Below are 55,673 nucleotides of genomic sequence, written 5' to 3' on the forward strand. Positions count from 1 at the left end.
CGCCAGCGAAATGCCCGTCGTCGTCGCCGCGCGGCAAAGGAGAGTCGCGATGCCGGCCGTTATCAGGACGTTGACGCAGAGCGGGAGCAGCCCCCTTCCACCAAGCCAGGCAATGTCCGCGTAGAAGAAAAGACGCGAAAGTACGAGGCGATGTTCGTTGTGCGGCTCGATCCATGCCCGCCATCCCTGGGACGCCGTACGCAGGTAAAAGCCGACGTATCCGTCCCACATGTCCCAATAAGGGACAGGCGAGTAGGCGCGAGCGATCCCCACGATGGTGCACACCACCATTAGACCGGAAAGTGCAATTGCGAGCCACGATAAGCGTGACGCTGAACGCGATGCGCCAGCCAGCGTCGGCTCGGGTGCCGAGAATGCTCTCATGCGGATACTCTGCGCCAGAAGCTCGACGAGATGCCCGGATCGACGAAGGCCGAAAAAGCCTCGTAGGTCGGAAAGTACCGCCGGAAGTGCGCGGCCGACATCCGGGCGTCCTTGGCCGGGTAAACCGCGCCACCCTTGTCCGAAACGATGGCATCTAGCCTATCGAGAAGCGCGAATGTGTCCGCACCTAGGTTCGGAAAATCGAGGGCGAGCGTTGTGCCTGGCCGTGCGAAGGAAAGCATGCCTGGCGACGGTCGTTCGCCGAAATCCTTGAGCACGGCGAGGAAAGAGCCGCCTCCGGCATCGGCGATCGTCGTGACCAGCTCCTGCATGGCCGTCTCCGCTGCCGCGGGCGGCACCACGCATTGGTACTGCAGGAAGCCGCGAGGCCCGTACATGCGATTCCAGTTCGCGATACTGTCCAGTGGATAGAAAAACGGCTGATAGTGCGTGGTCGCGTGAACCACGCGCTGGCGCTGGCGGTGGTAGTAAAGCTGGTTGAATGCACGCAGGCTCAGCGAATTGATCAGACTGACCGGTGGTGTCACGGGCATGCCGAGCGCGCGCCCGGACGGCATTGGCCGCTGGTCGGGGCGCGACGGAGCGTGGTTCGCACGGCTGAAGAGGCCGCGGCCGAGGTTCTTGCCACGCGCTGCGCAGTCGATCCAGGACACCGTGTACTCGTAATCGCGGTCCGACGTTCGGGAAAGTTCGAAGAAGCCAGCGAGATTTTCGAAGCGGTGGCTTTCGGTCGACATCCAGGGGCCCGCGACGCGCCGCAACTGGATCGTTGCCCAGGTGATCACGCCCGTCAGACCCAGACCGCCGACTGTCGCGGCGAACCACTCGGCGTTCTCGGTCGGGCTGCACAGGCGCCGGCTGCCGTCGGTGCGCAGCAGCTCGAATTGCAGGACGTGGTGGCCGAACGTGCCGGCCCGATGATGATTCTTGCCATGGACGTCGTTGGCGATCGCGCCGCCGACCGTGACGAAGCGCGTGCCCGGTGTCACCGGGATGAACCAGCCCTGCGGCACGACAAGGTCCAGGATGTCCGAAAACAACACACCCGCTTCGCAGGTCAGCACGCCGGTGGCCGGATCGAACGCCATGAAGTGATCGAGGCCGCGCGCCGCCAGCAGCACGCCGCCGTCGTTGAGACAACTGTCTCCATAGCTACGGGCATTGCCAATCGGAAGCGCAGGCGCGTCGCTTCGCGGCAGCGGCGCATGACGATCCGTAAGCGCCACGACGGTTTCCGTCGTGACGGGATAGCGGCCCCATGAACGGCCGGCGCGTGCCATCAGATAGCCGCCGCGACGACGATGGCGGCGATCACGCCCAATACCTGGCTGGTGCGATCCATGACGGCGAAGACGACGGGATCGTCGTGCATGACGCCGCGATGCGCGATGGCCCATGTACGGCTGATCCAGTAGAGCAACAGCGGACAGAGCATCCAGAGGTAATGCGGGTGCTCGTACAGCGACATGCTCGCGGTGCTGTCGACGTAAAGGGCGAGCACGAGCACGGCGAGGTAGCCGCTGGAGGCGCCAAGCGACTGGATGAGCGGGATGTCCTCGACGTCGTAGCCGCGTCCGCTCGCCTTGACCTTGCCGCTCTTCTGCAATGTAAGGAGCTCGGTGAACCGCTTGACCATCGCGAGGCTCAGGAAGATGAACATCGAGAAGGCGAGCAGCCAGAACGACGGCTTGGTGTGCAGCGCCGCGGTGCCGGCGAGGATGCGCGTGGTGTAGAGCGTGGCGAGCACGACGACGTCCAGCATCATCACCCGCTTGAGGCGGATCGAATAGGCCGAGGTGAGCAGGTAATAGCCAAGCAGGACGGCCACGAACTGCTTCGATACGAAGAAGGCGAGTCCGAGACCGGCGATGAACAGAAGCACCGCCAGAACGGGGCCTGCGACGAGGGGCAGCGTGCCGGCCGCGAAGGGACGATGGCGCTTGCGATGGTGCTGGCGGTCCGACGGCAGGTCGAGCAAATCGTTCGTGATGTAGACGCTCGATGCGCAGAGGCCGAAACACAGGAAGGCGAGCAGCGAAGGCAATACGGCGCCGATCTCGAGCACACGATGCGACGCGAGCAGCGGCAGGAACACGAGCACGTTCTTGATCCACTGATGCAGACGGAGCGCCTTGGCCCAGGTGCGCAAGCCACCTTGACGGATCGCGAAGCGCCTCTCCACAGTCGCGACCTTCGCCGCGGCGTTCGACAGCGCGCTACCGCTCTCCACGACGAGCGCGGCACGGGCGTGCTTCCAGACCGCCAGATCGACGGGCGCATTGCCGATGTAGTCGAAGGCTTTGTCGCCAAAGCGATCGACGAGCGCCTTCGCCTTGTTCGAGCCCGAAAGATTGACCTCGCCGTCGCTCGCGATGACCTCATCGAACACCCCGGCATGCGACGCGACCGGGGCCGCGAGCTTCACATCCGACGCAGTGCAGAGCACCAGGTGGCGGTGCTCTCGCTGGGTGCCCAGCCATTCCAGCAGTTCGTGGTTGTAGGGCAGGGCGGAGGGATCGAGGTCGACGCGCAGGGCGATCTGCTTCTTCAGGTAAGCCTTACCCCGAAGAAGCCAGGCAAGCATCGGGAAAATACCGAGTGGGTGTCGTGCTAGTAGCGCAAGCGCGGATTCGATCAGGAGATCGGAGCGGATCAGCGTTCCGTCCAGGTCCACGCAAAGAGGAGCGCCCGTCTTCGCCGCATTGTCCGTTGCCGTTGCCACCATGAATTGCTCCCCTGAGAGATCGCCCGCATGCACGGCGGGATAGGACTATTGCATCGCGGGGCCGCCGGAGCGGCCCCGCGGAGAATCAGCCAATCGCCGATTCCAGCTCCGGCAGGATCTTGAACAGATCCCCCACCAGGCCGATGTCCGCGATCTCGAAGATCGGGGCCTCGCCGTCCTTGTTGATCGCGACGATCGTGCCGGCGTCCTTGATGCCCGTCAGGTGCTGGATGGCGCCCGAGATGCCGATGGCGATGTAGAGCTCCGGCGCGATGATCTTCCCGGTCTGCCCCACCTGCATCTCGTTCGGTACGTAGCCGGCATCCACGGCGGCGCGCGAGGCGCCGACGGCCGCGCCGATCTTGTCCGCGAACTTGTAGATGACGTCGAAGTTCTCTTTCGAACCCACGCCACGGCCGCCGGAGACGACCTTTGGCGCGCCCTGGAGGTCCGGACGATCGCTCTTGCCCTGCTGCAGGCCGACGAAGCGGGTGTGCGAGGGCAGGGTGGCATCGACGGAGAGAGCTTCGACCGACGCCGAGCCGTTCGAGGCGGCGGCGGCCCAAGAGGCGGTACGGATGGTCGCGACGACGACGGACGCCGAATCGACCTCCACCGTGACGATCGCGTTGCCCGCGTAGATCGGGCGCTTGAAGCTGTGCGGGCCTTCCACGGTCATCACGTCGCTGACCTGCGACACGCCCAGCAGGGCGGCCACGCGGGGCGCGAGGTCCTTGCCGAAGGTGGTCGACGGAGCGAACACGTGGGTGTAGCCGGCCGCGGCCTTCGCGATCTGCGGGGCCAGCACGGCGGCGAGCGCATGGGCGTTCTCGGCGCGGGCGACGGTCAGCACCTTGCTGACGCCGTCGATCTTCGCGGCTTCGGCGGCGACGGCGTCCGGCGCGTCGGACAGGACGATGACGTCGATGGCTTCCGGCTTGACGGCGGCTGCCGCGCTCACGGCGCGGGCCGTGGAGCCATTGAGCTTGCCGTCGAGGTGTTCGGCGATAACGAGGATCTTGGACATGTCGGGTCTCCGGTCGGCTGCCTTACAGCAGGCCCTTCTGCTTGAGGGCCGCGACGAGTTCGGCGGCGTCCTTCACCATCACGCCCTTGCTGCGCTTCGGCGGGGCGGCGTAGTGGGTGGTCTTGATGTGGTCGGCGGCGTCGACGCCCAGCGAGCCCAGTTCGATCACGTCGATCGGCTTGGACTTGGCCTTCATGATGTCCGGCAGCTTGATGAAGCGCGGCTCGTTGAGGCGCAGGTCGGTCGTGATCACGGCCGGGAGGTCGGCCTCGATGGTTTCCAGGCCGGCGTCCACCTCGCGGGTCACCGTGGCCTTGCCATCGGCGATCTCGACCTTGCTGGCGAAGGTCGCCTGCGGGCGATCCCACAGGGCGGCCAGCATCTGGCCGGTCTGGTTGGCATCGTCGTCGATGGCCTGCTTGCCCAGGATCACAAGACCCGGCTGTTCCTTTTCGACCAGCTTGAGGAACGTGCGCGCGGCGGTCAGCGGCGACACGGCATCGCCGGTCTGCACGTGGATCGCCCGGTTGGCGCCCATGGCCAGGCCGTTGCGCAGGTGGGCGGTCAGGTCGGCCGGGCCGATGCCCACCACCACGACTTCCTCGGCCACGCCCTTCTCGCGCAGGCGCAGGGCCTCCTCGAGGGCGATGTCGTCGAAGGGGTTGGCGGACAGTTTCACGCCGTCCGTGACGACGCCGCTGCCGTCGGGCTTCACCTGGATGCGGACGTTGTAGTCCACGACGCGCTTGTAGCCGACCAGAATCTTCATTCGGGGGTTCCTGTGCCGAGGGGCGCCCGCGGCAAGCGGACACGATGGGAGTTGACCCCCTATTCTAGCGAATCTTCAAACTGTCGTTTGACGCGACGCGGTAACGGCGCAAACGTCGAAGTCATGCGCGAATTGGTCGCATCACCCGTGATATCTGGGATAATTCGGCCTTGAATGAAGGATTTACGCCGTCGATGAGCATGCCACCCGCCGCCCCGGCGCACGGGCCCACCGTGACCGCCGTCGTCTGCACCTTCAATGGTGCCGCATGGCTGGGGGAGCAGTTGCAGACGCTGCTCACCCAGAGCCGGATACCGAATGAGATCGTGATCGGCGACGATGCATCCACGGACGGTACGTGGGCGATGATCGAAGGGTTCGTCACACAGGCCAGGGCGCGTGGCATCCATATGTCTACGACGCGCAACGCCGAACGCCTCGGCTACGTCGGCAACTTCTCCCGCTCGCTCGCCCGGGCCACCGGCGACATCGTCTTCCTCTGCGACCAGGACGACGCCTGGCATCCGGACAAGATCGCGACCATGGTGGGCCGCTTCGAGGCCGACCCGACCCTGACGTTCCTGCATTCGGACGCTCGGCTCGTCGACGCGAGCGGAAAGGACATGGGGCACGGCCTGTTCGAGGCGCTGGAGCTCAGCACCCACGAGCGCGAAAGCGTCCGCTCCGGCGACGCGTTCATCACCTACCTCCGCCGCAATCTCGCGACGGGCGCGGCGTCGGCGTTCCGCCGGTCGCTACTGGACATCGCGCTGCCGCTGCCGCCCGACTGGGTGCACGACGCCTGGCTGGCCACGCTGGCCGCGGCCGTGGGCAAGGTGGACATCATCGACGATGCGCTCGTCGACTACCGGCAGCACGGCGGCAACCAGATCGGCATGGCCCGGCGCACTCCGAAGCAGCGCGTCACCGACATGTTCCGGCCGCGCAACGACACGATCCGCTCGGATGCCGCCCGCCTCGACGCCCTCGCCGAGCGCCTCGAAGGCCGCTGCGCGGACGATGCCTGCATCGAGGCGACGCGCTCCATGCGCGAACACCTGCGTGCTCGCTTGGCCATTGGCGCACAGCCTGCCTGGCGCCGCGTCCGAGGCGTGCTGCGCGAGTGGAGCAGCGGACGTTACGGCCTCTTCGGCACCGGTGCACGCTCCGCGGTGCGCGATCTGCTGAGGATCGGCTGATGACCGGCACCTCGCGGCACGTGGCGATCCTGCTCGCCACCTACAACGGTGCGCGCCACCTGCCGGAACAGATCGAATCGATCCTCGCGCAGACCCATGGCGACTGGACGATCCACGTGTCCGACGATGGTTCCTCGGATCAGACCCTGGCGATCCTGCTCGACTATCGCGAACGACTCGGTGCCGCGCGTCTCGTGCTCTGGGACGGGCCGCGTGCCGGCTACTCGCGCAACTTCATGTCGATGCTCCATCGCCAGGGCATCGACGGCGACTTCATCGCCTTCAGCGACCAGGACGACATCTGGGATCCACGGAAGCTGGAGATCGCGCTGGCCGCCGTGGCGGAGCTGCCTGCGGAGGAGCCGTCGCTCTACTGCGGACGCTCGCGTCTCGTGGACGACGAGGGCGTGGCCTTCGGTATGTCGCCGCTGTTCGCGCGGCGTCCCTCGTTCGCCAATGCGCTCGTGCAGAGTCTCGCCGGCGGAAACACGATGCTGCTCAACCGGCGCGCGCGCGAGCTCATGTGCCGTGCGCGCGCGGACGCACGTGTCGTATCGCACGACTGGTGGGCTTACCTCGTCGTCTCCGGTGCCGGCGGCCATGTCATCTACGACCGCGAACCGACGATCGGCTACCGGCAGCATGCCGAGAACGTCATCGGCTCCAACGCAGGCATCGGCGCGCGCATGCGAAGGATGGCCGACATGGTCGGCGGTCGCCACCGCGAATGGAACGACGCGAACATCGCCTTGCTCGTCGGCATGACGGACGACCTCAGCGCCGACAACCGGCGCCGGTTCGAGCGGTTCGTGCGCGGGCGCGACCGCTGGCTCGTGCCGAGACTCGTGGCCTTCGTCCGCGCAGGTCTCTACCGGCAGACCACGATCGGCAACGCGGGACTCGTGGTCGCCGCGCTGCTCGGTCGTCTCTGACACTCACAGACCCTGGTAATTCGGTCCCGAGCCACCCTCGGGCGTCACCCAGGTGATGATCTGGTACGGGTCCTTGATGTCGCAGGTCTTGCAGTGCACGCAGTTGGCGGCGTTGATCTGCAGGCGGCGGCCGGACTCGTCCTGCACCATCTCGTAGACGCCGGCCGGACAGAAGCGCTCGCACGGATTGCCGTATTCGGTGGTGCAGCGTTCGACGCAGATGCTGGTGTCCGCGACCTTCAGGTGCACCGGCTGGTCTTCGTCGTGCTCCGTCGCCGCGAAATAGACGCTGGCGAGGCGGTCGCGCGGGGCGAGGGTGCGCTCGACATAATCTTTCTTCGGCGCTTCGTACTGCCCGAGCTTGCCGAGCGCCGACCAGTCGGCGTGGTTCTTCAGCGTCCACGGCGATCGGCCGCCCGTGGCGGTTTCCCACGCGGCGTTGATCAGGCCGCGCCAGAGGCCCTTGTTGAAGCCGGGACGGATGTTGCGCACCTTGTGCAGTTCCGCCATGACGGCCGACCCACGCAGCTTCGCATCCCAGCCCGCGGGAGAGAGCTGCGTGGCCACGAGGTGTTCGGCGGCGAGCATGCCCGAGGCGATCGCCTGGTGCGTGCCCTTGATCTTCGGCACGTTGACGAGGCCGGCGGAATCGCCGATGAGGATCGCGCCGGGCATCTCCACCTTCGGCAACGACTGCGCGCCGCCCTCGACGATGGCGCGGGCGCCCGCGGACACGATGCTGCCGCCTTCGAGCAGGCCCTTCACGTTCGGGTGGTGCTTGAACTGCTGGAAGGCTTCGAACGGCGAGAAGTTCGGGTCCGGGTAATCGAGGCCGACCACGAAGCCGACGGCGACGCGGTCGTTGTCGAGGTGATACAGGAAGCTGCCGCCATACGTGTCGTTCGCCAGCGGCCAGCCGAGCGTGTGCACCACCTTGCCCGCTTCGCCTTTGCCCGGCGCGAGCTGCCAGAGCTCCTTGATGCCGATGCCGTAGGTCTGCGGATCGCTGTTCGCGTCGAGGTCGTACTTCTTGATGAGCGTCTTGCTGATGTGACCGCGGCAGCCTTCGGCGAGCACGGTCACCTTCGCGCGGATGTCGATGCCTTCCGTGTAACCCGGCTTGTGCGTGCCGTCGCGGGCGATGCCCATGTCGCCGATGCGCACGCCGTTCACGGCGCCGCTGTCGTCGAACAGCGCTTCGGCCGCGGCATAGCCGGGGAACACGTCGACGCCCAGCGCTTCGGCCTGCGGCGCCAGCCAGGCGCACAGCGCACCGAGGCTGACGATCACGTTGCCGTGGTTGTGCATCTGCGGCGGCGTCACCGGGCTCCTGGTGGCGGACGCGTGGTCGCGGAAGAACCAGAATTCGTCCTTCGTCACCGGCACGCAGACCGACGGCGGCGCCTTGCGCCAGTCGGGCAGCAGGCGGTCCAGCGGCGCGGTCTCGATCACCGCGCCGGAAAGGATCTGCGCGCCGATGGTCGATGCCTTCTCTATCACGCAGACCGTGATCTCGGGATTGAGCTGTTTCGTACGGATCGCGAACGCCAGTCCCGCGGGGCCTGCCCCGACGACGACGAGGTCGTATTCCATGGTTTCGCGTTCGCTCATGGCTGGCTCACTCAACGGCTGGCTGCGGGGGTCGACCCGGCATTGTCCGGTTTCGCCGCGGCGGCGGCAAATCACATCGGACGCGGAAGGGCTTGCACGATCTTCACAAAGCGCGTTCATAATCGTCCCAAGCGCAAGGAGACTTCATGAATACGATGCCGCCGGTCGCCGATGTCGACATGCGACGGGCCACGCTTCTGCAGATACTGCATTGGCTGGCCATTGGACGGACCCAGCCCCAGGCCCTGTCCGACGTCTACCAGGACGCCATCGAGCGCCTGAATCCGAAACTCAACGCCTTCGTGGATTACAGCGTGTCGCTGATCCAGGAGCAGTCGCTGGCCGCCGATCGCCGGCGCCGCGATGGCGTCATCGGCCGGCTGGACGGCTTGCCCATCGCGATCAAGGACAACTTCGACGTCGCCGGCGTGCCGACGCGCGCGGGTATGCGGCGGCGCAGCGTGGTGCCCGAGGAAGACGCGCACGCCATCGCGCGTCTTCGCGCGTCGGGTGCGGTGCTGCTGGGCAAGACGAACATGGACGAGGGCGCGTTGGGCCTGACGACCAACAACCCGTTCCATGGCGCGACGCACAATCCGCATCGGCTGGGTTACACCGCCGGCGGATCGTCGGGCGGCGCGGCCGCTGCCGTGGCGGCTGGGCTGGCCGTCGCCGCCATCGGCTCCGATACCCTCGGATCGATCCGCGTGCCGGCGAGCTACTGCGGCGTCTACGCCCTGAAGCCGACGCACGGGGAGATTTCCGCGCGCGGGCTCGTGCCGGCGGCGCGTCGCCTCGATGCCGTGGGCCTGCTGGCGCGCGGCGTGGACGACCTCACCGTGTTGCTGCAGACGCTGGCGGGCTATGACGCCGACGACGCGCGCTCGCGCCGTCGCCGCGTGGCGTTCTCGCCGCCGGACTGGGAGCCGGGCAACCTGCGGGCGGGCTTCCTGCCCGATCTCGCGGCGGTCGGCGTCCAGCAGGACGTCATCGACGTATTCAACGAGGCGCTCTCGAAGCTCCGTGGCGAGCTGGGCGAGCGGCGCACCGTCGACTTCTCCGACTGGGATTTCGCGCGCACGCGTCGCGCGGGCCTGCTGATCATGGAAGCCGAGATGCTCAACACCTTCGCGACGGAGCTCGCGGACGAGGCGTATCCCGTCTCGCCCGGCTTCCGCGAGATGGTGGATTTCGCGGCACGGAAATCCGCGGCGGATTACGTCGCGGCGGACCTCGTCATCGACGCGGCCACGCTCAAGATGCGCCGCCTCTTCGCGCAGGTCGACGTGCTGGTCATGCCGACGACACCGCAGGGTGCGTTCCCGCTCGATGGACCGGTGCCGTCCTCGCAGGCCGACCTGTGCAGCTTCGCCAGCCTGGCCGGCTGTCCCGCCGTCAGCATCCCGATGGGCACGCTGCCCAACGGGATGCCCATCGGCATGCAGCTCGTCGGCGCGCGGGGTTCCGACCTGCGCCTGCTCGAGCTCGCGGCCGTCTGCGCGTCGTCGCTCGACGCGGAACCGGCCTATCCGGTCGAGCCCGCCTGACCGCGGGGTGGTCCCGGATCGACCTTCCCGGCGCGGACGTCACGTTCGCGTCCGCCTGGCTCGGTGCCGACGAAGCGGACCGGTTGCTTGACCACCTGCGGCAGGCGTTGCCATGGGAGGTGCACCGCATCCGCATGTTCGGGCGCATCGTGGACTCGCCGCGCCTCAGCGCCTGGATCGGTGATGACGACGCGGCGTACCGCTATTCCGGCACGCGTTTCGTGCCGCATCCGTGGACGGCGGAACTGCGGGCGCTACGTGATCGCGTGGCGGACGCCTGCGACGCGCCGTTCAACAGCGTGCTGGCGAACCTCTATCGGGACGGCGCGGACCGCATGGGATGGCACAGCGACGACGAACCCGAGCTCGGTGCACGGCCGGTGATCGCATCGCTGAGCCTCGGCGCGGAGCGCACCTTCCGTTTTCGCGCGAAGGCCGGCGGCGAATCCGTCGCGATCGAGCTGCCGCACGGCAGCCTGCTGACGATGGCCGGCGACACGCAGCGTCTGTACAAGCACGAACTGCCGGCGCGGAAGCGGGTGACCGGTCCGCGCATCAACCTTACGTTCCGGAACATCGAGCCGCCCCGCGACATCCGATCGCCGATACGATCGGCTCCCACCCGCTGCTAGCAGGCCACCTACCGAAAGGGTGGGAGCCGATCGTATCGGCGATTTCAGGGTTGCCGCTGCGCCGGTGCGGACTGCAGCGTCCAGGCGACCACGTCGCCCGATAGCTTGTTCATCGCGCGGCCGAAGGCCTCGACGACCTGCGGCACTTCCTTCCCGTCGACGGGTTCACGCACTTCGAAGCGGCGGCTCGCGACGATCTGGTGCCTGCGCGTGCCGGCGAGCGTGGCGTCGTAACGCACCACCACTTCCGGCTTGCCGCCGGCGTATTCGGTCTGGAACGCGGCGAGGCTGCCGCCCAGTTCGTAATCGGCGGCGAGGTTCGCCTCGTCGGTACTGATGGCGGCGACGCGACCGCTGTCGCGGAACGCGTCGGCGAGGCGGTCGCGGAACAGGCTCGGCACGCCGTCGGCCCAGCGCGCGCCGGCGTACACGGTGATCGTGTTGGCGTCGGGCATCACGGCGATGCGCGAATTGTCGAGCACGCGCGGTACGCCGGGGGCCACGATGCGCAGGGCCCAGTCCACCTGCGCGGGCGCCATGGGGCGACCACCGGGTGCGGCGGGCAACGTATAGATATGCGGGCTTTCGGCCTTGGGCAGGATCGAGCACGCCGACAGCAGCGCGATGACGAGCGGGGCGACGTGGCGGGCGCGCATCATGGGGTGAACTCCTTGGTCTTCTCTCGGCCGAACAGGTAGCCGCTGGGGTTCTCGTCCAGGCGGCGGGTGATGGATCGCAACGATCCCAGGGTGTCGCGCAGTTCGCGCAGCGCGGGACCGAGGTCGCCCAGGCTCGCGGCGCCGCCGTTGAGCGCATCGCTGTTGTCGTTGAGCAGGCGGTCGATCGACGCCATCGAATGTTCCAGCGAGGCCATCGCGCGCTGCGCGCTCTCGAGCGTCGCCTTGCCCTGACCCTCGACCAGGCCATTGGCGTTGTGCACGAGAGCGCGGCTTTCGGCCAGTGTCTCGTTCGCCTGCCGGGTGGCCGTCGACAGCTCCTTGATCAGCGAACGGATGTCCTCGCGCTCGTCGGCGATGACGCTGGTGGTCTTCTCCAGGTGGTCCAGCGTGCGTCCGATGCGCTGCACGTTCTCCTTCGAGAGCAGTTCGCTCGCTCGCGCGGCGGCCTGGTTGATGTTGGTGATCAGGTCTTCGCCGTTGGCGAGGATGCGGGCGAACGGCGACGGATCCGCGACGATGGTCGGCACCTCGCCGTCATGCCCGACGAGTATCGGGCTGCCGGGGGAGCCGCCCGACAGCTGGATGATCGCGACACCCGTCACGCCGGTGAGTGCCAGCTTGGCGTGCGTGTCCTTGCGCAGTGGCGTATCGCCTTCGACGCGAATGCGCGCGAGCACGCGGCGCGGGTCTTCCGGATCGAGCTTCAGCTGCATGACGTCGCCGAGGCGGATGCCGTTGTACTGCACGGCGCCGCCACGGGACAGGCCTGTCACCGCTTCGTTGAACACGACGTCGTAGTAGTTCCATTCCTGGTCCGAATGCGCCTTGGCGAGCCAGACGCCGAAGCCGAGGCCGAACAGCACGACCAGGACGGTGAACAGGCCGATCAGGATGTGGTGGGCACGGGTTTCCATGGGTCTACTCCCTGCCCGGATGGGCGGCGCGAGTGGCCGCGCGGCCGCGCGGTCCGTTGAAATAGGCCTGTACCCAGGCGTCGTCCGTCTGCGCGACCTCGTCGATCGGCGCGGCGGCGAGCACGCGGCGCTGCGACAGCACGGCGACCCGGTCACAGGTGGAGTAGAGCGTGTCGAGGTCGTGGGTCACCAGGAACACGGTGAGACCCAGCGCGTTGCGCAGCGTCACCAGCAGGCTGTCGAACGCGGCCGCGCTGATCGGGTCGAGGCCCGCGGTGGGCTCGTCGAGGAAGAGGATTTCAGGATCGAGCGCCAGCGCGCGCGCGAGTGCCGCGCGCTTGATCATGCCGCCCGACAGTTGCGACGGATATTTGCGCCCCGCGTCGACGGGCAACCCGGCCAGCGCGAGCTTGACGCCCGCCAGGCGGGTGGCGTCCACGCGCGGCAGATGCGCGTGCTCCACGAGGGGCAGGGCGATGTTCTCGGCCACGGTGAGCGAGGAAAACAACGCGCCACTCTGGAACAGGACGCCGAAGCGGCGCTCCACCTGCGAGCGACGTTCGGCGGGAAGGGCGAGCAGGTCCTCGCCGAACACGCGGACCTCGCCGGCCTCCGGGCGCACCAGCCCGATGATCGTGCGCAGCAGCACCGACTTGCCGGTGCCCGAACCGCCCACGATGCCGATGATCTCGCCGCGGTAGACGTCGAGGTCGAGGTTCTCGTGCACGGTCTGCGTGCCGAAGCGATTGGTGAGACCGCGCACCTCGATGACCGTTTCGCGAGAGGGCGTGGGGGCGACCTGTGCGTTCACCAGTCCATCTCCATATAGAAGAGTGCGGCGAGGGCGTCGAGCAGGATCACGACGAAGATCGACTGCACCACGGCGGAGGTGGTGTGCTCGCCGACCGACTGCGCGCTTCCCGACACCTTGAAGCCCTCCATGCAGCCGATCACCGCGATCATGAAGGCGAAGACGGGTGCCTTCGCGATGCCGACGAGGAAGTGCGTGATCCCGATGTCCGCCTGGAACATGTTGAGGAACATCGCCGGGGAGATCTTCAGCGCCACGAAGCAGACGACGCCACCGCCGACGATGCCGGCGACCATCGCGATGAAGGTCAGCAGCGGCAGGCCGATCAGAAGGGCCAGCACGCGCGGCAGCACCAGCAGTTCGATGGGATCGAGGCCGAGGGTGCGGATCGCGTCGATCTCCTCGCGGGCCTTCATCGATCCGATCTGGGCGGTGAAGGCGCTGGCGGTGCGTCCCGCGAGCAGGATCGCCGTGAGCAGCACGCCGAATTCGCGGAGGAAGGCGATGCCGACGAGATCGACGGTGAAGAGGCTCGCGCCGTAGCTCGCCAGCGCGGTCGAGCCCAGGAAGGCCACCACGCAGCCGACCATGAAGGAAAGCAACGCGAGGATCGGCACGGCGTCGAGGCTGGTCTGCTCGATGTGCGACACGAGCGAGGTGACGCGCCAGCGGGCGGGCCGCCATACGGTGGCGCCGAATCCCTGCAGGGTGATGCCGATGAAGCCGAGCAGCTTGAGGGTCTGCTTCCAGAAGCCCGACATCGCCTTGCCGATGCGTTCCAGCATCACCACGAAGCCGGCGTCGCGCGGCCGCTTGATCCCCTTGCAATAGGTGTCGATGGCGTCGCCGACCGTCTTGAGCAGGGCGCGGCGTGCCGGCGGCAGCGTCTCGTCCTGCGCGAGGGCCTGCGTCCGGGCGCTGCCAAGCAGCTCGGCCACCACGAACGCCCCGGAGGTATCCATGGCACCGAGGCCGGCCGTATCGACGGCCGTCGCCGCGTCGACCGAACCCGCCAGTTCGGTGGCGCGCTGCTGGAGGCGCTCGTAGTGGGGCAGCGTCCAGTCGCCGGCGAGCACGAGGCGCGCTCCGCCCGGGTCGCGGGTGAGCGTGGCGGTACCGGGCGCGGATGGGGTCGTCATGCCGGAAGGCTAGCAGGACTCATGGGCGAAATCGTGGTCCGGATTGGCGCCGCGGCGGCCCCGTGGCGTTTCCTTCCGCGGCCGTTGCTGCGCCTGCGCTTGGACGCCGGGCCGCGCGGGGTCGATAATGCCGGGCTGATCCCACCGCCATCCCCCTCAAGGTAAGACGATGACCGACAAGACCGAACTCAACGCCACCCACCGCGAACTGGGCGCCCGCATGGTCGACTTCGGCGGCTGGGACATGCCCATCGCCTACGGTTCGCAGATCGAGGAGCACCACGCCGTCCGCAAGGACGCCGGCATGTTCGACGTCTCGCACATGACCGTCGTCGACCTCACCGGCGAGCGCACGCGCGACTTCCTCCGCAAGCTCGTCGCCAACAACGTCGATAAGCTGGCGAAGCCGGGCAAGGCCCTCTACACCTGCATGCTCAACGAGACGGGCGGCGTGGTCGACGATCTCATCGTCTACTTCCTGCGCGAGGACTTCTTCCGCCTCGTGGTGAATGCCGCGACCCGCGTGAACGACCTGGCCTGGATCGAAAAGCATGCGGGCGAGTTCGGCGTCACGGTCCGCGAGCGTCCGGAGTTCGGCATGATCGCCGTGCAGGGCCCGAACGCGCGCCAGAAGCTGATCGATCTGCTTCCGGAGGACGTCCGCGAGAAGGCGACGAAGCTCGGCAAGTTCGCCGCGATCGAGGTGGAAGGACCGAACGGCATGCCGCTGTTCCTCGCCCGCACCGGCTACACCGGCGAAGACGGCTTCGAGGTCGTCGTGCCCAACACGCGCGTCGTGGAACTGTGGAAGCTGCTGCACGACGCCGGCGTCACCCCGGCGGGTCTTGGGGCCCGCGACACATTGCGCCTGGAAGCGGGCATGAATCTCTACGGCCAGGACATGGACGAATCGGTCACGCCGTGGGAAGCCGCGCTCGCATGGACGATCTCCCTCGACGAGGGGCGCGACTTCATCGGCCGCGCCGCGCTGGAGAAGCAGAAGGCCGATGGCGTACCGCGCACCATGATCGGGCTGGTGATGGACGAAAAGGGTGTGCTGCGCCACGGCCAGAAGGTGCTGACGTCGGCGGGCGAGGGTGAGATCCTCTCCGGCGGATTCGCGCCGACCCTCGGCAAATCCGTCGCGTTCGCTCGCGTACCGGTGGGCGACCTCGGCGACGTCCGCGTGGACATCCGTGGCAAGGAAGTGCCGGTGCGCGTGGTCAAGTTCCCGTTCGTGCGCGATGGTCAGCCGATGGCGGGTATCGCGGGCTGATCTCGACACACTATATATATGCGTGACACAGGAGGGCGGCCCATGGCCGCCCTCCTGCTTTTCTTCGTCAGCGACCTTTCACCGTATAGGGTTCCAGAACGATGCTGGCGTTGTTGGCGGCACCTTTGCGGGGCTTCGCGCGGGTGCCATAGTCCTTGCCTTTCTCGATGACGTAGAACGAATCCAGATAATCGTCGTCGTTCCTGAGCCAGCGATTCGGCATCGCGTCGATGATGGCCTTCGTCATCCCGGAGACGACGGTGATCGGGAGCGCATACGGACCGCCGAACGCCGAGAGCTGGCTCACCGCGCCGGCCACCGCGGAAGCGACTTCCTTGAAATCGGTGTCGTCCTTTTCATAAAGCGTGAATCCCACGTAGTTGCTGCTGAACTCGCGCCAGTTGATCAGGTCCTGCCCGGGCGTGTACCAGATCTTGTCGTATGCCAGCCACGGCATGTCCTTGAAGACGACGTGCGCCTTTCCGTCGTGGCCGACGCCGTTGACGATCGCATAGACCTCCGAGCGGGTGAGCCCCTCAGTCACACTGTCATGTTCCCCATCGTCGACGAGGTGGATCTCCTTCAGGATGGTGAGGTCCTCGTCGCCCGTGGTCACCTCGTCGGGCTCGGGTCCCTGCAGGCCCAGGTCGCGCAGGGTCTCATTGACCATCGCGATGCCGGCGCGCGTGGCCTCCGGACTGTTGGTGTCCACCACGAGCATGGGTACGTCGGGAATCGCGTCCATCGCATAGCGGTGCGACTTGCCGTCGGGGTCGAAGGCCACCAGTTGCTCCTGGCCCGTGGTGGCGTCCACCGTCTTCGCCGCGGTCCAGAAGTCGGAGGGGTCGATCGTCCGGGCCGCGCCATGTGCGCCGAGCACACGGAGGTTGAGAAGTCCGTCGATGCGCCCGTCGAGTCCGCGCAGACGCGCGGCCTGTCGCTCGAGGTCGCGGAGCGCGGCGGTGCTGTCGCCACGGGCCGCTGTCCCGTCGTGGTTCCTGTAGCTGCGGATCACGTCGACGAGCGGGGTGCGTTGCTTGCCCAGGTTTTCCTTCAGTGCGGCAGCGAAGGTCTGATCGTCGAGCAATTCGGCGAGTTGCTTCGCTGCGTGCTCTCGCACTTCGCCGATCGCCTGGCGGTCACCCGCCGTGGCGGACAGGGACATGGCGAGGGACGCGGCGAGCGCGGTGGCTTTCAGAATTCTCTTCATGACGTGTTGCTCCTGATGGGGGGACTCATAGGCGCCCGCGACGGGCGGTCGGCGGCCGCCCCGGATGGGGATGGGCGGACGCTTCTACGGCGTAGGAATCGCTCGCCGTGGTGCCAAGGTAGCCGTGGCTACGGCGTCGCCGATGTCGGCTCCGGTTTCTCCGGCTTGTCGGCGTTTGCCGATTCGTGCCTCGGTTCACGGCGACGTCGCCCCCGAACGTCTGCGGATCAGTACAATTGCCCGACCCACCACCCGCATCCGTCCGAAGACAGCGAGGCCTACCTATGAGCAACAACGAAATTCCCGGCGACCTGAAGTTCGCGAAGTCCCACGAGTGGGTGCGCGTCGAGCAGGACGGCACGGTCACCGTCGGCATTTCCGACCACGCGCAGGGCGCGCTGGGCGATCTGGTTTATGTCGAACTGCCGGAGGTCGGCGCCGAGGTTGAAGCCGGCGCGGGTGCTGCCGTGGTCGAGTCCGTCAAGGCGGCGTCCGATATCTACGCGCCGGTGTCGGGTGAAGTGATCGCGGTCAACTCCGATCTCTCCGACAAGCCGGAGACGATCAACGAGGACGCGTGGGATGCCGGCTGGATCTTCAAGCTGAAGATCAAAGACAAGTCCGAACTCGACAATCTTTTGACGGCCGACGAGTACGCCGACCAGGTCGAGAAGGAAGACAACTGATTCCTTCCGGCAAGTCCGGAACCGATGCCGGTCCCTCGCGACCGGCATTTTTTTGTCCGCGGGAGGGGTTCCCGGCAAATTTTTTTTTGCCCCCAGTTGAACTCCGTTCATCCCCGGAACGACCGCCGCCGACGTGCCTTCGAGGGTCGCGACGGCGACGCGCCAAGTCATCGCCCGCGCCGCGCGATGATTCCGCGCTGCGCACTAAACACCTTTATTTAAGGCATTTGCTGAACGCTTTTTCTGAGGCGGTGCGATTACTCCTGCGCTCGATCGTTCGTCGCGATTATTCGGAAAGCGTCCTGATCGACCGTCGGGCGACGCGTGAGCGCCATGATTGCCGGCCGCAACGTCTTCAATTTAGAGCCAAAATTTATTGACAGCGGAAATGTTCAGGAATAGCTTTTGCGTCAATTGACGGGGAACCGGAAATGGAAAGAGATCAATTCATCAGGCCGTATGTGGAGCATGGTTCGAAAGCAGGTTCGGTTCGCAAGATCACGGTATCGATTCCGCTGCATGTTCTCCGCCTGCTTTCCGATGAACGCACACGCCGCCAGGTGAACAATTTGAGGCACGCGACGAACAGCGATCTGCTGGTTGAAGCGTTCCTCCACGCTTTTACTGGGCAACCACTGCCAACTGATGAGGAGCTGAGAAGAACTATGGCCACTGCCAAGAAAGCCACTGCCAAGAAGTCCGCCGCCAAGAAGGCGACGAAGAAGTCGACCGTGAAGAAGACCGCCGCCCGCAAGTCGCCGGCGAAGAAGGCCTCGACCCGCAAGGTCGCGACCAAGAAGGCTGCAACCCGCAAGTCGCCGGCCAAGAAGGCTGCTGCGAAGAAGTCCGTCCGCAAGGCACCGGCCCGGAAGGTCGCCGCCAAGAAGGCGGTGAAGAAGGCCGTCAAGAAGGCAACCGCGAAGAAGACCGCGCGCAAGGCTTCGCCGCGCAAGGCCGCTTCGAAGAAGGTCGCCGCCGCCAAGGTCGTTCGCGCGACCAAGGCCGCCAAGGCACCGAAGGCCCCGAAGGCCGCCAAGGCGAAGTAAGCGTCACCTTCCAATAAGAAACTCGTTGTTGCGAATTAGCTCCCCGCGGTGCCCAGCGCGGGGAGTCACTTCGAAAACTTGACCCCGGCCTGGCCGGGGTCGTTCGTTTCCGGGGTTCGCCCACCGGGCCGGAAAACGTCCTAGGCCGTTCAACTGGATTCACGCGTCCATTACGGTTACCTTGTCGCCACATCGCGCTGCGGGGACCGGGGGGGTCTTCCGCGTCAAGCCATCATCGGCGCGCGCCTTCGCGGAGTCCGTTACGAACCGCCATGGACAATCGTCATCGTCTTAGTGCCCGCCCTCGTGCGCGCGGCGCCGTCAATCCCGTGACCCTCGCCGTCGTCGCCATCGTCGTGGCACTCGCGATCGCGGCCTGGTTCCTCATCATCAAACCGTACCGCGACGCATCGGCCGGCGTGACGCCCGTGCCCACCGGCGCGCAGAAGGCGGCGGCCGCTCGCGAGACACCGCCCGCCAATGTCGACGCCTTGAGCGTCGATCAGCTGTTGTCCGAGGCGCGCACCGCGATGAACGAGCAGCGCCTGGTGGCGCCCGCCGGCAACAACGCCTTCGAGTTCTACATGAAGGCGCTGCAGAAGCAGCCCGGCAATCAGGTCGCCGCGGACGCCTTGCGCGAGACCTTCTCCTACGGCGCCGCCGCGACCGAGCAGACGATCAACCAGCGCGAGTTCGCCGAGGCCCAGCGCGAAATCGACCTGCTCGCGAAAGCCGATCCCGAGAATTACACCCTGACGATCCTGCGCTCGAAGCTGGATGCCCAGCGCAAGACGCTCGACCGCGAACAGCAGCAGGCGCTCGACGCGCAGAAAGCACAGCAGCTCGCCCAGCAGAACGCGGCGGCCGCGGCGCGGCAGCAGGCCGAGCAGGCCGCCGCCGCGGAAGCGCAGCGTCAGCAGGCGGCGCGCGAGCAGGCGTCGCGTGTCGCGCAACAGCAGGCGCCGGCCGCGGCCGCTCCCGTCGCGTCGCGCCCGGCGGCACCGGCCGCGCGACCGGCGACCTCGGACGCCATCAGCGACGCGGTCCTCATCCGTCAGGTCAGCCCGCGCTATCCGACCGCGGCCATGCGCGCGAACCAGGAAGGCTGGGTCGACGTCGAGTTCGCCGTCGGCACGGACGGCGCGGTCGCCAACGTGACCGTGGTCGACTCGCAGCCGAAGCACGTGTTCGATCGCTCCGCGGTCGACGCCGTGAGCCGCTGGGAGTACAAGCCCGCCACGCGCAACGGCGAACCGATGACGGTGACCCTGCGGCGACGGTTGCAGTTCAACCTCGGCAGATAAGACAACGGCCCCGAAAGGGGCCGTTTTTCTTTGGACGCTTCCGGGCGAACGAGCTACTCCGGCTTCTTCTTCTTGGTTGCCGTCTTGGATGCCGTTTTCTTCGGCGTGGCTTTCGTCTTCGACTTCGCCGTGGCCTTCGCCTTCGGCGCGGTCTTCGCCGGCGCGGCCTTCGCGACGGGTGCGGCTGCGCGGACCGGGCCGTCGACGCCCGCCCAGTCCATGTGCGGGAGGCCGAGCAGGCTGTCGAAGACCATCGGCATGAGTCCGGCGGGGACCGGACCCGCGCCGTTCCACATCGTCACGACGCCCGCGTGGTACTTCGGGAAGAAGCCGATCATCGTGCGGTAACCCGACACGGCACCCGCGTGGTACACGAGGTCTTCGTTGGCGTACTTGAAGACGCGCCAGCCGAGCGCGTAGTGCGCGTCGGTCACGCGCGCGCGGCGCCACGGCTGGGAGCGCTCTTCGGACGGCGTGGACACTTCGGGCGCGTGCAGCACGTCGAGCAGCGGGGTCGGCAGCACGTCGGGGCGACCGCCCATCTGCGCCATCAGCCACTGCTCCATGTCGCGGAGGCTCGCGTTGACACCGGCGGCGGGGGCCACGCGGTAGTAGCTGTCGTTCGGCTCGTACGGAATCCAGTTGTGCGGACCGCCGCGATGGGGGCGTGCCCAGCTCTTGCTCGCCTCCAGCGCGTCGCGGCCGTAGCTCGCGGTGGTCATGCCGAGCGGCGCGAAGATGCGGCGCTCCACCTGGCGGAAGAAGTAGTCGCCGGTCTGCGCGTAGATGACGTCGCCGATCATGCTGAAGGCGACGTTCTGGTAGCCGTAGCAGGCGCCCACCTTGCAGGAGAGGTCGACCTCGTCGAGCTTGCGCACGAGTTCCTCGTACGGCGCGTCGGCCTCGAGCATCGCGTCGTAGGTATTGCGCGGCAGGCCGAGGCGCTGACCGAGGATGTCGCGCACCGTGGCCTGTTGCGCGGACTGCATGTCCTTGAGCTTGAAGTAGGGCAGGGTGTCGACGAGCTTCGTGTCCCAGCTCAGGAACCCCGCACGGACGAGGACGGCGGTGACGCCGGTGGCGAAGGCCTTCGACAGCGACGCGAGACGGAAGACGGTCTCGGGCGTCGCCGGTTCCTTCGTCTTCGCGTTCGCGTAGCCGATGGCGCGCTCGTAGACGACCTTGTCGTCGACGATGACCGCGGTGACGATCGCCGGCGCGGCGTCGCGGGCTTCCGCGGCGTCGAGCCAGCGCTTGTAGTTCTCGACGGTTTCCTTGACGCGCTCGGGCGGCAGCTTCGCGGCTTCCGGGTCCACGTGGACGACGGGCGGCTTCTGCGGCTGGGCGGCGAGAGCGAACGGTGCGGCGACGGTGCAGGCGAAGGCACAGGCGAGCAGTGAAGTGAAACGGAACGACATGCTTTTCTCGCGGCTACGAGGCGTGGGGACACGCCGCGACGGATGGGAAGGCCGGCTGCTCCGGCGTTTCGTCTGGCATTGTCATGCAGTTCCCGTTCCGCGACAACGGATCGCGCCTTGACGTCCCTGAACACGTCCGGGCTCGCGGCGGCGCAACATGGGCGTGCTAGTCTTCGTTCAACCCCACCGGACACCCCGGCCATCGTGAACCCACCTGCAGGCGCAGCCCGGACCGGGGGCCTGACCCTGGCTCTCTCGGTCATCGGCTTCTTTCTCGTCCTGACCTCCTATTACGTCCTGCGCCCCGTGCGGGACCAGCTCGTGGGTGCCGCCGGGTCGTCGTCCCTGCCGATGTTCTACGCGGTCGTCTTCGTCGTCATGCTGGCGCTGACCCCGGTGTTCGGCTGGCTGGTCGCCCGTTTCCCGCGGCGCCGCGTGCTCCTGGGGAGCTACCTTTCGTTCGTGCTTTGCCTGTTCGCTTTCGTGCCGGCGTTCGTCGCGCAGGATCGCATCGGCGCGGTCGCCCTGGGCCAGGTCTTCTTCGTCTGGGTCAGCGTGTTCAACCTGTTCGTCGTCTCGCTGTTCTGGAGCCTGATGGCCGACGTGTACCGCAGCGCGGAGGCGCGGCTGGTCTTTCCGATCATCGCCTTCGGCGGCATGGCCGGTGCGTTGCTCGGCCCGCTGCTGACGCGCCTGCTCGTGGTGCGGGTGGGCGTGCCGTCGATGTTGGTCGTCTCGGCGGTGACGCTCCTGCTCGCGCTGGGCGCCCTGCTGGTGGTGCTGCAGCGCGCGGACGCGAACGATCGCGGCGAGAACGCGCCACTGGGCGGATCGATCATCGAAGGTGCGAAGGCGGCGATCTCGCAGCCGTTCCTCCGCTACATGACCCTGCTGATGCTCTTCAGCGACGGCATCGCCACGATGGCGTACGCGCTGATGGCGGATTACACCAAGGCCCATTTCACCGACAACGCCGCGCGCACGGCCTTCTATGCCGACCTCGACCTCTGGATCAACGGGCTCGGGGCGGTTCTTCAGCTGACGCTGACGCCGCTGCTGATGCGCCGCGTCGGCACGGCATGGGCGCTGGTGCTGCCGTCGGTGGTCAACTGCGTCCTGCTTGCGTGGCTGGCGTTCCATGGCCCCGGCGACACCGTGCTGTTCGGCTTCGCGGTGCCGCTGATCGCGATCGTCCAGATCGCCACGCGGGGGCTCACCTTCGGCATGTCGAAGCCCGCGGTGGACGCGCTCTACACGCGCATCCCGCGCGAGGCCCGCTACAAGGGCAAGAACTTCATCGAGACGACCGTGTGGCGCTTCGGCGACCTGCTGGTCACCAGCGGGCTGCAAGGGCTGCGCGCGCTCGGCGTGGGCATCGCCGGCATCGGCATCCTCTGCGCGACGCTCGCCGCGCTGGCCGTCGAGGTAGCCCGGCGCGCCGCGACGTCGCCGGACCTGGAGCCGGAGTCGGACGAACGCCGGCGAGGCTAGCCGGCGATATAGCTCTCGAGCTGGTTGATCGTTTCCTGCTGCTCGGAGATCGTCGCCTTGACCAGGTCGCCGATCGATACCATGCCGACCAGCGTGCCGTCGTCGAGCACGGGCAGGTGGCGCAGGCGTCCGTCCGTGCACAGCCGCATGCATTCGTCGACGGTGGCGTCGAGCGCGACGGACACGACGCTGGCGGTCATGATCTCCGCCACGCGGGTCTCGCGCGACGAGCGGTCCTTCAGGATCACCTTGCGCGCGTAGTCGCGCTCGGAAACGATGCCGACGAGCTGGTCGCCCTTCTTCACCGCGAGCGCACCGACGTTCTTCTCGGCCATCAGCTGGATCGCCTCGAAGACGGTGGCGTCCTCGGCCACCGAAAACACGGCACGGCCCTTGATTTCAAGGAGATGCTTCACCTGGCGCATGCTGCCACTCCCCGGTTGGATGCGGCCCCCGCCGCGATGGCGTCAGTCTAGCGCCGGTCGGGAAGCGTGGAGTAATCGCTGGGTGAAGGACGGCCACCGCGGTGCTCGTCCACGTAGTAGAGCGGACGACGCTTGGACTCGGAATACGTGCGCCCGACGTATTCCCCGATGACGCCGAGCGCGAGCAGCTGCGCGCCGCCCAGGAAGAGGATCACGACCATCAGCGTGGGATAGCCGCGCACGGGATCGCCCCAGAGCAGCACTTTCAACACGATCCACAGGCCGTAGAGGAACGCCAGCGTCGCCGCCGAGACGCCGACCCAGGTGGCGAGGCGGAGCGGTGCGGTCGAGAACGAGGTGATGCCCTCGATGGCGAGGTTCGTAAGGCGCCAGTAGTTCCACTTCGTCGCGCCCGCGCGACGTGCTTCGCGATGGTAGGTGACCGACGTCTGCCGGTAGCCGATCCAGGTGAACAGGCCTTTCATGAAGCGCTGGCGCTCGCGGAGCTGGCGCAGTGCGTCCACGGCGCGCCGCGACAGCAGGCGGAAGTCGCCGGTGTCGCGGGGCAGCGGCGTGTCCGAGAGACGCTCCATGACGCGATAGAACGCCGCGGAGGTGAACTTCTTCGTGCGTGTCTCGCCGTCGCGTTCGCCGCGCGTGGCGTAGACCACGTCGAAGCCTTCCTGCCAGCGGGCGACGAGCGCGGGGATCAGCTCGGGCGGATCCTGCAGATCGATGTCGATGACGACCACGGCGTCCGCGTCGGCGGCGTCGAAGCCGGCCGTCATCGCGGCCTCCTTGCCGAAGTTGCGCGACAGGCGGATCGTCTCGACGCGCGCATCCCGCCCGGCCACGGCGCAGAGCGCCTGCCAGGTGCCGTCCTGGCTGCCGTCGTCGACGTAGATCACCCGCGACGTCGCGTCGATGCCGTCGAGCACCGCGGACAGCCTCGCGTGGAAGATGTCGACCACGGCGGACTCGTTGTATGCGGGGACCACGATGGCGAGCGAGAAGGTCATGCGGGCCTCAGCGGACGCGGCCGGACACGGGCGCGGGACGGGAGAGATAGGCAGGGCCGCCCAGCTGACCCGCCTGGCGGACGATCCACGCGGTGCGCCGCTCGACGTAGGCGCTGGGGGCGTCGACGCGGAAGCGGCGCGGATTCGGCAGGACCGCGGCGAGGCGCGCGGCCTGCGTCGCGTTCAGCCGGTCGGCGGAGGTGCGGTAGAAGGTTTCGGCGGCGGCGCCGACGCCGTAGATTCCGTTGCCGAGCTCCACGGTGTTCATGTAGACCTCGAGGATGCGCTGCTTCGGCCAGAAGGTCTCGATCAGCACGGTGAACCAGGCCTCGAGGCCCTTGCGGACGAAACTGCGCCCGTTCCACAGGAACAGGTTCTTCGCGACCTGCTGGCTGATCGTGCTCGCGCCACGCAGCCGCCTGCCCTCGTCGGCGGCATCGATCGCGTCCTGGATGGCGTCGACGTCGAAGCCATGGTGGTACGGAAATTTCTGGTCCTCGGCCGCGACCATCGCGATGCCCACCTGCGGCGAGATGCGCTCCCACGGCACCCAGGTGTGCCGGAACGTGAAACCGTCCTCGTGCGTCACCAGCGCCTCGACACGGCGCTCCATCATCATCGCGCTGGTCCACGGCGGTACGAAGCGGAGCGCGATCACGACGACGCACGACAGCGCGAGCCACGCGAGAACGAGCAGGCCGACGATCTGGGCGAGGCGGCGAAGGGGAGAACGAGGCGTCTGGCTCATGTCGGCGCGATGACGGAGGATGGCGCAGTATAAGGGCCGTCGGCCGGCATGGGCTTGTCGCTGCCCGGGCGAGGCCCCACCTTTCGTCGGATCACCAGGAGACCCTCACCGTGACCGATCAGATCGTCGATACCCTCGTGTCCGAGGACGTGCTGCACCGCTTCATGCTCGAGAAAGCGGGCGTGCGCGGCGTGCTGGTGCGGCTCGGCGCCAGCTGGAAGGAAATCGCCTCCCGCGCGGAATACTCCACGCCGCTGCGTGCGACGTTGGGTCAGGCCGTCGCCGCGAGCGCGCTGCTCACGGGCAACATCAAGTTCGAAGGCTCGCTCTCGATCGAGTTCAAGAGCCAGGGGTCGTTGCGCCTGCTGTTCGCCGAGTGCACGGACAAGGGCCGACTTCGCGGACTCGCGCGCGTCGACGAGAACGAGCCGGGCGCGTTGGCCGATGCCGTGAACCTGGCGCGCGCGCCGGAAGCGCTCCTCGTCATCACGATCGGCCAGGCCGATCGCGGCCGCTATCAGGGCATCGTCGACCTCGCGGGTGACGGGGCCGAGGCGTCGACCCACGAGGGCCCGTCGTCGCAGCTCGCCGCCGCGCTGGAAGGTTATTTCGAGAAATCCGAGCAGTTGCCCGCGCGTATCCTGCTGGCCGCCAACGGCGATCACGCGGTGGGACTCATGCTGCAGCCGGTGCCGGGCGAGGGTGGCCACGGCGCGGCCGAGCAGGACGACGACGCATGGGATCGCGTGGGCCACCTGACGGCGACGCTGAGCGCCGCGGAAATGCTGGCCACGCGTCCCGAGGAACTGCTCTACCGCCTGTACCACGAGGAAACCGTGCGGATGTACGAGCCGCGCGCGCTCGAGTTCGGCTGCACGTGCTCGCAGGAGCGCGTCGAGGGCATGCTCCGCGCGCTGGGCCGCACCGAGGTCGAGGCGGCGCTGGAGGATCGCGCCGGCGAGATCGAAGTGGTGTGCGAGTTCTGCGCCACGCGCTACACGTTCGACCGCGTGGACGCCGAACGCCTGCTCACCCAGGCCGAAACGCCCCCGTCACCCTCGACACTTCAGTAAGAACAACGGTAGGAACGGCCCCGGCCGCGACAGCTTTTCGCCTCGGTCCGGGAGGCCCGCGCCAGCTCGCTGGTTTCGGCGAAAAGCCGTCGCGGCCCGGTCCGCTCCTGCCGTGTCGGGTCAGGCGTCGAGCGACAGCGGCGCGCCCAGCCACTTGCTCGCCGGCTGGGGCTGCGCGAACAGGAAGCCCTGGCCGAAGCGGCAGCCGATGCGGCGCAGCGCGCGCATCTGCGATTCGGTTTCGATGCCCTCGGCGATCACCTGCATGCGCAGCGAGTCCGCGAGGGCCTGGATCGCGCGCACCACGGCGGTGCTGTGCGCCGTGCTGTCCTCCGCCGGTAGCTCGGTGACGAACGAGCGGTCGATCTTCAGGGTCTCGATCGGGTACTGGTGCAGGTAGCTGAGCGACGAATAGCCCGTGCCGAAATCGTCGAGCGCGATGCCGACGCCGTGATCGCGCAGGTTCTCGAGGATCCGCTTCACCTGCGCCGGGTTCTCCAGCAGCGCGCGCTCCGTCACTTCCACGCGGATGGATCGCGCCGGGACGCGATGTTCGGCGAGCAGGTCGAGCAGCCGCTGGTCGAGGTCGGGCGACCGGAAGTGGCTGCCCGATACGTTGATGCTGATGAAGCCTTCGTCGCCGACGAGGGCGCGCGCCTGTCGCGCCACCTGCTCGAAGATCTGCCAGTCGATCGCCTCCGAGCAGCCGGTGTCCTCCGCCACGGCGAGGAACTCGCCGGGCGGCAGCAGGCCGCGCTCGGGATGGCGCCAGCGCAGCAGCGCCTCGTAGCCGACCACGCGGGTGTCCTCGAGGTCGACGATGGGCTGGAAGAACGGGACGAATTCGTTGCGAGTGAGGGCGCGGCGAAGATCGCCCTCCAGTTCCAGCAGCGAAAGGGCCTCGCGGCGCAGGCGGTCGTCGAACACGGCCGCGCGGTGGCGCCCCTCGTCCTTCGCGCGGTACATGGCCGAATCGGCGTCGCGCAGGAGCTCTTCCGGGCGCGTGTACTCGGGCGTCGGCAGGGCGATGCCGATCGAGGCGGAGGTGAAGATCTCCTTCGCGCCCAGTCGGAACGGCGTCTGCAGCTGCGCGATGATGCGTTCGGCGATGTGCGTCGCGGCCTGTGGATCGACGATGCCCTCGACCAGCACCGCGAATTCGTCGCCGCCCAGACGCGCGACGACGTCGCGCGTCTTCAGGCAGGCACGGATGCGTCCGCCGACCTGGAACAGGAGGTCGTCGCCGACGAGGTGGCCGACCGAATCGTTGATGACCTTGAAGCGGTCGAGGTCGATGAACAGCACCGCGAACAGGTCGCCCGGATTCTCGCGGTAGTGGTTCAGCGCCTGCTCGAGGCGCTGCAACAGCAGCGTCCGGTTGGGCAGGCCCGTCAGCGAGTCGTGCAGGGTCTCGTACTTCAGGCGGCGCTCGACGCGCTCGCGCTCGGCGATCTGCTCGCGCAGGTCGCGGTTGGCCAGCGCCAGCGCGCGGGTGCGCTCGGTGACGCGACGCTCCAGGCTCGCATAAGCCTGCTTCAGCGACTCGGTCGTGTACTTGCGCTGCAGCGCGTTGGCGATGTGGTAGCTGACGAAGGTGAGCAGTTCCTGATCGCGCGCGCTGTACGTGTGCTCGGGCGTGTAGCTCTGCACCGCGAGCACGCCCATCGATTTCTCGTTCCAGATCAGCGGCACGCCGAGCCAGTGCAGCGAGCGCGCGCCCGAGGTGGAGAGCACCTGGTCGCGGTTGAGGCGGTCGATCTCGTCGCGATCGGCGAGCAGCGCCTTGCCGTTGCGGAGCACGTATTCGGTCAGCCCGCGGCCGAGCTCGCGCGGCTCGCGCACGCCGTCGAGCTCGTCGACGGAGTAGGGGAACGTGAGCTTGTTCTGGTCTTCCGAAAGCAGCGCGATGTAGAAGTTGCGCGCGTAGAGCAGGCCACCGATGACGCGATGCACGGCGGCGTAGAAGTTCTCGATGCTGTCCGAGGTGTTCGCCAGCTCCGCGATGCGGAACAGCGCCGCCTGGAGCCGCTCGCCGCGCTGGCGCTGCAGCACCTGCTGGCGCAGCACCCGGTTCGCTTCGCGCAACGCCGCGGTGCGCGTGGTGACGCGCCGCTCCAGTTCCTCGTGCGCCTGGCGCCGTTCCAGTGCCGTCTGCACGTGCTGGGCGACGTAGGTGAGCAGGTCGCGATCGTTCTCGGTGTAGCGCGTGTCGTCGCGGTAGCTCTGCACCACCAGCGCACCGACCACGTCGTCGCCACGCTTCATGGGCACGCCCAGCCAGTCGTCGCTCGGCGGACCGATCGGCACGCGGGGGCCCGGGAGATTCTTCTCGAGCTCGCTGCTCGCGCCCATCATGGCGCGGCCGCTCTGCAGCACGTGCCAGGTGAGCGTGTTCTCGATGGCCTCGATCGCGCGGATGCCTTCGGGATCGGGAATGTCCTTGTCTTCGGTGTCCACGAAATACGGGAACCGCACGGTGCGGTTCTGCGCGTCGTAGAGCACGATGAAGAAATTCTCGGCGTACATGAGGCTGCCCACGATGCCGTGGAGCGCGCTCATCATGTCCTTCATGTTGTGCTCGGCACCCGCCTGCTCCGCGATCGCGTAGAGCGCGCGCTGCAGGCGCTCGGCCAGGGCGAGGCGCGAGATGGCCTCGTAGAGGTTCGCCGTCTCCGCCAATTGCCGGAGGCGGGCTGCGGCGAGGCGGCTCAGCCAGGCGAGCATGTCGGCGGCGGCCGCCAGCTCGACCCCATCGGCGGAAACGTCGACGTAACGCTCGTTCTGTGGATCGATCGCCAGTTCCCGCGCGCCGGCGGCGATAGGGTTGGCGGCGGGACGCCAGGAGACGACGGCGCCGGGCAGGAGGAAACGGACGAAAGCCTCGCACTCCGTACGGACCGACTCGGCGTCCGCGGCGCGGAGCAGGCGCTCGACGGCTTCCTGCAACGGCGCGGCCTCCGTGTGACCGGGTGCCTGCAGGGTCGGGCTTTGGGATGGAGCGAAGGTCATCGCCTGACGGGGTTCCGGTCGTGGTCGATTGCAGTCTATATGCGTTGCGGCGGCGGCGCGATGGGGCGCCGTGGCGCGCTTCCGGGAGCCGCCGCCCCCCGGCGGGCGCCCCCTCATGGACATAAACGGCAACGGACGGCGTTCCTTAAGGGGGACTCGCCGGGGTGTTAGTAAAAAGTAAAACGGGGTATACTCGGGTCGTTCCCGTCAGGCTGAGGCGGGACGCGGGGAAACTCAGCCGTTGCAGAGCACGAACTCCATGCGCCGTTCCTTACTGACCATGCTTCTGTTGATGCCGCTCGCCGCGGCAGGACAGGTGGCGCCGGTCGGGCAGGACGCCACGGCCAACCGTCTGCTCGGCGCCGGCGACCCGACCGATCCGTCCAGCGTGCCGCTCTGGCGCGCTCCCGACGGTCGCGCTCTCTCCCTGCGGTCCGACGATCGCGCCGATCCGACGCAACCCCTGGCCCTGCGGCCGGTGGAATCCGGTCCGGCGTTGACCAGCGGCCTCCAGTACGACATCGGCCCGCGCGTCCAGGCGCATGCCAGCGTGAGCGGACAGGGCTGGATCAATTCGGCCGAATCCTGCGGCGCGGGTAGCCGCGGCGATCGTTGCAGCACGCCGGGGGCTCCTCCGCGCATCGTCGGCAGCGAAGTCGGGGCCACGTATCGCGGCTCGGGCTACAGCGTCGGGCTGGGCGTGGGTTCCAGCCGCCCGACCGGCACGGGCGCGGCATTGCCGCGCGTGCTGCCTGGCCTGGCTACCGCTTCGGGCCTCCCGATCGGCGCGCTCTCGTCCAGCACGGAATTCAACGCGCACGGTCGGGTCGATCTCGGCGCGCGCAGCGGCATCGACCTCGGCGCGAGCATCGGCCGCATCCGGCTCCTGCCGGGCAACCTGCTTGGCATCGGTTCCGTCGACCAGAAGGCCTTGAGCTTCGGCGTGGACCGTGGCCCGCTCTCGGGCCTCATCACCGGCCGCACCATGCAGCCGGAAGCCAACGCGGTGAACGGCCTGAATCCGGACCGTCGCTGGAGCGCGATCGATCTCGGCGTCACGTGGCGCCTGCCATGGCGCGGCGAACTGTCGGTCGGTGCGCAGAACGTGTGGTCGTCGGGCAACGCGCCCAGCGGCCCGGTGGGTCCGGAGCCCGATCAGTCGCGTACGCCTTACGTGCAGTATCACCAGGATCTCTGAGGCGCTTCTCGCGCGTCGGAACAAAGAAAAGCCCGGCTCTCGCCGGGCTTTTTCGTATGGCGCGTCGCGAAGACCGATCGCCCCGGCGTGCGCCGGGGCGACGGGTGAGGGTTCGGGCAGGCTTCTGGTCGCGTCAACGTCATCCCGGTGCAAACCGGGATCCACCGCCGGGCAACCGGTTGTCGCGAGCGGGCCGCATCGGCTCCTGCTCGAGAACTCAGCAGCAGCGCCCGCCGGTCCCTCGATAGCGCGCCTCCTGCCGCTCGCGGAAGAACTCCCCGTAGGACGGCACCGCCCGGTCCGGGTGGTGCTCGCGAAGATGCTTCACGTACACGTCGTAGTCGGGCACGCCGCAGCAGAGCCGGGCGGTCTGCACCGCCCAGCGCCATAGCGATCCCGGATGCATGGTCGCCATGATCCGCTCCTCAGCCCGTCACGCTGGAGAGGGCCACGTACGGCTCTTCCTGCGCGGTCGGCCGGTTGGCCTTCCATGCGCGGACGATCGAACGCAGGGAGAAGAACAGCATCGTCAGCACCAGCAGCATGAACAGGCCAGTGAGGACCATGTCGACGCGGTTGTTCGTGATGATCCGCTGCATTTCCTCGGCGGTCTTGGCCGGCGCGAGGAGCTTGCCCTCGGCGGCCGCGGCGGCGTACTTGTTCGCGGCGGCGGTGAAGCTGATCTTCTCGTCGAAGAGCTTCTGCCAGCCGGCGGTGAGCGTGCAGATCACCAGCCACGCGGCGGGCACCGCCGGAACGAGCACGTACCGTTCCCGCTTGAGTTTGACGGTGACCACCGTGGCCAGCATCAGCGCGATCGCGGCCAGCATCTGGTTGGCGATGCCGAACAGCGGCCACAGCGTGTTGATGCCGCCCAGCGGATCGACCGCACCCTGGTACAGGAAGTAACCCCACAGTCCGACGCAGATGACCGTGGCGACGACGTTGCCGAGCCACGATTCCGTCTGCTTCAGCGGCGCCCAGGCCATGCCGGCCAGTTCCTGGATCATGAAGCGGCCGACGCGCGTGCCGGCATCGACGGTGGTGAGGATGAACAACGCTTCGAACAGGATCGCGTAGTGGTACCACAGCGCCATCATGTCCTTGCCCGGCATGACGTTGTGCAGCAGCTGCGCCATGCCGACGGCGAGCGTGGGTGCGCCGCCGGCGCGGCCGAGGATCGTCCCTTCGCCGATGTTGCGGGCCGTGTCGGTCAGTTCGGCCGGCGTGACGAGGAAGCCCCAGCTGCTGATCGTCTGCGCGGCCTGCTCGGCCGTGGTGCCGACGAGGGCGCCGGGCGAATTCATCGCGAAGTACACGCCGGGGTGGAGCGACGCCGCGGCGATGAGCGCCATGATCGCGACGAAGGCTTCCATCAGCATGCCGCCGTAGCCGACGAGGCGGGCTTCCCCTTCGTTCGCCAGCAGCTTCGGCGTGGTGCCCGAGGCGATGATCGAGTGCCAGCCGGATACCGCGCCGCAGGCGATCGTGATGAACAGGAACGGGAACAGGTTGCCCGCGAAGACCGGGCCGGTGCCGTCGACGAACTTCGTGATCGCGGGCATCTGCAGCGTCGGCGCGGCGAGGAAGATGGCCAGCGCGAGCAGCAGGATCGTGCCGATCTTCAGGAACGTGGAGAGGTAGTCGCGCGGCGCGAGCAGCAGCCACACCGGCAGTACCGAAGCGAAGAAGCCGTAACCGATCAGCAGCCAGGCGAGGGCCTTGGCGTCGAAATCGAACAGCGCCGCGACGGCCGGCGTGTCGTTGACGACCTTGCCGTACCAGATGGATGCGAGCAGCAGGATGAGGCCGATGATCGACACTTCGAGAATGCGTCCCGGACGGATGTAGCGCAGGTAGACGCCCATCAGCAGCGCGATGGGAATCGTCGCCGCGACGGTGAACGTGCCCCAGGGGCTGTGGGTCAGCGCCTTGACGACGACCAGTGCCAGCACCGCCAGCACGATCATCATGAGGACGAGCACGCCGACCATCGCGATCACGCCGGGTACCTCGCCGAGCTCCGCCCGCAGCATGTGGCCGAGGGATCGGCCGTCGCGGCGAAGCGAGAGGCCGAGGATCATGAAATCCTGCACCGCGCCGGCGAAAACCACGCCGACGAGGATCCACAGCGTGCCGGGCAGGTAACCCATCTGCGCGGCCAGGACGGGACCCACCAGCGGACCGGCGCCCGCGATCGCGGCGAAGTGGTGACCGAAGACCACCCATCGGTCGGTGGGCACGTAATCGAGGCCATCGTTGCGCAGCACGGAGGGCGTGGCCCGGGTGGGGTCGAGCTGCAGCACCCGGTTGGCGATCAGCCGGCTGTAGAAGCGGTAACCGATCAGGAAGACGGCGATGGACGCCGTCACCAGCCAGATCGCGTTGATCGGTTCGCCGCGGCGCAAGGCGACGACGCCGAGACACCAGGCGCCGACGATGGCGATGGCAGCCCACAGGAGCTTGCCCGCGGGACTGGGTTTGGGAATGGCGCTGTTCATGGTGTTTGGAGCTCCCCGTGCGGATGAACCAAGGGTCGTCCCCGTCGGCGCGGGGGTCAATCGCCGCGCGGGGTTTCACGTATTAGCCATTGGTCGAATGGCCGCGGCACCGGCGGCGTGCCTCCGCGCTTGAGCGGTGGGCGTTTCGGCGCCATGCTGGAGGCTCCCCCATTCCCCGGGACCCCCATGATTCGCGAGATCCTGAAGATGGGCGACGAGCGCCTCCTGCGCATCGCGCCGCCCGTGCCGCCCGAGATGATCGGTTCACCCGAACTCGATGCGCTGATCGGGGACATGTTCGAGACGATGCACCACGTCGGTGGCGTGGGTCTGGCCGCGCCGCAGATCGGCGTCGACCTGCAGCTGGTGATCTTCGGCTTCGACAGCAGCGAACGGTATCCCGATGCGCCGCCGGTGCCGGAAACGATTCTCCTGAACCCGACGATCGTGCCGCTCTCGGACGAGATGGAGGAGGGGTGGGAAGGCTGCCTGTCGGTGCCCGGCCTGCGCGGCGTGGTCGCGCGCTACGCGAGGATCCGCTACACCGGCGTCGATCCGCACGGCGCGCCCATCGATCGTGTCGCCGAAGGATTCCATGCGCGCGTCGTCCAGCACGAATGCGATCACCTGATCGGGCGCTTGTATCCGTCGCGGATCACGGACTTCTCGCGCTTCGGATTCACCGAGGTGCTCTTTCCGGGGATGGATGTCGCGGACGACTGAGCGCGCGCGACACCCCGCGTTCTTATTCGGCGTCGGCCAGCGCCTCGATGATGACCAGCAGCGCCTTGCGGCGCTCCTTCGGCATGCGGCTGACCAGGCCCACGAGACGCAGTTGCTCGCGGGAATCGGCGCGATAGAGGGCGGGGCTTTCGCGGACGCCCGTGGCGCCGTTGGGCGAGCCACGGCCGGTCGCGAGCCATTCGAAGTTAACGCCGAAACGAGTCGCCATGTCGATCTGGCGCTCGAGTTCGGGCAGGCCGAGATCGCTGAGCCATTTCCGGGCGGTTTCGCGGCTGACGTCGAACAGATCGGCCAGCTGCGTGATTCGGCCGCGGCCTTTCTTCACGCCAGCCATGTCCAGCGCGACATGCAGGCGTTGGGAAAAACCTCGGTTGGTAAGTGGCATTGACAACTCCGGTGGAACGCTATGGCGCTTCTAGCCCGATATTGTTCGATAGCGCGGAGTAGCAGCGTAAGCCTTTTGCAGTTGCTAAATCGTACAATTTGCGACTGCTATTCGCTTGTAAGCTTACGATAAGAAAGAGTTGACCGATTTTCTCATTTCTTCCGCCGCCCGATGTGCTACGTCGGCGAAATCCGAGCCGCTGCCGGCGTAGAGGATGGCGCGAGACGAGGAAATCATCAGGCCTGTGCCATCAGCCGTCCTGCCCTCGCGAACCACGGCCTCCACATCGCCGCCCTGGGCGCCGATGCCGGGAACGAGCAACGGCATGTCGCCGACTTCCCTGCGAACGCGACCGAGTTCTTCCGGCCAGGTGGCGCCCGTGACCAGCGCGCAGTTGCCGTTTCCGTTCCATTCGCGCGCGATGGTCTGCGCTACGCGGATGTACAGCGGTTCGCCGCCGCAGTCGAGCGCCTGGAAATCCTTGCCGCCCGGATTGGACGTACGGCAAAGAAGGATGACGCCCTTGTCCGCGCGTTCCAGGAAGGGCGCCACGGAGTCGTGCCCGAGGTACGGATTCAGGGTGACCGCGTCGGCGTCGTAGCGTTCGAACGCTTCCATGGCGTAATGCTTCGCCGTGGACCCGATGTCGCCGCGCTTCGCGTCGAGGATGACCGGGATGCCGGGATGGCGATCGTGGATGTGCCGGATCAGGCGCTCGAGCACGTCTTCGGCGCGCTGCGCGGCGAAGTGGGCGATCTGCGGCTTGAAGGCGCAGACCGAACCGGCCGTCGCATCGACGATGTCCCGGCAGAATTCGAAGATGCCTTCGGTGCCCGAAAGACCCGCCGGCAGGCGGCCCGGCTCCGGGTCGAGTCCCACGCACACCAGGGAGTCGTTGCGACGCCAGGCGTCCTTCAGGGCGGTCATGAAGTTCATGGACAGGGTTCCGGCGGGGGAGGGGTAGGAGCGCGCCCTGCGCGCGACATCTTCTCGCCAGGCGCAACAGGGCCGTTGCTCATGGCCTCAAAACATGTCGCGCGCAGGGCGCGCTCCTACCATGGCAGGTCTGCGTCAGACCAGCTTCTTGTACTTCACGCGCTTCGGGCCGGCGTCGTCGCCGAGACGGCGCTTCTTGTCGGCCTCGTACTCGTTGTAGTTGCCCGGGAAGAACTCGACGTGCGAATCGCCTTCGAACGCGATGATGTGCGTGGCGATGCGGTCGAGGAACCAGCGGTCATGCGAGATGACCACCGCGCAGCCCGGGAATTCGAGCAGGGCGTCTTCGAGCGCGCGCAGCGTTTCGACGTCCAGGTCGTTCGACGGTTCGTCGAGCAGCAGCACGTTGCCGCCCTGGAGCAGCGTCTTGGCCATGTGCAGGCGGCCACGCTCACCGCCGGACAGCTGGCCGACGATCTTCTGCTGGTCGGTGCCCTTGAAGTTGAAGCGGCCGATGTAGGCGCGAGACTGGATTTCGAAGTTGCCGATCGTGAGGATGTCCGAACCGCCGGAGACTTCCTGCCAGACGTTGTTCTTCGGATCGAGGGCGTCGCGCGACTGGTCGACGTAGGCGAGCTTGACCGTGTGGCCGAGCTTCACTTCGCCGGAGTCCGGCGATTCCTTGCCCATGATCATCTTCATCAGCGTCGACTTACCGGCGCCGTTCGGACCGATCACGCCGACGATGGCGCCGGCCGGGATCTTGAACGAGAGGTCTTCGATCAGCACGCGGTCGCCGAACGACTTGGTGACGTTGCGGAACTCGATCACTTCCTGGCCCAGGCGCTCGCCCGGCGGAATGAAGATCTCGTTGGTTTCGTTGCGGCGCTGGTACTCGACCGAGTTCAGCTCCTCGAAGCGGTTCAGGCGCGCCTTGCCCTTCGACTGGCGACCCTTCGCCGCCGAGCGCACCCATTCCAGTTCCTTCTTGATCGCCTTCTGGCGCGACTTTTCCTGATTGGCTTCCTGCGCGAGACGCTGGTCCTTCTGTTCCAGCCACTCGGTGTAGTTGCCCTTCCAGGGAATGCCGCGGCCGCGGTCGAGCTCGAGGATCCACTCGGCGGCGTTGTCGAGGAAGTAGCGGTCATGCGTGACGGCCACGACGGTGCCGGGGTAGTCGTGCAGGAACGTTTCCAGCCAGTCGACGGATTCGGCGTCGAGATGGTTGGTCGGCTCGTCGAGCAGGAGCATGTCCGGCTTGGAGAGGAGCAGGCGGCACAGGGCCACGCGACGCTTCTCGCCGCCCGACAGCGGGCCGATCTTCGCGTCCCACGGCGGCAGGCGCAGCGCGTCGGCCGCGACTTCCAGCTGGCGCTCGAGGGCATGGGCGTCGTTCGCCGCGAGGATGCCTTCGAGGGCCTCCTGCTCCTTGGCGAGCTTGTCGAAGTCCGCGCCTTCCTCGGCGTACGCCGCGTAGACCTCTTCCAGGCGCTTCTGGGCGTCGAGCACTTCCGAGACGCCTTCCTCGACCGCTTCACGCACCGTCTTGTTCGGGTCGAGGTCGGGCTCCTGCGCGAGGTAGCCGATCTTGGTGCCCGGGTTGGCGCGCGCCTCGCCCTGGAAGTCGGTGTCGACGCCGGCCATGATCTTGAGCACCGTCGACTTGCCCGCGCCGTTCAGGCCCAGCAGGCCGATCTTGGCGCCCGGGAAGAAGGAGAGCGAGATGTCCTTGATGATCTGGCGCTTCGGGGGGACGATCTTGCTCACCCCGTTCATGGTGTAGATGTATTGCATGGGTGCTCCGTCAGGCAAAGCGGGCCGGGGGAGCACGAGCGCGCTCCCGGCAGGCAAACCCCGATTATAACCGGTCGGGGTGACGGGGCGGTGGCCATGCGCGGTGCCGGGACCCCCTCTCGAGGGCCCCGGGGGACGTGCCTCAGAGCAGCGGCGTCAGGAACTCGCGGATGTTTCGCTGGTTGGCCGAGGTGTACCAGCGGCAGCTGATGGTGGCCAGCACGTAGCCCGCCATGCTGCTGGCGCAGGGGAAGGTCTGCGCGTGCTCGTGGACACCCCCGATCGTGTGGCCAAGTTCATGCGCGACGATGTGCCGGGGGCCGGTCCTGCTCGCCATGGCCGACTTGCCCCGGTCGAGGGCGACCCCGACCGCGTTCGAGCCCCAGTTGCCCGCCGGCTTGTCGACGAAAAGCATGTAGCGGGTCAGCGGGCCGGGGTGTCCGCCGACGCCGTCCACGTATTCGAAGCCCCTGAGGTGGACGTCGTGCAGTCGCTCGACCTGGGTGCCGGCGTGGTAGTCGAGGTCGGTGAGCCCGGGAACGCGCGTCTTCAGGAACACCCGGACGGGCTTCCCGGGAATCACGTCGTTCTTCATCTCCTTGAGCCACCAGGCCGTGTACCAGTTGACGAAGCGCGCGTGGTCCGGCTCGTTCGCGTTGTCGTGGAGGAAGATCCAGACGTTCAGCCCGTCGCCACCGGGCTGGTCGGCCTCCGGATCGGGTGGGTTTTCGTCGCCCATGCCCGCGAGGTCGTCGAGGCCGGCGTAGTCGGGGATCCATTCGCCGGAGCGCTTCGCCCTGCCGGCCGCGGACGCTTTCTCGTCGTCGTAGGCGATGTCCAGCCGGTCGCCGAGCCGTACGATCGTGGCTGGCCGACCGTCGACCTGCGCCGCGTAGATGGCTCCGGGCTGGCCGTCGGGACCTTCGAGCTCGACCTCGAGCCGGTCCAGACCCGCGATCTGATGCATGACGCCGTCGTATTCCAGCGCGAACGCCGGGGCGTGGCCGGCGGCCAGGGCGGCGTCGAACGCCGCCGCGGAGGAGCTGGCGTTCGCCGCCGGGCCGGTCGCCAGGCAGCCCGCGGCGAGCGCCAGTGCAAGGGGGAGGTGTCGCAGTCGCATGGTGTCCATTCCTGGGGAGGGGGAGGGTGGGCGTTAGGGCGCCCGTGGTCAGCCTAGGTGCCGCGCCCGTGGGGCGGAGTCGGCCCACTGCTTGTCGGGACGTAGGGGATCGCTCAAACCGGCGTCCCGGCCCTTGTCCGGCTGGCTGCAAACCCCCACGTCGGCTACACTTTTCCCCTTTCCCATGGCTCCCCGCACGAGGTTCAGATGTTCCCGAAGGATGCAACGATCGCCGGTTACGACGACGAGCTCGCCCAGGCCATCGCGGGCGAGGCCCGCCGCCAGGAAGACCACGTCGAACTGATCGCCTCCGAGAACTACGCCAGCCCGCGCGTGATGGAAGCCCAGGGCTCGGTGCTGACGAACAAGTACGCCGAGGGTTATCCCGGCAAGCGCTACTACGGTGGCTGCGAATACGTCGACGTCGCCGAGAAGCTGGCGATCGACCGCCTGAAGAAGCTCTTCGGCGCCGATTACGCCAACGTGCAGCCGCATTCGGGCTCGCAGGCCAACCAGGCCGTCTATTTCGCCCTGCTCAATCCGGGCGACACGATCCTCGGGATGAGCCTCGCCCACGGCGGTCACCTCACGCACGGCGCGAAGGTGAACATGTCCGGCAAGCTGTTCAACGCCGTGCAGTACGGCATCGACCCGGACACCGGCCTCGTCGATTACGCCGAGATCGAGAAGCTCGCGGTCGAGCACAAGCCGAAGATGATCGTCGCCGGTTTCTCCGCCTATTCGCAGATTCTCGACTGGGCGAAGTTCCGCGAGATCGCCGACAAGGTCGGCGCGTACCTCTTCGTCGACATGGCGCACATCGCCGGCCTCGTCGCCGCGGGCGTCTATCCGAACCCGGTGCCGCACGCGCACGTGGTCACCTCCACCACGCACAAGACGCTGCGCGGTCCGCGCGGCGGCATCATCGTGGCGAAGGGCCTGGGCGAGGAGCTCGAGAAGAAGCTGCAGTCGATCGTCTTCCCGGGCATCCAGGGCGGCCCGCTCATGCACGTGATCGCCGCCAAGGCCGTCGCGTTCAAGGAAGCCCTCGAGCCGGCCTTCACCGATTACCAGAAGCAGGTGGTCGCCAACGCGAAGGCCATGGCGAAGACGTTGATCGAACGCGGCTACAAGGTCGTGTCCGGCGGCACCGAGAACCACCTCATGCTGATCGACCTGATCGGTCGCGACGTCACGGGCAAGGACGCCGAAGCCGCGCTGGGCAAGGCGCACATCACGGTGAACAAGAACGCGGTGCCGAACGATCCGCGTTCGCCGTTCGTCACGTCCGGCCTCCGCGTCGGCACGCCGGCGATCACCACCCGCGGCTACAAGGAAGCGGAGACCATCGAACTGGCGACGTGGATCTGCGACGTGCTCGACGCGCCGGGCGACGAGGCCGTGATCGCGGCCGTTCGCAAGAAGGTCACCGAGCAGTGCGCGAAGTTCCCGGTCTACGGCTGATCGATGCACTGTCCGTTCTGCCAGCATGAAGACACGCGCGTCATCGACTCCCGCCTCACGGAGGACGGGAGCACGGTGCGTCGCCGCCGTGAGTGCCCGCAGTGCGGCGAACGCTTCAATACGTTCGAAACCGCCGAACTGAAGCTCCCGGCGATCGTCAAATCCGGCGATCGCCGGGAGCCGTTCGACGAGCACAAGCTGCGCGTGAGTTTCGAGCGCGCCCTGCAGAAGCGCCCGGTCGCGAGCGACGCCGTGGACACCGCCGTTCGCGCGGTGGTCGACGACCTTCGCCGCAGCGGCGAGCGCGAAGTGCCGTCGCGCCAGGTGGGGGAGCTCGTCATGCGCGAACTGAAGAAGCTCGATCAGGTCGCTTACGTGCGCTTCGCTTCCGTCTACCGCCGCTTCGAGGACGTCCACGCGTTCCGCGAGGAGATCGAGAAGCTGGAGCGCGACCTGCCGTCGATGGAAGGGCTGCAACTGCCGCTGCTCGAGGCGGCCAGGCGAGGACGCAAGTCCTGATGTCGCGACCGTTCTTCCCCGCCATGGACCATGTCCACATGGCGCATGCGCTGCGTCTCGCCGCGCGGGGCATGCACACCACCCAGCCCAATCCGCGCGTCGGCTGCGTCATCGCGCGCGGTGAGACGGTACTGGGTACCGGCTGGCATCCGCGCGCGGGCCAGCCGCATGCGGAAATCTTCGCGTTGCGCGAGGCCGGCGATTCGGCGCGCGGCGCCACCGCCTACGTCACGCTCGAGCCCTGCGCCCACTTCGGCCGCACGCCGCCCTGTGCGGATGCGTTGATCGCCGCGGGCGTCGGTCGCGTCGTGATCGCGCACGAGGATCCGTTCGACAAGGTCGACGGTGCGGGCATCGCGAAACTGCGCGAGGCCGGTATCGGGGTGCAGGTCGGCCTGATGCGCGATCAGGCGCGTGAACTGAACATCGGTTTCTTCAGCCGCATCGAGCGCGGACGTCCCTGGGTGCGCGTGAAACTCGCGATGAGCCTCGACGGGCGCACGGCGCTGGCCGATGGCTCGTCGAAGTGGATCACCGGTGAGCCCGCCCGTGCGGATGTGCAGCGCTGGCGCGCTCGCGCGTCCGCCATCCTCTCGGCCAGCGGTACCGTCCTCGCCGACGATCCGCGACTCACCGTGCGCCTGCCCGGCGACGAGCCGTTCGTGCCGCCGCTGCGCGCGATCCTCGACAGCCGTCTGCGCACGCCCGCCGGTGCGAACGTGCTCGATGGCGCGGCGCCGACCCTGCTGCTGCATGCTCCGGATGCCGTCGTGCCGGCGCATCTGGAAACCGTCGAGCGCAGCACGGTCCGCCGCGACGATCACGGCGGCCTCGACCTGTGCGCCGCGCTTCACACGCTCGCCCTGCGCGACGTCAACGAAGTGCACGTCGAGGCCGGTCCCGTCCTGTGCGGTGCGTTGCTGGCCGCCGGCCTGGCCGACGAGTTGCTCGTGTACGTCGCGCCGATCCTCCTCGGCAGCAGCGCCCGGCCGATGCTGACGCTGCCGCCGCTGGACGACATGGCGGCGCGCTGGAAGCTCGATACCGTCGACCGTCGTCAGGTCGGCGACGACACGCGACTGCAGCTGCGGCCGCTGGCCCGGTGATTCCGGCGCGTCCGCTCGCGCAGGTCCGCTGGGGCATCGTCGGATGCGGGGCGGTCACCGAAGTGAAGAGCGGCCCCGCGTTCCAGAAGATCCCCGGCTCCTCGCTCGTGGCGGTCATGCGCCGCGATGGCGACAAGGCGCGTGACTACGCGATGCGCCATGGCGTGCCGCGCTGGTACGACGATGCCGCCGCGTTGATCGCCGATCCGGAGGTCGACGCGATCTACGTCGCGACGCCACCCTCGAGCCATCGCGAGTACGCGCTGATGGCGATCGCCGCGGGCAAGCCGGTCTACGTCGAGAAGCCGATGGCGATCGATCACGCCGAATGCCAGGCCATCATCGATGCGGGCGAAGCGGCCGGCGTGCCCGTCTTCGTCGCCTATTACCGGCGCATGCTGCCGCGTTTCCGACGCATCGCGGCGTTGCTCGCGGAGCATGCGATCGGCACGCCGCGCCTCGTCAACGTCCTGCTGCACCATCCGTTCGAAGCGCGTTACCGCGATCCGGCGAACCTGCCCTGGACGGTGCGCCCGGAGATCTCCGGCGGCGGCATCTTCGTCGACATCGGCTGCCACACCCTCGACATCCTCGACTTCCTGCTGGGGCCGATCGTCGACGCGCGCGGCATGGTCTCGAACCAGCTCGGCGCCTATCCCGCGGAGGACACGGTGGCGATGGCCTTCCGCTTCGACAGCGGCGTGCTCGGAACCGGGCTGTGGAACTTCGCGGCCGATCGTCGCGAGGATCGCGTCGAGATCGTCGGCGATCGCGGCCGCCTCGTCTTCGCCACGTTCGGCGACGGGCCGATCCGCGTCGAGACGGACGGTCGCGTGGACGACATCGTCGTCGCCAATCCCGAACACATCCAGCAGCCGCTGATCGCGTCCATCGTCGCGGAACTCACGGGGCAGGGCCCCTGCCCCTCGACCGCGCGCACCGGTGCGCGCACCAGCTGGGTCATGGACCAGGTGCTGGCGAAACAACCTGGCCCGATCCCTCCACGGTAGGAGCGCGCCCTGCGCGCGACATCTTTTCGTGAGGAGCGACAGGCCTCGCCACCGGCACGCGGCGTGCCGTTGCAAGTCGCGGAAAAGACCCCATGCTATCCTTCGCCGGCTGGCTCCTCCGGGAACCGGCCTCCACAGCGTCTTCAGGGCGGGGTGCGACTCCCCACCGGCGGTAGGTTCCGCGAGGAACGAGCCCGCGAGCGCTTCCGGCTCCGTCGGAAGGTCAGCAGATCCGGTCCGATGCCGGAGCCGACGGTCATAGTCCGGATGAAAGAAGACGGTCTCCGCACGCTCCGGCAGGGGCGCGTGCAGGCCATGCCTTGGGGCGTTTTTCGCTCACCACCGCGGGAAACGTTTCATGAAAACCGAAATGCGCGTCGCCTCCTTCCGGGGAGGTCGCTGACATGTTCACCGGCATCATCCAGGCCGTCGGCCGCATCGCGCGCCTCGAGCCGCGTGGCGGCGACGTCCGCCTCACCGTCGATACATCGGGCCTCGACATGGCCGACGTCGCCCTCGGCGACAGCATCGCCGTCTCCGGCGTCTGCCTGACCGTGATCGACTTCGACGCCGCCAGCTTCGCGGCCGACGTCTCGAACGAAACCCTCGCTCATACGACGCTCGGCAGGCACAAGGCCGGCGACCCCGTGAACCTCGAGAAGGCCCTGCGCCTCGCCGATCGCCTCGGCGGTCACCTCGTCTCCGGTCACGTCGACGGCACCGGCAAGGTCGTCTCGGTGGTGCCCGATGGCCGCTCGTTGCGCTGGACCTTCGAAGTGCCTTCGGACCTGGCGCGCTACATCGCGCACAAGGGCTCCGTGTGCATCGACGGCACCAGCCTCACGGTCAACGAGGTCGAGGGCAACCGCTTCGGCGTCAACCTGATTCCGCACACGGTGGAGCACACCGCGTTCTCGGCGCGCCGTGCCGGCGACGCCGTGAACATCGAGGTCGACGTCGTGGCGCGCTACATCGAGCGCCTGCTCAGCAGCGGCGGCAGTCCGCGCCTCGACGAGGCCTTCCTCAAACAGCACGGCTTCGCCTGAGCGGATACGACCCATGCCCTTCAACACCATCCCCGAGATCCTCGAAGACCTGCGCCAGGGGCGCATGGTCGTGATCCTCGACGACGAAGACCGCGAGAACGAAGGCGACATCGTCATGGCCGCCGAGAAGGTGCGTCCGGAAGACGTCAACTTCATGGTCCGCGAGGCACGCGGCCTGATGTGCCTCACGCTGACCGAGCAGCGCACGCGCCAGCTGGGCCTGAAGCCCATGGTCAGCGACAACAATTCGCCGTACCACACCAATTTCACCGTCTCGATCGAGGCCGCCGAAGGCGTCACCACGGGCATCTCCGCGCACGATCGCGCGCGCACCGTGCAGGTGGCCGTGGCGAAGGACGCGAAGCCGGCGGACATCACCATGCCCGGGCATGTGTTCCCGCTGACCGCGCAGGCGGGCGGCGTGCTGACGCGTGCCGGCCACACGGAAGCGGGCTGCGACCTCGCGGCGCTGGCGGGTCTGGAGCCCGCGTCGGTGCTGATCGAGATCCTCCACGACGACGGCTCGATGGCGCGGCGTCCGGAGCTCGAAATCTTCGCCGCGAAGCACGGCCTGAAGATCGGCACGATCGCGGACCTGATCCGCTACCGGCTCGAAACCGAGAAGACCGTCGAGCGTGCGTTCGCCGACGACGTCGACACCGAGTTCGGTCGTTTCCGCCTCGTCGCCTTCCGCGACGCGATCCGCAACGGCCTGCATTTCGCGCTCACGCGCGGCGACATCGCCGACGGCGAGCCCGTGCTGACGCGCGTGCACGTGCGCAACACGCTCTCCGACGTGCTGCACCTGAAACGGGAAGACCTCGGCCAGACGGTGACCGACGCGTTGCGCCGTATCGACGCGGAAGATCGCGGCGTGCTGCTGGTGCTTTCCGGCGCCGATACGCCGGAAGCGCTGCTGGCGCGCCTGAAGGGCGACGCGGCGCCGATGCCTGCGCCGAAGGACGACCAGGAGTGGCGTCAGCTCGGCCTGGGCGCGCAGATCCTCGCGGAGCTGGGCGTCAGGCGCCTGCGCGTGATGGGTACGCCGCGCAAGTTCGTCGGCATCGCGGGCTTCGGGCTCGAGGTGGTCGAGCAGGCGGGGTGAGCCAGCGCACCTTCGGGTTGCCATCCTGGTCCCCAGCCTTTATTCCTTGACCATCGAAACACGGCTCAGCACGCAATGGCCTTTCGCTACGACATTCGCCTCATCGCACCCTCCGGCTATCCGCACATCCCCGAAGCCATGCAGCGCGGCATCGAACGACTCGAGGCCGCGGGCCACCGCGTCGACGGCGTCGAGGTTCTCGAACGGCGCGACCTCCGCTTCGCGGGCACCGATGCCGAGCGGGCGGCGGATATCAACGGCCTCGGCGACCCGCGGCGTCCGCTCCCGGACGTGGTGCTGGCCATCCGCGGCGGGTACGGCGCCCATCCGCTGCTGCCCTTGCTGGATTACGACGCGCTGGGCCAGCGCCTGCGCGGGCCGCCCGTCGCGCTGATCGGCCATAGCGACTTCACGGCGCTGCAGTGCGCTCTCTTCGCGCGCGCGGGGATCGTCACCTACGGCGGCCCCATGCTCGGCCCCGACTTCGGCGCCCCGGAACTGGACGCGTTCACCTGGGAGCACCTGTGGCGCGTGCTCCGTGACGACGAGGCCGTCGGCGAGTGGGAAGCGCCGGGCGCGGGCACCCTCGCGGCCGAAGGGACGCTATGGGGCGGCAACCTCGCGATGCTCGCGGGCCTCGTCGGCTCGCCGTATTTTCCGGCCATCGACGGCGGCCTGCTGTTCGTCGAGGACATCGCCGAACCGCCGTACCGGGTGGAGCGCATGCTCTACCACCTGCTGCACGCCGGCGTGCTGGGCGCGCAGAAGGCGCTACTGGTGGGCGACTTCACTAGTTACCGGGTGGCCGAATATGACAACGGCTACGACCTCGACACGGTGTTCGAGCGCATCGCCGCGGCGGCCGGCATCCCGGTCATCCGTGGTCTGCCGTTCGGGCACGGGCCGGCCAAGCTCACCCTGCCGTTCGGGGTCGCCGGGCGCCTGCAGGTCGCCGACGGTCGCGCGACCCTCCGATTCAGCGGCCACCCCCGGCCGAAAACCTCGTAAAATACCCGGTCGCGCGGCGACCATTCCGCCCAGGATTCCCCGAACATGAAGATCATCGAAGGCGATTTCGCCACCCCCAACGGCCGCTTCGCCATCGTGGCCGGCCGTTTCAACGCGTTCGTCGTCGAACCGCTGGTCGAAGGCGCGCGTGATGCGCTGGTCCGCCACGGCGTGAAGGACGACGCGATCGACCTGATCCGCGTGCCGGGCGCGTGGGAGATCGCGCAGGCCGCCTACAAGGTCGCCAACACGGGCCAGTACGCCGCGGTGATCGGCCTCGGTGCCGTCATTCGTGGCTCGACGCCGCACTTCGACTACGTGGCCGGCGAAGCCGCCAAGGGCCTCGGCCAGGCCGCCTACGCCTCGGGCGTCCCGGTCTGCTTCGGCGTCCTGACGACCGACAGCATCGAGCAGGCGATCGAGCGTGCCGGCACAAAGGCGGGCAACAAGGGTGCCGACGCCGCGATGGTCGCCATCGAGATGACCAACCTCTACACGAAGCTCGGCCAATGACCAGCACGCCTCCGCACGGCATCGATCTCGCCGCGCGCTCGCGCGCCCGCCGCCGCGCCCTGCAGGCCCTCTACGCCTGGCAGATCGGCGGCGCGAAGATGGGCAGCGTGATCGAGCAGTTCCGCCACGAGCAGGACATGGTCGTGGCCGATCTCGAGTACTTCGAGGACATCCTGCGTGGCGTCGAGAAGCACGTGAAGGAACTCGACGACGGCATCAAGCCGTTCGTCGACCGCGAAGTCGCGCAGATCGATCCGATCGAGCTCTCGGCCCTGCGGATGGGCGCGTACGAGCTGAAATACCGGCCGGACGTGCCGTACCGCGTCGTGATCAACGAAGCGGTCGAAGCCACGAAGCGCTTCGGCGCCGACCATGGCCACAGCTATGTGAACGGCGTGCTCGACAAACTCGCGACGCACTGGCGTACGGCCGAGAAGCGATCCTGACCCCGGCGTCGCGATTCCCGCGCGCTTTCTCCTCCAAGGAAACCGCATGGAATTCGACCTGATCGACCGGATCCGCCGGCATACCGAAGTTCATCGCGACGACGTCGTCACCGGCATCGGTGACGACGCGGCGGTGGTCGCGGTACCGGCCGGCCGCGAGCTGGCGATCGCCGTCGACACCCTCGTCGCCGGCGTGCATTTCCCGCACGGCACCGACCCGGCCGATATCGGCTGGAAGGCGCTGGCCGTGAATCTTTCCGATCTCGCCGCGATGGGCGCCACGCCCGCGTGGGCGCTGCTCGCCCTGTCGACGCCCGATGGCGACGAGGCGTTCTTCGATGGCCTCGCGCGTGGCTTCGCGGAACTGGCGACGCCTTACCGGCTCGCGCTCATCGGCGGCGACACCACGCGTGGCCCCCTGACGGTCACGGTGGCCGTCCACGGCTTCAGCGCACCGGGCGAGGCGCTGCTGCGCTCGGGTGCCCGCGTGGGCGACGTCGTCATGGTCACCGGCACGCTCGGCGATGCCGCCGCGGGGCTGCGCTGCCTCGCCGAGGCCGACCCGGCACCCTATGCGTCGCTGATCGAACGCCTCAACCGGCCGACGCCGCGCGTCTCGGCGGGCCAGGCGTTGCGTGGCGTCGCCACCGCCTGCATCGACATCTCGGACGGCCTCGTCGCCGACCTCGGCCACATCTGCGCCGCGAGCGGCGTGGGCGCGGATATCGACGCGCCGATGCTGCCGCGGTCGTCCGGCCTGCTCACGCATTTCGCCGACGTCGACGCGCTCGATTTCGCGCTGGGCGGTGGCGACGACTACGAGTTGTGCTTCACCGTCCCCGCGGATCGCGCGGGCGAGGTCGGTGCCACGCTCGCGCGCCTCGGCTGCGGAGCGACGCGCATCGGCCGCATCGTCGAGGGAGCGGGCGTGCGCGTGCTGGACGGCGGCGGCGCGGCGTTCGAACCCACGCGTGCCGGCTGGAACCATTTCGCCGCATGAGCACGAAATACGTCCTCGATCCGGCGGATCGGCGCCGCCTGCTCGCGACGCCCGCGGGCTGGCTCGCCACGGGATTCGGATCGGGTCTGACGCCGAAGGCGCAGGGCACGTTCGGTTCCCTCGCCGCGATCCTGCCGTGGCTCTTCCTTCGCGATCTCACCGTCATCGCCTGGCTGGGCGTGATCGTCGTCGCCTTCGCCATCGGCGTCGCGGCGTGTGACGCGGCCGGGCGGATCCTCGGCGTCGCGGATCACCGCAGCCTCGTCTGGGACGAATTCGTCGGCCAGTGGATCGCGCTGCTGCCGGCGTTGCACGGCCCCTGGTGGTCGATCGTTCTCGGATTCGCGCTGTTCCGCCTGTTCGACGTCTGGAAGCCGTGGCCGATCGGCTGGTTCGACCGTCGCGTGAAGGGCGGCTTCGGCGTGATGCTCGACGATCTCATCGCGGGCGTCTTCGCCGCCGTCGTCCTGTTCCTGACCCTCCACTTCATCGCCTAGGAGTTTCCGCCATGGAATACCGTCGTCTCGGTTCGACCGGCCTCAAGGTCTCCGCGCTGTCCTACGGTGCCTGGGTGACGTTCGGTCGGCAGGTGGGCCGCTCGGAAGCGCGCGAGCTGATCGCGCTGGCGTACGACCATGGCGTGAACTTCTTCGACAACGCCGAGACGTACAACGCCGGCGACGCCGAGAGGCTGATGGGCGACGTGATCGCCGACCTGCGCCTGCCGCGCGACGCTTACAGCGTTTCCAGCAAGGTGTACTTCGGCGCGACGACCGACCCGAAGCCCACACAGCGGGGGCTGTCGCGCAAGCATGTGTTCGACGCCTGCCATCAGGCGTTGCAGCGACTGCGCGTCGATTACCTCGACATGTATTTCTGCCATCGCGCGGATCCGGAGACGCAGATCGAAGAGACCGTGCTGGCGATGGACGCGCTCGTGCGCCAGGGCAAGGTGATGTACTGGGGCACGAGCGAGTGGTCGGCCGAGCAGATCGAGGAAGCCCACCGCGTCGCGCGCGAGCGCAACCTGATCGCGCCGTCGATGGAACAGCCGCAGTACAACCTGCTGCATCGCGAACGCGTCGAGCGCGAATACGCGTCCCTGTACGAAACCTATGGCATGGGCACCACGATCTGGTCGCCGCTCGCCTCGGGCCTGCTCACCGGCAAGTACAACGACGGCGTGCCGGACGATTCGCGGCTGGGTCATCCGGATTACGCGTGGCTGCGCGACGCGTTGCTCGAAAACGATGGCGCTCGCCTGAAGGCCGTGCGGGCGCTGGCGCCTATCGCCGCCGACCTCGGCATCCCCCTTGCCCGCCTCGCACTCGCGTGGTGCCTGAAGAATCCGCACGTCTCCACGGTGATCCTCGGCGCGAGCCGCACCGCCCAGCTGGCGGAAAACCTCAAGGCGCTGGATGCCGTGCCGCTGCTGGACGACGCGGTGATGGCGCGTATCGCCGCGGCGCTCTGAGCTGCCCTGCCTACCGAAGGGTGGGAGCCGATCGTATCGGCGACAGGGTGCTCGCGCGGGGATCGCCGATACGATCGGCTCCCACCCTCTGGTAGCGAGTCAGATATCGCCGTAGATCGCCTGTAGCGCCGCGATCGCCGCGAGACCGGCCGTTTCGGTGCGCAGGATGCGTGGTCCGAGTCGAAGACCGGTGAAGCCGGACGCGGCGAGTGCCGAGCGGTCGCGCTCGCCGAAACCGCCTTCCGGGCCGATGGCGAGGATGGCGGCGTCCACGGTTCCGAGTTCCGACGGGCGCGTCGTGCCTTCCGGCAGGAGGGCGAGGCGCATCGGGCCGCCCTCGTCGAGTGATTTGAGCCACGCCGCCAGCGGGATCGCGGGCTCCACCACCGGTACCGTCGCGCGTCCCGACTGCTCGCATGCGCTGGCGGCCACGGCGCGCCAGTGGATCAGGCGTTTCTCCGCGCGCGCCGCGTCGAGCTTCACTTCCGAGCGCTCGGTGACGATGGGCACGATCCGGGCGATGCCCAGCTCCGTCGCCTTCTGCACGATGAGATCCATCTTCTCGCCGCGCGCCACGCCCTGTGCGAGCGTGAGGCGAAGGGGCGACTCGTTCGTCACTTCACGACCCACGCCGACCGAAGCCACGACCTCGCGCTTGCCGACGCTGGCGAGCGTGGCGTCGTATTCCATGCCATCGTGCCCGGAGAAAAGCACCACCGGCGCGCCCGCTTCCAGCCGCAGCACGCGTGCGACGTGCTCGCCGGCCTGGGCGGGCAGGGTGATGTCCGCGCCGCTCGCGAGCGGTGCGTCGACGTGGATGCGGATGGTGCGCATGGCGGAACCTTCTGTCACGGAACGTGCATTGTAGCCAGCGACCGCGGCCGTTATCGTCGGGCGGTACGCCTGATGGAGTCCCCCATGCCGATCGTCTGGTACTTCGATTTCGTATCGCCGTTCGCGTGGCTGCAATGGCCGTCGGTCCGCGAGCTGGCCGCGACGCGCGAGGTATCGCTGCGTCCGATCCTCTTCGGCGCGCTGCTGAAGCAGATGGACCACCGGGGCCCCGCCGAAATCCCGCGCAAGCGCGAGTTCACGTACCGCTACGCGCACTGGCGTGCCCGGCAGGCGGGCATGCCGCTGACGTTTCCGCCGACCCATCCCTTCAACCCGCTGCCGGCCCTGCGCCTCGCGATCGCGGCGGGTACCACCATCGGGGCCGTCGGCGCGATCTTCGACTGGATCTGGGCGCATGGCCGCGCCGCCGACACGCCGGAGGCGATCGCACCCCTAGCGGCGTCGCTCGGCATCGACGATGTGGGCGGGGCGCTTTCGACACCCGAGGTGAAGGCGGCGCTCCAGGCCAATTTCGAACACGCGATGCGCCAGCAGGTGTTCGGCGTGCCGACGCTCGCGATCGGCGAGGAGCTGTTCTGGGGCGCCGACGCGCACGCCTTCGCGCTGGATTACCTCGCCGACCCCGGCCTGTTCGACGAGGGCGAGATGGCGCGCCTCGGCACGCTACCCGTCGGTCTCTCCCGACTCTAGGCCACCGCTTTCGCGATGCCCGCGATCGCCGTATCGACCATGAAGTCGATCTCGTCCTCCGTGACGACGTAAGGCGGCATGAAGTAGACGATGTTGCCGAGCGGGCGTAGCAGCGCGCCGTGCTCGAGGCCGTGGCGGTAGACGCGAAGACCGCGCCGGTCCGCGGCGGGGAACGGCGTGCGCGCGGCCTTGTCGGCGACGAGCTCGATGGCGGCGATCATGCCCGTCTGGCGCACGTCGCCGACGTGCGGATGATCCGCCAGCGGCGCGATGCGCGTGGCCATGTGCGCGGCGAGCGCACGGTTGCGCTCCAGCACGGGGTCGTCGCGAAAGATCTTCAGCGTCGCCGTCGCCGCGCGGCAGGCGAGCGGGTTGCCGGTGTAGCTGTGCGAGTGCAGGAATGCCTTGCCGGCCGCGTATTCGGCGTAGAAGGCCTGGTAGACATCCTGCGTCGTCAGGACCGCCGAGAGCGGGAGGAACCCCCCCGTGAGCCCCTTCGACAGGCACATGAAATCGGGCGAGACGCCGGCCTGCTCGCACGCGAACAGGGTGCCCGTGCGGCCGAAGCCCACGGCAATCTCGTCGGCGATGAAGTGCACGCCGAACTCGTCGCAGAGCGCGCGCAGGCCCGTGAGATACGAGGCGTCGTACATGCGCATGCCGCCCGCGCACTGCACCAGCGGCTCGACGATGACGGCGCAGGTCTCATGCGCGTGGCGCTCCAGGATCGCGCGCATCTCGCCGAGGCGCCGCGCGGCGATCTCGCTCGGCGATTCGCCGGGTTCGCCTTCGTACGTGTCCGGCGAGGGCGCGAGTTCCGGCGTGAGGAGCAGCGGAGCGTAGGTCTTGCGGTAGAGCGCCACGTCGCTGACGGAGAGCGCGCCCAGCGTCTCGCCGTGGTAGCTGCCCGTGAGCGCGATGAAGCGGGTCTTCTCTCCATGGCCGCGATTGAGCCAGTAATGGAAGCTCATCTTCAGCGCGACCTCGATGGCCGCGGACCCGTTGTCGGCGAGGAACACGCGCTCGAGGCCGGGCGGCGTGATGCGCACGAGTTCCTCGGCGAGTTCGACGGCGGGCTCGTGGGTGAACCCCGCGAAGATCACGTGCTCCAGGCGGTCGAGCTGGTCCTTGAGCGCCGCGCCGATCCGGGGTTCGGCGTGGCCGAAGAGATTCGTCCACCACGAGCTCACGGCGTCGAGGTAGCGCTTGCCGTCGGCGCCCACCAGCCACGCCCCTTCGCCGCGCACGACGGGTACCATGGGCAGGGTTTCGTGGTCGTGCATCTGGGTGCACGGGTGCCAGAGGACGGAGAGGTCGCGGGCGACGAAGGCGTCGCTCGCCGGGGACGTGAAAAGGGCATCGGTCATCCGCCCATGATCGCCCCGCGTTCTTCCGTGCTCAAGTCGAGAGGTGAGGTGATGGTTTGAGAGGGTTTCGTTGGTTCGCCGCGATCGTCGTGCTCCTCGTGGCCGCCGCGGGTGTCTTCTACTGGTTCCTGCCGGCCGGGATCGCGGTACCGCTGCTGGCGCGCAAGGCGCCGGGCCTGGTGCTGGGCGACCTCTCCGGCACGCTCTGGGACGGCCGCGCGGGTCGCGTCGCCACGGCCGACGGGCGGGAACTCGGTGCCGCGACCTGGCGTCTCGGGCGTGACGCGATCCTGGGCCGCATCCACCTCGATCTTCACCTGGACGGCCGCGCCGGCCGGTTCGACGGTCACCTCGACCGCACCGGACCGGATGCCGTGACGTGGTCCGCCGTCGATTTCCGCCTCGACGCGGCGGCGGTGGCCGCCGCCATGATGCCGGCCGGCACGGTGCCCGCGGGCGTGGTCGAAGGGCGCGTTCCCCGAGCCGAGCTGCAGGGCAACTGGCCGGTCGCGCTGGACGCGGACGTCGCGTGGCGCAAGGCGTCCGTGCGCACGCCCGAAGGGGACGTGACGCTGGGTGGCATCGCCCTGAAGGCGAACGTCGCCTCGGGCGTCATGCGCGCCACCGTGGGCGACGATGGCTCCGGCTCGCTGGCCGTGGACGCGGTGCTCGCCGCGTCGCCCCTCGGCTGGCGGATGGAAGGAAAGCTCGTCCCCCGCGTGTCCGACAGCGCGCTGACGCGTCTGATCGCCCGTTTCGGCCCCGTGGCCCGGGACGGTTCCGTCAACCTGCAACGCAAGGCGGGCCTCGCGCCCCGGATCGAGCCATGACCGACATTCTCGACAAGGCGCTGGGCGCCGCGCGCGACGCGGCCGGTGCGGCCGCGGAGATCATCCTGCATTACTGGCGCGCCGGCGTGGACGTGATCGTCAAGGGCGACGACACGCCCGTGACCGTCGCGGACCGCGAAGCCGAACTCGCGATCCGCGGCATCCTCTCCGCCGCTCTGCCCGAGGCGGGCATCTACGGCGAGGAGTACGGCGCGGACGATACCTCGCGCGAGTACCTGTGGCTGGTCGATCCGCTCGACGGCACCAAGAGCTTCGTGCGCAGGACGCCGTTCTTCTCCACGCAGATCGCGCTGATGCATCGCGGCGAGCTCGTGCTCGGCGTGTCGTCGGCGCCGGTCTACGGCGAACGCATGTGGGCCGTGCGGGGGCGCGGCGCCTACTTCGACGGCGAACGCGTCCAGGTCGCCTCCACGGCGGCGATGCGCGACGCGTCGATCTCCACCGGCAACGTGAAAACGCTGACCGGCGACGCGCGCTGGAACGCGCTCGGCGCCATGATCCGCGACAGCAACCGCATTCGTGGTTACGGCGATTTCTGCCACTACCACCTGCTGGCGCGCGGCGGCCTCGACCTCGTGGTGGAATCCGACGTGAGCATCCTCGACGTGGCGGCGCTCGCGGTCATCGTGCGCGAGGCGGGCGGCGTCTTCACCGACATCCACGGCGGGGCACTGACCCTCGAATCGCGCAGCGTGCTCGCCGGAACCCCGGCCATCCACGCGGAAGCGCTCGCGAGGCTGACCGGCGCTACAATCGACCGATGAACAAACGACCGACGATCCTCGCGACGCGCGACGCGCCCGACAGTGCCCTCCGCAAGGCCGAAGAGGTCGACCTGGAGTTCTCGAACGGCGAGCGCCGCACGTACCAGCGGCTGAAGGGCAGCGGGTTCGGCGCGGTGCTGATCGTCGCGATGCGCGACCCGGAAACGGTGCTGCTGGTGCGCGAATACGGCGTGGGCGTCGATCGCTACGAGCTGGGTGTGCCGAAAGGCCGCCTCGACCGCGACGAGACGGCCGAGCAGGGCGCGGATCGCGAGCTGAAGGAAGAAGTCGGCTACGGCGCGCGCAAGCTGAAGATCCTCGGCACGCTGTCGATGTCGCCTTCCTACATGACCCATCTCGCGCACGTCGTGCTGGCGGAGGATCTCTATCCGGAGCGGCTGCAGGGCGACGAGCCGGAAGAGCTCGAAGTGGTGCCTTGGCGCATCGACAACCTGCACGAACTGATCGCCCGCGACGACGTCACGGAAGGCCGCTCCATCGCGGCGCTGTTCATGGCTCGCGAGTATCTCGCCGGCCGCTACCGCCCCGCGTGAGCGTGCCGCTCGACCAGTGGCTCGATCCCGTCTGCGCGATCGCGCGCCGTGCGGCCGACGCGATCCTCGCCGTCTACGCGCAGGAGTTCGAGGTGATCTGCAAGGAGGACGATTCGCCGGTCACCGCCGCCGATCTCGCCGCCCAGCGGGTCATCGAGGAAGGTCTGCACGCACTGGCGCCGGGCATTCCCGTGATTTCCGAGGAAGCCCTCGCGGCGCCGTGGTCCGAGCGGCGCACGTGGCGTCGGCACTGGCTGGTGGATCCGCTCGACGGCACGCGCGAGTTCGTCAAGCGCAACGGCGAGTTCACCGTGAACATCGCGCTCATCGAGGATCACCGCAGCGTGCTCGGCGTGGTGCTCGCGCCCGTCACCGGCGATCTGTACGCCGCCACGCGTGGCGCGGGCGCCTGGCGCCAGCGCATGCCCGAAGGTCCACGCGAGCGCCTCGCCACGCGACGTGCCGACGGTCTGCTGATGGTGACGGGCAGCCGTTCCTACGGCACGGGTCGCACGATGGCGCTGCTCGACCGTCTCGGCGAGCATGAAACCTTCGCGCTGGGCTCGTCGCTGAAATTCTGCGTGATCGCCCGCGGCGAGGCCGACATCTACCTGCGCCTCGGCGCGACGTCCGAATGGGACACCGCGGCGGCGCAGTGCGTGCTCGAAGAAGCCGGCGGCGCGGTGCTGGATCTCGCGGGGCGTCCGTTCCGTTACAACACGCGCGATTCGCTCATCAATCCGGAATTCATCGCCTGCGGCGACACGACGGTGGACTGGGCCGCGCGCCTCATCGATCCCGAGGACGACGCGTGACGCGCCACGTCGAGGAACTGATCGCGATCATGGCCCGTCTGCGCGATCCGGTGAACGGATGCTCGTGGGACGTTCGCCAGTCCTTCGCCACCATCGCGCCCTATACGATCGAGGAAGCGTACGAAGTCGCCGACGCCATCGATCGCGGCGACATGCACGACCTGCGCGACGAGCTCGGCGACCTGCTGCTGCAGGTGGTGTTCCACGCGCGCATGGCGGAAGAGGCCGGCGATTTCGCGTTCGGAGACGTCGTGGCCGCGATCTGCGACAAGATGGAGCGGCGTCATCCGCACGTGTTCGGCGACGTCACGCACGAGAGCGACGCGGCGCGTTCACGCGACTGGGATCGCCTGAAAGCCGAGGAGCGCGCCGCGAAGGGCGGCGAAGATACCAGCGCCCTGGCCGGTATCTCGCGTGGCCTGCCGGAATGGCAGCGCGCGGTGAAGCTGCAAAAGCGCGCGGCCAACGTCGGATTCGACTGGCCGGACCACCGGCCGGTGCTCGACAAGATCGCCGAAGAGATCGAGGAAGTGCGGCACGAGTTCGATCACGGCGCCGACGAGGAACGCCTCGCGGACGAGATCGGCGACGTCCTTTTCGTGGCGGCGAATCTCGCGCGGCATGCGAAGGTGGACGTATCGCGCGCGCTGCGCGGCGCCAATGCGAAGTTCGAACGTCGCTTCCGCGCGATGGAGGCGATCGCGGCGTCCGAAGGACGCGAACTGTCATCGTATTCGCTCGAAGCGCAGGAGGCGCTGTGGGCGCGGGTGAAGCGCGAGGGTGCGTGACTTCGCAGATGCGATCGACTCCCGCCGGTCCGTCGGCTGGATGAAAGAACGGGGCCCGAAGGCCCCGTTCCTGTCACGCCTTACTTGCTGGACGTGCCGCCCGCCGAAGCGCGCTGCTGCATCCGCTGCCTGAAGGCTTCCATCTCCTGGTGACGCTTCTGGTCCTGGGCGAGGCTCTCGTCCAGGCTCTTGCGCATCGTCGCGATCGCCGCGTCGACGTTCTGCGGCTGCATCTGCGCGCGGGCCAGGTGGCGATAAGCGTAGTCGCGGACCTTCGGGTTCTGCGACTTGGCCAGCACCTCGTTGTAGAGCGCCGGCAGTTCCTTGCTGCGGCCGCTGGTCACGTACAGGCGCTCCAGGGCGCGGAGATCGCCGATCACGCCGCCGCGTTCGCCGTCGCGGCCGTGGCGGGCCCAGCCGCCGTGGTCGCCACGACCGTGGTCGCGGTCGCCGTGGCCCCACTTCGGGCCCTGCTGCGGCGGTGCCGGCTGGCTGGAGCGCGCCGTCGGTGCGGCGGGGGCCTG

General features: G+C 68.1%; 55 protein-coding genes and 1 riboswitch (2 of these 56 only partly in view). Of the genes, 30 read left to right on the plus strand and 25 right to left on the minus strand.

Annotated elements, in window-relative coordinates:
* From BMW54_RS13565 to BMW54_RS13585, 5 genes are all read right to left on the minus strand, one after another.
* Positions 1-384, minus strand: the start of a protein-coding gene (locus BMW54_RS13565; RefSeq protein ID WP_139206107.1) for a hypothetical protein. The gene continues 1,344 nt to the left of window position 1, outside the view; only the first 384 of its 1,728 coding nucleotides appear in the window; its start codon is at positions 382-384; its stop codon lies off the left edge, out of view.
* Positions 381-1,685 (minus strand): FAD-binding oxidoreductase, encoded by a 1,305-nt coding sequence (locus BMW54_RS13570; RefSeq protein WP_090056866.1) that lies wholly within the window; start codon positions 1,683-1,685, stop codon positions 381-383. Before BMW54_RS13570 ends, BMW54_RS13565 begins: the two co-directional genes overlap by 4 nt.
* The gene (locus BMW54_RS13575; protein WP_090056868.1) at positions 1,685-3,130 is read right to left on the minus strand and encodes a UbiA family prenyltransferase; all 1,446 of its coding nucleotides are present in this window, start codon (positions 3,128-3,130) and stop codon (positions 1,685-1,687) included. The genes BMW54_RS13570 and BMW54_RS13575 overlap by 1 nt, the downstream gene beginning before the upstream one ends.
* 85 nt (positions 3,131-3,215) lie before the next feature.
* Positions 3,216-4,157 (minus strand): electron transfer flavoprotein subunit alpha/FixB family protein, encoded by a 942-nt coding sequence (locus BMW54_RS13580; RefSeq protein ID WP_090056870.1) that lies wholly within the window; start codon positions 4,155-4,157, stop codon positions 3,216-3,218.
* A 22-nt stretch (positions 4,158-4,179) separates the two neighbouring features.
* Complete coding sequence (locus BMW54_RS13585) at positions 4,180-4,926, minus strand: electron transfer flavoprotein subunit beta/FixA family protein (protein ID WP_090056873.1); 747 nt, start codon at positions 4,924-4,926, stop codon at positions 4,180-4,182.
* Between the two features lie 194 nt (positions 4,927-5,120).
* On the opposite strand from BMW54_RS13585, the gene BMW54_RS13590 reads away from it, so the two are divergent.
* Both BMW54_RS13590 and BMW54_RS13595 read left to right on the plus strand, forming a co-directional pair.
* Entirely contained in the window at positions 5,121-6,125 is a 1,005-nt protein-coding gene (locus BMW54_RS13590) for a glycosyltransferase family 2 protein (protein ID WP_090056875.1), read from the plus strand.
* On the plus strand, positions 6,125-7,057 hold the full coding sequence (locus BMW54_RS13595) for a glycosyltransferase family 2 protein (RefSeq protein WP_090056877.1): 933 nt from the start codon (positions 6,125-6,127) through the stop codon (positions 7,055-7,057). Before BMW54_RS13590 ends, BMW54_RS13595 begins: the two co-directional genes overlap by 1 nt.
* Before the next feature lie 3 nt (positions 7,058-7,060).
* On the opposite strand, the gene BMW54_RS13600 is transcribed toward BMW54_RS13595, so the two are convergent.
* Positions 7,061-8,668, minus strand: a complete 1,608-nt coding sequence (locus BMW54_RS13600; RefSeq protein ID WP_090056879.1) for an electron transfer flavoprotein-ubiquinone oxidoreductase — start codon at positions 8,666-8,668, stop codon at positions 7,061-7,063.
* Positions 8,669-8,814: 146 nt separating this feature from the next.
* Between BMW54_RS13600 and BMW54_RS13605 the strand changes: the two genes are divergently transcribed.
* Positions 8,815-10,215: an amidase gene (locus tag BMW54_RS13605; RefSeq protein WP_090056881.1), complete on the plus strand. Its 1,401-nt coding sequence runs from the start codon at positions 8,815-8,817 to the stop codon at positions 10,213-10,215.
* The gene (locus BMW54_RS13610; protein ID WP_090057123.1) at positions 10,212-10,847 is read left to right on the plus strand and encodes an alpha-ketoglutarate-dependent dioxygenase AlkB family protein; all 636 of its coding nucleotides are present in this window, start codon (positions 10,212-10,214) and stop codon (positions 10,845-10,847) included. The genes BMW54_RS13605 and BMW54_RS13610 overlap by 4 nt, the downstream gene beginning before the upstream one ends.
* A gap of 44 nt (positions 10,848-10,891) precedes the next feature.
* Here the strand turns inward: BMW54_RS13610 and BMW54_RS13615 are convergent, their stop codons facing one another.
* The 4 genes from BMW54_RS13615 to BMW54_RS13630 are packed head-to-tail and all read right to left on the minus strand — an operon-like array spanning position 10,892 to position 14,391.
* Complete coding sequence (locus tag BMW54_RS13615) at positions 10,892-11,506, minus strand: ABC-type transport auxiliary lipoprotein family protein (protein ID WP_090056882.1); 615 nt, start codon at positions 11,504-11,506, stop codon at positions 10,892-10,894.
* Positions 11,503-12,441 carry an MlaD family protein gene (locus tag BMW54_RS13620; protein ID WP_090056885.1) on the minus strand — a complete coding sequence of 313 codons (939 nt, stop codon included), beginning with the start codon at positions 12,439-12,441 and terminating at the stop codon, positions 11,503-11,505. Before BMW54_RS13620 ends, BMW54_RS13615 begins: the two co-directional genes overlap by 4 nt.
* 4 nt (positions 12,442-12,445) lie before the next feature.
* Positions 12,446-13,255 carry an ABC transporter ATP-binding protein gene (locus BMW54_RS13625; RefSeq protein WP_217642663.1) on the minus strand — a complete coding sequence of 270 codons (810 nt, stop codon included), beginning with the start codon at positions 13,253-13,255 and terminating at the stop codon, positions 12,446-12,448.
* Complete coding sequence (locus BMW54_RS13630) at positions 13,249-14,391, minus strand: MlaE family ABC transporter permease (protein WP_090056889.1); 1,143 nt, start codon at positions 14,389-14,391, stop codon at positions 13,249-13,251. The genes BMW54_RS13625 and BMW54_RS13630 overlap by 7 nt, the downstream gene beginning before the upstream one ends.
* 169 nt (positions 14,392-14,560) lie before the next feature.
* Here BMW54_RS13630 and gcvT point away from each other — a divergent pair, with 169 nt between their 5' ends.
* The gene (gcvT, locus tag BMW54_RS13635; protein ID WP_090056890.1) at positions 14,561-15,667 is read left to right on the plus strand and encodes a glycine cleavage system aminomethyltransferase GcvT; all 1,107 of its coding nucleotides are present in this window, start codon (positions 14,561-14,563) and stop codon (positions 15,665-15,667) included.
* Between the two features lie 67 nt (positions 15,668-15,734).
* Here gcvT and BMW54_RS13640 read toward each other — a convergent pair whose 3' ends face one another.
* Positions 15,735-16,877: a DUF3103 family protein gene (locus BMW54_RS13640; protein WP_090056893.1), complete on the minus strand. Its 1,143-nt coding sequence runs from the start codon at positions 16,875-16,877 to the stop codon at positions 15,735-15,737.
* A 284-nt stretch (positions 16,878-17,161) separates the two neighbouring features.
* Between BMW54_RS13640 and gcvH the strand changes: the two genes are divergently transcribed.
* From gcvH to BMW54_RS13655, 3 genes are all read left to right on the plus strand, one after another.
* On the plus strand, positions 17,162-17,563 hold the full coding sequence (gene gcvH, locus BMW54_RS13645; protein WP_090056894.1) for a glycine cleavage system protein GcvH: 402 nt from the start codon (positions 17,162-17,164) through the stop codon (positions 17,561-17,563).
* 431 nt (positions 17,564-17,994) lie between these two features.
* Positions 17,995-18,609, plus strand: coding sequence for a met regulon transcriptional regulator MetJ (metJ, locus tag BMW54_RS19160; protein WP_090056897.1), 615 nt, complete (start codon positions 17,995-17,997; stop codon positions 18,607-18,609).
* Positions 18,610-18,881: 272 nt separating this feature from the next.
* A complete protein-coding gene (locus BMW54_RS13655) occupies positions 18,882-19,913 on the plus strand; it encodes an energy transducer TonB (RefSeq protein ID WP_090056899.1) in 1,032 nt (343 codons plus the stop codon).
* 53 nt (positions 19,914-19,966) lie between these two features.
* On the opposite strand, the gene BMW54_RS13660 is transcribed toward BMW54_RS13655, so the two are convergent.
* Positions 19,967-21,331 carry a serine hydrolase domain-containing protein gene (locus tag BMW54_RS13660; RefSeq protein ID WP_090056901.1) on the minus strand — a complete coding sequence of 455 codons (1,365 nt, stop codon included), beginning with the start codon at positions 21,329-21,331 and terminating at the stop codon, positions 19,967-19,969.
* 204 nt (positions 21,332-21,535) lie between these two features.
* Between BMW54_RS13660 and BMW54_RS13665 the strand changes: the two genes are divergently transcribed.
* Entirely contained in the window at positions 21,536-22,822 is a 1,287-nt protein-coding gene (locus BMW54_RS13665; protein ID WP_254779348.1) for an NTP/NDP exchange transporter, read from the plus strand.
* On the opposite strand, the gene BMW54_RS13670 is transcribed toward BMW54_RS13665, so the two are convergent.
* The 3 genes from BMW54_RS13670 to mtgA are packed head-to-tail and all read right to left on the minus strand — an operon-like array spanning position 22,819 to position 25,014.
* Entirely contained in the window at positions 22,819-23,247 is a 429-nt protein-coding gene (locus BMW54_RS13670) for a CBS domain-containing protein (protein ID WP_090056906.1), read from the minus strand. The genes BMW54_RS13665 and BMW54_RS13670 overlap by 4 nt on opposite strands.
* A gap of 47 nt (positions 23,248-23,294) precedes the next feature.
* On the minus strand, positions 23,295-24,266 hold the full coding sequence (locus tag BMW54_RS13675) for a glycosyltransferase family 2 protein (RefSeq protein WP_090056909.1): 972 nt from the start codon (positions 24,264-24,266) through the stop codon (positions 23,295-23,297).
* Between the two features lie 7 nt (positions 24,267-24,273).
* On the minus strand, positions 24,274-25,014 hold the full coding sequence (mtgA, locus tag BMW54_RS13680; RefSeq protein WP_090056911.1) for a monofunctional biosynthetic peptidoglycan transglycosylase: 741 nt from the start codon (positions 25,012-25,014) through the stop codon (positions 24,274-24,276).
* A gap of 110 nt (positions 25,015-25,124) precedes the next feature.
* Between mtgA and BMW54_RS13685 the strand changes: the two genes are divergently transcribed.
* Positions 25,125-26,087: an Hsp33 family molecular chaperone HslO gene (locus tag BMW54_RS13685; RefSeq protein ID WP_256374593.1), complete on the plus strand. Its 963-nt coding sequence runs from the start codon at positions 25,125-25,127 to the stop codon at positions 26,085-26,087.
* A 120-nt stretch (positions 26,088-26,207) separates the two neighbouring features.
* Here the strand turns inward: BMW54_RS13685 and BMW54_RS13690 are convergent, their stop codons facing one another.
* A complete protein-coding gene (locus tag BMW54_RS13690) occupies positions 26,208-29,096 on the minus strand; it encodes a bifunctional diguanylate cyclase/phosphodiesterase (protein WP_090056913.1) in 2,889 nt (962 codons plus the stop codon).
* A 259-nt stretch (positions 29,097-29,355) separates the two neighbouring features.
* Here BMW54_RS13690 and BMW54_RS13695 point away from each other — a divergent pair, with 259 nt between their 5' ends.
* Positions 29,356-30,294 carry a hypothetical protein gene (locus BMW54_RS13695; protein WP_090056915.1) on the plus strand — a complete coding sequence of 313 codons (939 nt, stop codon included), beginning with the start codon at positions 29,356-29,358 and terminating at the stop codon, positions 30,292-30,294.
* 217 nt (positions 30,295-30,511) lie between these two features.
* Here BMW54_RS13695 and BMW54_RS13700 read toward each other — a convergent pair whose 3' ends face one another.
* Positions 30,512-30,709 (minus strand): YbdD/YjiX family protein, encoded by a 198-nt coding sequence (locus BMW54_RS13700; RefSeq protein WP_217642661.1) that lies wholly within the window; start codon positions 30,707-30,709, stop codon positions 30,512-30,514.
* 10 nt (positions 30,710-30,719) lie between these two features.
* On the minus strand, positions 30,720-32,795 hold the full coding sequence (locus tag BMW54_RS13705) for a carbon starvation CstA family protein (RefSeq protein ID WP_090056919.1): 2,076 nt from the start codon (positions 32,793-32,795) through the stop codon (positions 30,720-30,722).
* Between the two features lie 186 nt (positions 32,796-32,981).
* Here BMW54_RS13705 and def point away from each other — a divergent pair, with 186 nt between their 5' ends.
* Positions 32,982-33,518, plus strand: a complete 537-nt coding sequence (def, locus tag BMW54_RS13710) for a peptide deformylase (RefSeq protein WP_090056921.1) — start codon at positions 32,982-32,984, stop codon at positions 33,516-33,518.
* A gap of 22 nt (positions 33,519-33,540) precedes the next feature.
* Here the strand turns inward: def and BMW54_RS13715 are convergent, their stop codons facing one another.
* The 4 genes from BMW54_RS13715 to BMW54_RS13730 form a co-directional block, all read right to left on the minus strand.
* Positions 33,541-33,924: a DNA-binding protein gene (locus BMW54_RS13715; protein WP_139206108.1), complete on the minus strand. Its 384-nt coding sequence runs from the start codon at positions 33,922-33,924 to the stop codon at positions 33,541-33,543.
* 123 nt (positions 33,925-34,047) lie between these two features.
* Positions 34,048-34,860, minus strand: a complete 813-nt coding sequence (gene pyrF / locus BMW54_RS13720; RefSeq protein ID WP_090056924.1) for an orotidine-5'-phosphate decarboxylase — start codon at positions 34,858-34,860, stop codon at positions 34,048-34,050.
* Positions 34,861-34,995: 135 nt separating this feature from the next.
* Positions 34,996-36,654, minus strand: a complete 1,659-nt coding sequence (gene ettA / locus BMW54_RS13725; RefSeq protein WP_090056927.1) for an energy-dependent translational throttle protein EttA — start codon at positions 36,652-36,654, stop codon at positions 34,996-34,998.
* A gap of 142 nt (positions 36,655-36,796) precedes the next feature.
* On the minus strand, positions 36,797-37,774 hold the full coding sequence (locus BMW54_RS13730; protein ID WP_090056929.1) for a zinc metalloprotease: 978 nt from the start codon (positions 37,772-37,774) through the stop codon (positions 36,797-36,799).
* Positions 37,775-37,981: 207 nt separating this feature from the next.
* Between BMW54_RS13730 and glyA the strand changes: the two genes are divergently transcribed.
* The 12 genes from glyA (at position 37,982) to BMW54_RS13790 (ending at position 48,465) form a co-directional block, all read left to right on the plus strand.
* A complete protein-coding gene (gene glyA, locus BMW54_RS13735) occupies positions 37,982-39,238 on the plus strand; it encodes a serine hydroxymethyltransferase (RefSeq protein ID WP_090056932.1) in 1,257 nt (418 codons plus the stop codon).
* Positions 39,239-39,241: 3 nt separating this feature from the next.
* Complete coding sequence (gene nrdR / locus BMW54_RS13740) at positions 39,242-39,757, plus strand: transcriptional regulator NrdR (RefSeq protein WP_090056934.1); 516 nt, start codon at positions 39,242-39,244, stop codon at positions 39,755-39,757.
* A 38-nt stretch (positions 39,758-39,795) separates the two neighbouring features.
* The gene (ribD, locus tag BMW54_RS13745) at positions 39,796-40,863 is read left to right on the plus strand and encodes a bifunctional diaminohydroxyphosphoribosylaminopyrimidine deaminase/5-amino-6-(5-phosphoribosylamino)uracil reductase RibD (protein ID WP_090057127.1); all 1,068 of its coding nucleotides are present in this window, start codon (positions 39,796-39,798) and stop codon (positions 40,861-40,863) included.
* Positions 40,863-41,873, plus strand: a complete 1,011-nt coding sequence (locus BMW54_RS13750; RefSeq protein WP_090057129.1) for a Gfo/Idh/MocA family protein — start codon at positions 40,863-40,865, stop codon at positions 41,871-41,873. Before ribD ends, BMW54_RS13750 begins: the two co-directional genes overlap by 1 nt.
* A 135-nt stretch (positions 41,874-42,008) precedes the next feature.
* Positions 42,009-42,156, plus strand: a riboswitch (FMN riboswitch).
* A 121-nt stretch (positions 42,157-42,277) separates the two neighbouring features.
* Positions 42,278-42,919 (plus strand): riboflavin synthase, encoded by a 642-nt coding sequence (locus tag BMW54_RS13755; protein ID WP_090056936.1) that lies wholly within the window; start codon positions 42,278-42,280, stop codon positions 42,917-42,919.
* A gap of 13 nt (positions 42,920-42,932) precedes the next feature.
* Complete coding sequence (gene ribB / locus BMW54_RS13760; RefSeq protein ID WP_090056938.1) at positions 42,933-44,024, plus strand: 3,4-dihydroxy-2-butanone-4-phosphate synthase; 1,092 nt, start codon at positions 42,933-42,935, stop codon at positions 44,022-44,024.
* Between the two features lie 75 nt (positions 44,025-44,099).
* On the plus strand, positions 44,100-45,032 hold the full coding sequence (ldcA, locus tag BMW54_RS13765; RefSeq protein WP_090056940.1) for a muramoyltetrapeptide carboxypeptidase: 933 nt from the start codon (positions 44,100-44,102) through the stop codon (positions 45,030-45,032).
* Positions 45,033-45,077: 45 nt separating this feature from the next.
* A complete protein-coding gene (ribE, locus tag BMW54_RS13770; RefSeq protein ID WP_090056942.1) occupies positions 45,078-45,545 on the plus strand; it encodes a 6,7-dimethyl-8-ribityllumazine synthase in 468 nt (155 codons plus the stop codon).
* On the plus strand, positions 45,542-45,991 hold the full coding sequence (gene nusB / locus BMW54_RS13775) for a transcription antitermination factor NusB (RefSeq protein WP_090056944.1): 450 nt from the start codon (positions 45,542-45,544) through the stop codon (positions 45,989-45,991). The genes ribE and nusB overlap by 4 nt, the downstream gene beginning before the upstream one ends.
* 46 nt (positions 45,992-46,037) lie before the next feature.
* On the plus strand, positions 46,038-46,991 hold the full coding sequence (gene thiL / locus BMW54_RS13780; protein WP_090056946.1) for a thiamine-phosphate kinase: 954 nt from the start codon (positions 46,038-46,040) through the stop codon (positions 46,989-46,991).
* A complete protein-coding gene (locus BMW54_RS13785) occupies positions 46,988-47,488 on the plus strand; it encodes a phosphatidylglycerophosphatase A family protein (RefSeq protein WP_090056948.1) in 501 nt (166 codons plus the stop codon). Before thiL ends, BMW54_RS13785 begins: the two co-directional genes overlap by 4 nt.
* Positions 47,489-47,499: 11 nt before the next feature.
* Positions 47,500-48,465 (plus strand): potassium channel beta subunit family protein, encoded by a 966-nt coding sequence (locus tag BMW54_RS13790; RefSeq protein ID WP_090056950.1) that lies wholly within the window; start codon positions 47,500-47,502, stop codon positions 48,463-48,465.
* A 99-nt stretch (positions 48,466-48,564) separates the two neighbouring features.
* Here BMW54_RS13790 and BMW54_RS13795 read toward each other — a convergent pair whose 3' ends face one another.
* A complete protein-coding gene (locus tag BMW54_RS13795) occupies positions 48,565-49,299 on the minus strand; it encodes a 16S rRNA (uracil(1498)-N(3))-methyltransferase (RefSeq protein WP_090056951.1) in 735 nt (244 codons plus the stop codon).
* 84 nt (positions 49,300-49,383) lie between these two features.
* On the opposite strand from BMW54_RS13795, the gene BMW54_RS13800 reads away from it, so the two are divergent.
* Positions 49,384-50,010, plus strand: coding sequence for a 2-hydroxychromene-2-carboxylate isomerase (locus BMW54_RS13800; RefSeq protein WP_090056954.1), 627 nt, complete (start codon positions 49,384-49,386; stop codon positions 50,008-50,010).
* Here the strand turns inward: BMW54_RS13800 and BMW54_RS13805 are convergent.
* Complete coding sequence (locus BMW54_RS13805) at positions 50,007-51,377, minus strand: adenosylmethionine--8-amino-7-oxononanoate transaminase (RefSeq protein WP_090056957.1); 1,371 nt, start codon at positions 51,375-51,377, stop codon at positions 50,007-50,009. The two genes, BMW54_RS13800 and BMW54_RS13805, sit on opposite strands and share 4 nt — an antisense overlap.
* 56 nt (positions 51,378-51,433) lie before the next feature.
* On the opposite strand from BMW54_RS13805, the gene gspN reads away from it, so the two are divergent.
* Genes gspN through mazG form a run of 5 tightly spaced genes read left to right on the plus strand, consistent with a single transcriptional unit; the run spans position 51,434 to position 55,149 of the window.
* Positions 51,434-52,207 (plus strand): type II secretion system protein N, encoded by a 774-nt coding sequence (gene gspN / locus BMW54_RS13810; RefSeq protein WP_090056958.1) that lies wholly within the window; start codon positions 51,434-51,436, stop codon positions 52,205-52,207.
* Positions 52,204-52,992: an inositol monophosphatase family protein gene (locus BMW54_RS13815; RefSeq protein WP_090056961.1), complete on the plus strand. Its 789-nt coding sequence runs from the start codon at positions 52,204-52,206 to the stop codon at positions 52,990-52,992. Before gspN ends, BMW54_RS13815 begins: the two co-directional genes overlap by 4 nt.
* Positions 52,989-53,546 carry an ADP compounds hydrolase NudE gene (gene nudE, locus BMW54_RS13820; protein WP_090056962.1) on the plus strand — a complete coding sequence of 186 codons (558 nt, stop codon included), beginning with the start codon at positions 52,989-52,991 and terminating at the stop codon, positions 53,544-53,546. The genes BMW54_RS13815 and nudE overlap by 4 nt, the downstream gene beginning before the upstream one ends.
* Positions 53,543-54,361, plus strand: a complete 819-nt coding sequence (cysQ, locus tag BMW54_RS13825) for a 3'(2'),5'-bisphosphate nucleotidase CysQ (protein WP_254779352.1) — start codon at positions 53,543-53,545, stop codon at positions 54,359-54,361. The genes nudE and cysQ overlap by 4 nt, the downstream gene beginning before the upstream one ends.
* Positions 54,358-55,149, plus strand: coding sequence for a nucleoside triphosphate pyrophosphohydrolase (gene mazG / locus BMW54_RS13830; RefSeq protein ID WP_256374594.1), 792 nt, complete (start codon positions 54,358-54,360; stop codon positions 55,147-55,149). The genes cysQ and mazG overlap by 4 nt, the downstream gene beginning before the upstream one ends.
* Before the next feature lie 80 nt (positions 55,150-55,229).
* Here mazG and BMW54_RS13835 read toward each other — a convergent pair whose 3' ends face one another.
* On the minus strand, positions 55,230-55,673 hold the 3' portion of the coding sequence (locus BMW54_RS13835; protein WP_090056965.1) for a hypothetical protein. It continues 87 nt past the right edge of the window; the window shows 444 of its 531 coding nt (coding positions 88-531); its start codon lies beyond the right edge, outside the window; it ends in the stop codon at positions 55,230-55,232.

It is taken from the genome of Luteibacter sp. 329MFSha (assembly GCF_900111665.1).
Taxonomy (GTDB): domain Bacteria; phylum Pseudomonadota; class Gammaproteobacteria; order Xanthomonadales; family Rhodanobacteraceae; genus Luteibacter.

Coding starts and splice junctions, on each gene's coding strand:
- BMW54_RS13570 (WP_090056866.1), bottom strand. CDS start 1,685: ATGGCACGCGCCGGCCGTTCATGGGGCCGCTATCCCGTCACGACGGAA.
- BMW54_RS13575 (WP_090056868.1), bottom strand. CDS start 3,130: ATGGTGGCAACGGCAACGGACAATGCGGCGAAGACGGGCGCTCCTCTT.
- BMW54_RS13580 (WP_090056870.1), bottom strand. CDS start 4,157: ATGTCCAAGATCCTCGTTATCGCCGAACACCTCGACGGCAAGCTCAAT.
- BMW54_RS13585 (WP_090056873.1), bottom strand. CDS start 4,926: ATGAAGATTCTGGTCGGCTACAAGCGCGTCGTGGACTACAACGTCCGC.
- BMW54_RS13590 (WP_090056875.1), top strand. CDS start 5,121: ATGAGCATGCCACCCGCCGCCCCGGCGCACGGGCCCACCGTGACCGCC.
- BMW54_RS13595 (WP_090056877.1), top strand. CDS start 6,125: ATGACCGGCACCTCGCGGCACGTGGCGATCCTGCTCGCCACCTACAAC.
- BMW54_RS13600 (WP_090056879.1), bottom strand. CDS start 8,668: ATGAGCGAACGCGAAACCATGGAATACGACCTCGTCGTCGTCGGGGCA.
- BMW54_RS13605 (WP_090056881.1), top strand. CDS start 8,815: ATGAATACGATGCCGCCGGTCGCCGATGTCGACATGCGACGGGCCACG.
- BMW54_RS13615 (WP_090056882.1), bottom strand. CDS start 11,506: ATGATGCGCGCCCGCCACGTCGCCCCGCTCGTCATCGCGCTGCTGTCG.
- BMW54_RS13620 (WP_090056885.1), bottom strand. CDS start 12,441: ATGGAAACCCGTGCCCACCACATCCTGATCGGCCTGTTCACCGTCCTG.
- BMW54_RS13630 (WP_090056889.1), bottom strand. CDS start 14,391: ATGACGACCCCATCCGCGCCCGGTACCGCCACGCTCACCCGCGACCCG.
- gcvT (WP_090056890.1), top strand. CDS start 14,561: ATGACCGACAAGACCGAACTCAACGCCACCCACCGCGAACTGGGCGCC.
- BMW54_RS13640 (WP_090056893.1), bottom strand. CDS start 16,877: ATGAAGAGAATTCTGAAAGCCACCGCGCTCGCCGCGTCCCTCGCCATG.
- gcvH (WP_090056894.1), top strand. CDS start 17,162: ATGAGCAACAACGAAATTCCCGGCGACCTGAAGTTCGCGAAGTCCCAC.
- metJ (WP_090056897.1), top strand. CDS start 17,995: ATGGAAAGAGATCAATTCATCAGGCCGTATGTGGAGCATGGTTCGAAA.
- BMW54_RS13655 (WP_090056899.1), top strand. CDS start 18,882: ATGGACAATCGTCATCGTCTTAGTGCCCGCCCTCGTGCGCGCGGCGCC.
- BMW54_RS13660 (WP_090056901.1), bottom strand. CDS start 21,331: ATGTCGTTCCGTTTCACTTCACTGCTCGCCTGTGCCTTCGCCTGCACC.
- BMW54_RS13670 (WP_090056906.1), bottom strand. CDS start 23,247: ATGCGCCAGGTGAAGCATCTCCTTGAAATCAAGGGCCGTGCCGTGTTT.
- BMW54_RS13675 (WP_090056909.1), bottom strand. CDS start 24,266: ATGACCTTCTCGCTCGCCATCGTGGTCCCCGCATACAACGAGTCCGCC.
- mtgA (WP_090056911.1), bottom strand. CDS start 25,014: ATGAGCCAGACGCCTCGTTCTCCCCTTCGCCGCCTCGCCCAGATCGTC.
- BMW54_RS13690 (WP_090056913.1), bottom strand. CDS start 29,096: ATGACCTTCGCTCCATCCCAAAGCCCGACCCTGCAGGCACCCGGTCAC.
- BMW54_RS13695 (WP_090056915.1), top strand. CDS start 29,356: ATGCGCCGTTCCTTACTGACCATGCTTCTGTTGATGCCGCTCGCCGCG.
- BMW54_RS13700 (WP_217642661.1), bottom strand. CDS start 30,709: ATGGCGACCATGCATCCGGGATCGCTATGGCGCTGGGCGGTGCAGACC.
- BMW54_RS13705 (WP_090056919.1), bottom strand. CDS start 32,795: ATGAACAGCGCCATTCCCAAACCCAGTCCCGCGGGCAAGCTCCTGTGG.
- def (WP_090056921.1), top strand. CDS start 32,982: ATGATTCGCGAGATCCTGAAGATGGGCGACGAGCGCCTCCTGCGCATC.
- BMW54_RS13715 (WP_139206108.1), bottom strand. CDS start 33,924: ATGCCACTTACCAACCGAGGTTTTTCCCAACGCCTGCATGTCGCGCTG.
- pyrF (WP_090056924.1), bottom strand. CDS start 34,860: ATGAACTTCATGACCGCCCTGAAGGACGCCTGGCGTCGCAACGACTCC.
- ettA (WP_090056927.1), bottom strand. CDS start 36,654: ATGCAATACATCTACACCATGAACGGGGTGAGCAAGATCGTCCCCCCG.
- BMW54_RS13730 (WP_090056929.1), bottom strand. CDS start 37,774: ATGCGACTGCGACACCTCCCCCTTGCACTGGCGCTCGCCGCGGGCTGC.
- glyA (WP_090056932.1), top strand. CDS start 37,982: ATGTTCCCGAAGGATGCAACGATCGCCGGTTACGACGACGAGCTCGCC.
- nrdR (WP_090056934.1), top strand. CDS start 39,242: ATGCACTGTCCGTTCTGCCAGCATGAAGACACGCGCGTCATCGACTCC.
- ribD (WP_090057127.1), top strand. CDS start 39,796: ATGGCGCATGCGCTGCGTCTCGCCGCGCGGGGCATGCACACCACCCAG.
- BMW54_RS13755 (WP_090056936.1), top strand. CDS start 42,278: ATGTTCACCGGCATCATCCAGGCCGTCGGCCGCATCGCGCGCCTCGAG.
- ribB (WP_090056938.1), top strand. CDS start 42,933: ATGCCCTTCAACACCATCCCCGAGATCCTCGAAGACCTGCGCCAGGGG.
- ldcA (WP_090056940.1), top strand. CDS start 44,100: ATGGCCTTTCGCTACGACATTCGCCTCATCGCACCCTCCGGCTATCCG.
- ribE (WP_090056942.1), top strand. CDS start 45,078: ATGAAGATCATCGAAGGCGATTTCGCCACCCCCAACGGCCGCTTCGCC.
- nusB (WP_090056944.1), top strand. CDS start 45,542: ATGACCAGCACGCCTCCGCACGGCATCGATCTCGCCGCGCGCTCGCGC.
- thiL (WP_090056946.1), top strand. CDS start 46,038: ATGGAATTCGACCTGATCGACCGGATCCGCCGGCATACCGAAGTTCAT.
- BMW54_RS13785 (WP_090056948.1), top strand. CDS start 46,988: ATGAGCACGAAATACGTCCTCGATCCGGCGGATCGGCGCCGCCTGCTC.
- BMW54_RS13790 (WP_090056950.1), top strand. CDS start 47,500: ATGGAATACCGTCGTCTCGGTTCGACCGGCCTCAAGGTCTCCGCGCTG.
- BMW54_RS13795 (WP_090056951.1), bottom strand. CDS start 49,299: ATGCGCACCATCCGCATCCACGTCGACGCACCGCTCGCGAGCGGCGCG.
- BMW54_RS13800 (WP_090056954.1), top strand. CDS start 49,384: ATGCCGATCGTCTGGTACTTCGATTTCGTATCGCCGTTCGCGTGGCTG.
- BMW54_RS13805 (WP_090056957.1), bottom strand. CDS start 51,377: ATGACCGATGCCCTTTTCACGTCCCCGGCGAGCGACGCCTTCGTCGCC.
- BMW54_RS13815 (WP_090056961.1), top strand. CDS start 52,204: ATGACCGACATTCTCGACAAGGCGCTGGGCGCCGCGCGCGACGCGGCC.
- nudE (WP_090056962.1), top strand. CDS start 52,989: ATGAACAAACGACCGACGATCCTCGCGACGCGCGACGCGCCCGACAGT.